Annotated in this window: 44 protein-coding genes (2 of these 44 running past the window's edge); 17 read left to right on the top strand and 27 right to left on the bottom strand. The window is 72.4% G+C overall.

All coding sequences use genetic code 11. From position 1 onward, the window contains the following. A protein-coding gene (locus ABZT47_RS07130) for a hypothetical protein (RefSeq protein WP_354837149.1) crosses the window boundary here: on the bottom strand, window positions 1-665 show its 5' portion. The gene continues 181 nt to the left of window position 1, outside the view; the window shows 665 of its 846 coding nt (coding positions 1-665); it begins with the start codon at window positions 663-665; its stop codon lies beyond the left edge, outside the window. Between the two features lie 186 nt (window positions 666-851). Here ABZT47_RS07130 and ABZT47_RS07125 point away from each other — a divergent pair, with 186 nt between their 5' ends. Further along, window positions 852-980: a hypothetical protein gene (locus ABZT47_RS07125; RefSeq protein ID WP_354837147.1), complete on the top strand. Its 129-nt coding sequence runs from the start codon at window positions 852-854 to the stop codon at window positions 978-980. Between the two features lie 48 nt (window positions 981-1,028). Here ABZT47_RS07125 and ABZT47_RS07120 read toward each other — a convergent pair whose 3' ends face one another. The 5 genes from ABZT47_RS07120 to ABZT47_RS07100 form a co-directional block, all read right to left on the bottom strand. After that, window positions 1,029-1,640 carry a hypothetical protein gene (locus tag ABZT47_RS07120; RefSeq protein ID WP_354837145.1) on the bottom strand — a complete coding sequence of 204 codons (612 nt, stop codon included), beginning with the start codon at window positions 1,638-1,640 and terminating at the stop codon, window positions 1,029-1,031. A gap of 163 nt (window positions 1,641-1,803) precedes the next feature. Next, window positions 1,804-3,201, bottom strand: coding sequence for a condensation domain-containing protein (locus ABZT47_RS07115; protein ID WP_354837143.1), 1,398 nt, complete (start codon window positions 3,199-3,201; stop codon window positions 1,804-1,806). A 67-nt stretch (window positions 3,202-3,268) separates the two neighbouring features. After that, entirely contained in the window at window positions 3,269-3,454 is a 186-nt protein-coding gene (locus tag ABZT47_RS07110; protein ID WP_354837141.1) for an MbtH family NRPS accessory protein, read from the bottom strand. A 1-nt stretch (window position 3,455) separates the two neighbouring features. Further along, window positions 3,456-9,494, bottom strand: a complete 6,039-nt coding sequence (locus tag ABZT47_RS07105; RefSeq protein ID WP_354837139.1) for an MFS transporter — start codon at window positions 9,492-9,494, stop codon at window positions 3,456-3,458. Then, window positions 9,491-16,330, bottom strand: a complete 6,840-nt coding sequence (locus ABZT47_RS07100; RefSeq protein WP_354837137.1) for an amino acid adenylation domain-containing protein — start codon at window positions 16,328-16,330, stop codon at window positions 9,491-9,493. The genes ABZT47_RS07105 and ABZT47_RS07100 overlap by 4 nt, the downstream gene beginning before the upstream one ends. A 369-nt stretch (window positions 16,331-16,699) precedes the next feature. On the opposite strand from ABZT47_RS07100, the gene ABZT47_RS07095 reads away from it, so the two are divergent. Beyond that, complete coding sequence (locus ABZT47_RS07095; RefSeq protein WP_354837135.1) at window positions 16,700-16,978, top strand: hypothetical protein; 279 nt, start codon at window positions 16,700-16,702, stop codon at window positions 16,976-16,978. A 112-nt stretch (window positions 16,979-17,090) separates the two neighbouring features. Here the strand turns inward: ABZT47_RS07095 and ABZT47_RS07090 are convergent, their stop codons facing one another. After that, window positions 17,091-17,591, bottom strand: a complete 501-nt coding sequence (locus tag ABZT47_RS07090; RefSeq protein WP_354837133.1) for a hypothetical protein — start codon at window positions 17,589-17,591, stop codon at window positions 17,091-17,093. A 432-nt stretch (window positions 17,592-18,023) separates the two neighbouring features. Here ABZT47_RS07090 and ABZT47_RS07085 point away from each other — a divergent pair, with 432 nt between their 5' ends. From ABZT47_RS07085 to ABZT47_RS07075, 3 genes are all read left to right on the top strand, one after another. Then, complete coding sequence (locus ABZT47_RS07085) at window positions 18,024-18,155, top strand: hypothetical protein (protein WP_354837131.1); 132 nt, start codon at window positions 18,024-18,026, stop codon at window positions 18,153-18,155. 177 nt (window positions 18,156-18,332) lie between these two features. Beyond that, entirely contained in the window at window positions 18,333-18,992 is a 660-nt protein-coding gene (locus ABZT47_RS07080) for a hypothetical protein (RefSeq protein WP_354837129.1), read from the top strand. Window positions 18,993-19,032: 40 nt separating this feature from the next. Continuing rightward, window positions 19,033-19,863: a phosphoribosylaminoimidazolesuccinocarboxamide synthase gene (locus ABZT47_RS07075; RefSeq protein WP_354837127.1), complete on the top strand. Its 831-nt coding sequence runs from the start codon at window positions 19,033-19,035 to the stop codon at window positions 19,861-19,863. On the opposite strand, the gene ABZT47_RS07070 is transcribed toward ABZT47_RS07075, so the two are convergent. The 3 genes from ABZT47_RS07070 to ABZT47_RS07060 all read right to left on the bottom strand — a co-directional run bounded on the left by ABZT47_RS07070 (window position 19,844) and on the right by ABZT47_RS07060 (window position 25,637). Next, complete coding sequence (locus ABZT47_RS07070) at window positions 19,844-22,024, bottom strand: DEAD/DEAH box helicase (RefSeq protein ID WP_354837125.1); 2,181 nt, start codon at window positions 22,022-22,024, stop codon at window positions 19,844-19,846. The genes ABZT47_RS07075 and ABZT47_RS07070 overlap by 20 nt on opposite strands. Before the next feature lie 147 nt (window positions 22,025-22,171). Then, complete coding sequence (locus tag ABZT47_RS07065; RefSeq protein ID WP_354837123.1) at window positions 22,172-23,497, bottom strand: hypothetical protein; 1,326 nt, start codon at window positions 23,495-23,497, stop codon at window positions 22,172-22,174. A 628-nt stretch (window positions 23,498-24,125) separates the two neighbouring features. Beyond that, the gene (locus ABZT47_RS07060; protein ID WP_354837121.1) at window positions 24,126-25,637 is read right to left on the bottom strand and encodes an LCP family protein; all 1,512 of its coding nucleotides are present in this window, start codon (window positions 25,635-25,637) and stop codon (window positions 24,126-24,128) included. 70 nt (window positions 25,638-25,707) lie between these two features. Between ABZT47_RS07060 and ABZT47_RS07055 the strand changes: the two genes are divergently transcribed. Beyond that, entirely contained in the window at window positions 25,708-26,739 is a 1,032-nt protein-coding gene (locus ABZT47_RS07055) for a glycosyltransferase family 2 protein (protein ID WP_354837608.1), read from the top strand. A gap of 258 nt (window positions 26,740-26,997) precedes the next feature. On the opposite strand, the gene ABZT47_RS07050 is transcribed toward ABZT47_RS07055, so the two are convergent. Continuing rightward, window positions 26,998-28,383, bottom strand: a complete 1,386-nt coding sequence (locus ABZT47_RS07050; RefSeq protein WP_354837119.1) for a bifunctional cytidylyltransferase/SDR family oxidoreductase — start codon at window positions 28,381-28,383, stop codon at window positions 26,998-27,000. Between the two features lie 306 nt (window positions 28,384-28,689). On the opposite strand from ABZT47_RS07050, the gene ABZT47_RS07045 reads away from it, so the two are divergent. The 6 genes from ABZT47_RS07045 to ABZT47_RS07020 all read left to right on the top strand — a co-directional run bounded on the left by ABZT47_RS07045 (window position 28,690) and on the right by ABZT47_RS07020 (window position 35,294). After that, window positions 28,690-30,639, top strand: a complete 1,950-nt coding sequence (locus tag ABZT47_RS07045; RefSeq protein WP_354837117.1) for a CDP-alcohol phosphatidyltransferase family protein — start codon at window positions 28,690-28,692, stop codon at window positions 30,637-30,639. A 17-nt stretch (window positions 30,640-30,656) separates the two neighbouring features. Further along, entirely contained in the window at window positions 30,657-31,265 is a 609-nt protein-coding gene (locus ABZT47_RS07040; protein ID WP_354837115.1) for a DUF5941 domain-containing protein, read from the top strand. Between the two features lie 187 nt (window positions 31,266-31,452). Next, a complete protein-coding gene (locus tag ABZT47_RS07035; RefSeq protein WP_354837113.1) occupies window positions 31,453-32,187 on the top strand; it encodes a phosphocholine cytidylyltransferase family protein in 735 nt (244 codons plus the stop codon). Between the two features lie 181 nt (window positions 32,188-32,368). Beyond that, complete coding sequence (locus ABZT47_RS07030) at window positions 32,369-33,427, top strand: iron-containing alcohol dehydrogenase family protein (RefSeq protein ID WP_354837111.1); 1,059 nt, start codon at window positions 32,369-32,371, stop codon at window positions 33,425-33,427. Further along, complete coding sequence (locus tag ABZT47_RS07025) at window positions 33,405-34,184, top strand: CDP-alcohol phosphatidyltransferase family protein (protein ID WP_354837109.1); 780 nt, start codon at window positions 33,405-33,407, stop codon at window positions 34,182-34,184. Before ABZT47_RS07030 ends, ABZT47_RS07025 begins: the two co-directional genes overlap by 23 nt. A 213-nt stretch (window positions 34,185-34,397) precedes the next feature. Further along, entirely contained in the window at window positions 34,398-35,294 is an 897-nt protein-coding gene (locus ABZT47_RS07020; protein WP_354837107.1) for a glycosyltransferase, read from the top strand. 25 nt (window positions 35,295-35,319) lie between these two features. Here ABZT47_RS07020 and ABZT47_RS07015 read toward each other — a convergent pair whose 3' ends face one another. Then, window positions 35,320-35,982, bottom strand: coding sequence for a methyltransferase domain-containing protein (locus tag ABZT47_RS07015; protein WP_354837105.1), 663 nt, complete (start codon window positions 35,980-35,982; stop codon window positions 35,320-35,322). 124 nt (window positions 35,983-36,106) lie between these two features. Between ABZT47_RS07015 and ABZT47_RS07010 the strand changes: the two genes are divergently transcribed. Then, the gene (locus tag ABZT47_RS07010; RefSeq protein WP_354837104.1) at window positions 36,107-36,661 is read left to right on the top strand and encodes a helix-turn-helix domain-containing protein; all 555 of its coding nucleotides are present in this window, start codon (window positions 36,107-36,109) and stop codon (window positions 36,659-36,661) included. A 77-nt stretch (window positions 36,662-36,738) separates the two neighbouring features. On the opposite strand, the gene ABZT47_RS07005 is transcribed toward ABZT47_RS07010, so the two are convergent. From ABZT47_RS07005 to ABZT47_RS06980, 6 genes are all read right to left on the bottom strand, one after another. Next, on the bottom strand, window positions 36,739-36,996 hold the full coding sequence (locus ABZT47_RS07005) for a hypothetical protein (protein WP_354837103.1): 258 nt from the start codon (window positions 36,994-36,996) through the stop codon (window positions 36,739-36,741). A gap of 63 nt (window positions 36,997-37,059) precedes the next feature. Next, on the bottom strand, window positions 37,060-39,030 hold the full coding sequence (locus ABZT47_RS07000) for a DUF998 domain-containing protein (protein ID WP_354837101.1): 1,971 nt from the start codon (window positions 39,028-39,030) through the stop codon (window positions 37,060-37,062). A gap of 290 nt (window positions 39,031-39,320) precedes the next feature. Beyond that, window positions 39,321-40,805 (bottom strand): ATP-binding protein, encoded by a 1,485-nt coding sequence (locus ABZT47_RS06995; RefSeq protein WP_354837606.1) that lies wholly within the window; start codon window positions 40,803-40,805, stop codon window positions 39,321-39,323. A gap of 341 nt (window positions 40,806-41,146) precedes the next feature. Continuing rightward, window positions 41,147-41,980, bottom strand: a complete 834-nt coding sequence (locus tag ABZT47_RS06990; RefSeq protein ID WP_354837604.1) for an alpha/beta hydrolase — start codon at window positions 41,978-41,980, stop codon at window positions 41,147-41,149. A 21-nt stretch (window positions 41,981-42,001) separates the two neighbouring features. After that, window positions 42,002-42,172 (bottom strand): hypothetical protein, encoded by a 171-nt coding sequence (locus ABZT47_RS06985; RefSeq protein WP_354837099.1) that lies wholly within the window; start codon window positions 42,170-42,172, stop codon window positions 42,002-42,004. A gap of 109 nt (window positions 42,173-42,281) precedes the next feature. Beyond that, window positions 42,282-42,869 carry a TetR/AcrR family transcriptional regulator gene (locus ABZT47_RS06980; protein ID WP_354837097.1) on the bottom strand — a complete coding sequence of 196 codons (588 nt, stop codon included), beginning with the start codon at window positions 42,867-42,869 and terminating at the stop codon, window positions 42,282-42,284. Window positions 42,870-42,951: 82 nt separating this feature from the next. On the opposite strand from ABZT47_RS06980, the gene ABZT47_RS06975 reads away from it, so the two are divergent. After that, entirely contained in the window at window positions 42,952-43,641 is a 690-nt protein-coding gene (locus ABZT47_RS06975) for an alpha/beta hydrolase (protein WP_354837095.1), read from the top strand. Window positions 43,642-43,731: 90 nt separating this feature from the next. Here ABZT47_RS06975 and ABZT47_RS06970 read toward each other — a convergent pair whose 3' ends face one another. The 4 genes from ABZT47_RS06970 to ABZT47_RS06955 form a co-directional block, all read right to left on the bottom strand. After that, window positions 43,732-46,608: a type 2 lanthipeptide synthetase LanM family protein gene (locus ABZT47_RS06970; protein ID WP_354837093.1), complete on the bottom strand. Its 2,877-nt coding sequence runs from the start codon at window positions 46,606-46,608 to the stop codon at window positions 43,732-43,734. Window positions 46,609-46,627: 19 nt separating this feature from the next. Next, the gene (locus tag ABZT47_RS06965; protein ID WP_354837091.1) at window positions 46,628-46,813 is read right to left on the bottom strand and encodes a DUF6229 family protein; all 186 of its coding nucleotides are present in this window, start codon (window positions 46,811-46,813) and stop codon (window positions 46,628-46,630) included. A 54-nt stretch (window positions 46,814-46,867) separates the two neighbouring features. Continuing rightward, entirely contained in the window at window positions 46,868-47,059 is a 192-nt protein-coding gene (locus ABZT47_RS06960) for a DUF6229 family protein (protein WP_354837089.1), read from the bottom strand. A gap of 446 nt (window positions 47,060-47,505) precedes the next feature. Next, window positions 47,506-47,949 carry a hypothetical protein gene (locus tag ABZT47_RS06955; RefSeq protein WP_354837087.1) on the bottom strand — a complete coding sequence of 148 codons (444 nt, stop codon included), beginning with the start codon at window positions 47,947-47,949 and terminating at the stop codon, window positions 47,506-47,508. 322 nt (window positions 47,950-48,271) lie between these two features. Between ABZT47_RS06955 and ABZT47_RS06950 the strand changes: the two genes are divergently transcribed. Then, window positions 48,272-49,027, top strand: a complete 756-nt coding sequence (locus tag ABZT47_RS06950; protein WP_354837085.1) for an alpha/beta hydrolase — start codon at window positions 48,272-48,274, stop codon at window positions 49,025-49,027. Window positions 49,028-49,164: 137 nt separating this feature from the next. Here the strand turns inward: ABZT47_RS06950 and ABZT47_RS06945 are convergent, their stop codons facing one another. After that, the gene (locus ABZT47_RS06945) at window positions 49,165-49,749 is read right to left on the bottom strand and encodes a DUF1707 domain-containing protein (RefSeq protein ID WP_354837083.1); all 585 of its coding nucleotides are present in this window, start codon (window positions 49,747-49,749) and stop codon (window positions 49,165-49,167) included. Window positions 49,750-50,317: 568 nt separating this feature from the next. Between ABZT47_RS06945 and ABZT47_RS06940 the strand changes: the two genes are divergently transcribed. Both ABZT47_RS06940 and ABZT47_RS06935 read left to right on the top strand, forming a co-directional pair. Then, window positions 50,318-51,154, top strand: a complete 837-nt coding sequence (locus tag ABZT47_RS06940; protein WP_354837081.1) for an alpha/beta hydrolase — start codon at window positions 50,318-50,320, stop codon at window positions 51,152-51,154. Continuing rightward, window positions 51,147-51,716: a TetR-like C-terminal domain-containing protein gene (locus ABZT47_RS06935; RefSeq protein ID WP_354837079.1), complete on the top strand. Its 570-nt coding sequence runs from the start codon at window positions 51,147-51,149 to the stop codon at window positions 51,714-51,716. The genes ABZT47_RS06940 and ABZT47_RS06935 overlap by 8 nt, the downstream gene beginning before the upstream one ends. A 190-nt stretch (window positions 51,717-51,906) precedes the next feature. Here ABZT47_RS06935 and ABZT47_RS06930 read toward each other — a convergent pair whose 3' ends face one another. The 4 genes from ABZT47_RS06930 to ABZT47_RS06915 form a co-directional block, all read right to left on the bottom strand. After that, the gene (locus ABZT47_RS06930; protein WP_354837077.1) at window positions 51,907-52,710 is read right to left on the bottom strand and encodes an acetoacetate decarboxylase family protein; all 804 of its coding nucleotides are present in this window, start codon (window positions 52,708-52,710) and stop codon (window positions 51,907-51,909) included. A gap of 211 nt (window positions 52,711-52,921) precedes the next feature. Further along, window positions 52,922-54,040 carry a glycosyltransferase gene (locus ABZT47_RS06925; protein ID WP_354837075.1) on the bottom strand — a complete coding sequence of 373 codons (1,119 nt, stop codon included), beginning with the start codon at window positions 54,038-54,040 and terminating at the stop codon, window positions 52,922-52,924. An 80-nt stretch (window positions 54,041-54,120) separates the two neighbouring features. Beyond that, window positions 54,121-56,037 carry an acyltransferase family protein gene (locus tag ABZT47_RS06920; RefSeq protein ID WP_354837073.1) on the bottom strand — a complete coding sequence of 639 codons (1,917 nt, stop codon included), beginning with the start codon at window positions 56,035-56,037 and terminating at the stop codon, window positions 54,121-54,123. Between the two features lie 479 nt (window positions 56,038-56,516). Beyond that, window positions 56,517-57,671, bottom strand: the 3' portion of a protein-coding gene (locus tag ABZT47_RS06915; protein WP_354837071.1) for an LCP family protein. The gene runs 597 nt beyond the window's last position; 1,155 of the gene's 1,752 nt are visible here — the last part of the coding sequence; the start codon falls outside the window, past its right edge; it ends in the stop codon at window positions 56,517-56,519.

Raw genomic sequence — 57,671 nt, 5'->3', positions numbered from 1 at the left:
TCTTTCATCTCGTTGATGAGCCGTTCGACCGCGAGGTAGCGGGAGAACCTCACAGGCTGGTCGAAGTAGGTGTGCAGGTGGCTGGCCGCATTCTCCTGCGAGCGTAGGAAGGTCCGCCCTATGAAGGCCGCGAGCGCTGCCGATATCGCCCCGAGCGCGGCGGCCGTACCTGCCGCATGCGGGTTCCGCACTGCGAGCCCGACGGCGAACACCAGCACCAAGAACCCGATCAGCATGGCCACCTCGGCGTTTCGAAAGCTTCGCTGCGCGTGGTTGCTGGCGAGTTTGTGGTAGAAGGTCATCCGCGACTGGGTCGCCGTCCACAGCGGCGACAGTTCCAGATGCCCTTCGCGCAAGGCCGCGTCCGCGATACGGACCTCCTCCCGCGCCTGCTCCGTCTCCTGGATCTTTTCCTGCCTCCGCCGCGACATGAAATTCGCCGCTATGGCCGCAAGAGCGAGCAGAGACGCCCACAGGAAGATCTTCACGCCGAGCTTTGTGTTCGTCGGCATGACCATGTCCGCGAAGGCCATTGACAGCACGAAGATCCATAATCCCACGACAAGTGGCATGGCCCGATCCAGCTGCGCACGGAAAGAGTCGACAGGTCGGTGGGCCGCCTGCCGGCCGACGCGGGAAGATGCGTACGTTCTTTCACCGTCCATGCCATCAAGGTAACAAAAGTGATCGGGGATACGTGAAGCACAAGGCTTTGAACGATCCGGTAGACCTTTGTTTGATGCGACTTTGCCCATGACCGCGCCGCGCCGGAACGGTCGGACCTCCGAATCGGGGTCAGGTTTTGCCGGACGCCTTGACGGGCATCACGCACGAATATGGAGGTGAACACCATGGGAAGAAATCTGGACTTCTTCACATCGGAATCGCTGGACAGAAGAAGCCAGGAGCTGACCGACGCCGAACGCGAGCGGCTGGAAGAACTGGTTCGCGGCGCGGCACCCCAGAACGCAGGAGAATGAACCGCACGGGTTGACGGCGGCCGTTCACCCACTTCCACCGCGTGACGCTCAGCCGCAGACACCGGGGAGGGCGCAGACCTTGGTGGCCATCGCTCTCGCCTGGCCGGCGAGCCGCCTCTCCAGGGAGGCCGGGTCTTCGGGGACCTGGTCGGAGGTGTAGAGGAAGACGGCGGCGCCCCGGCGGGTGACGATCCACAGGCGGCCGGGTTCGCGCCGGCGCGTGCCGTCCCGCATGAAGTACCGTCCGACCATCATGGCCTCGTCTCCGAGGCGTAACAGCCGGCCCGCGTAGTCCACCTTGGAGCTCGCCGGGGAGCCCTTCCGGGGGCACGTTCTCACCTCGCTCCGCAGCTCGCGGAACGCGTCGTGCGCGGACACGGCGGTCCGGTACAGCACGAGCTGTTCGCTCTCGTAGCCAGGGCCGCTGTTCAGATGGGTGATGGTGCGCATGGCGACACGGCCGTCGTAGGAGGTCCGCCTGGCCTCGCAGGGGTTGAGCTCCAACCGCCAGGAGGTGCTGTCGCTGACCTTCCACCAATCCTCCTGCGTCGCCCCGGACGGGCGCGTCGCGCTCGCCCGGGACTCGGTCAGCAGGAACCCCTTGGGGATCGCCGTCGCCTCGGCCCCGGCCAGGCCGCACCCCGCCAGCAACGACAACACCAACGGCACCGTCATCATCACCCGTCTGGTCACATGCCATGAGACGCCCGCGACCGGCTGGGAGTTCACCGGGAGCGGGCTCCCGGGCTCTGATCGCCGGTTCCGGCCCCGTACCGCGGCTCGCGTTCGTCGCAGGGGGTGAACGGTCGCGTACGGTGAGCGATCATCGGCTGCCGGCGGTCGCGTCCCGCGAGCACAGGCGCGGGACGGCGGTCATGGGGACGTCCTCGGTGAGGCTGCGGAGCAGCAGGGCCTCGATGCCGAGCAGCATCGTCCTCGCGGTCTCCCGTGGCAGGTAGGCGGTGTCGATGATGAGGCTGAGCTGGCCGGTGCCGGCCGCCGTCCCCACGGTGAAGAAGACCTTGAACCGGACGCCCGGCCAGGCGTTGGTGACGTAGGTGCGGGTCTTGCCGGCCAGGGGGGACAGGTCCTCCTCCAGGGCGGCTTTCGGCAGCGATGGCCAGGTGCCGATGCCCCGGCGGTCGTTGAAGAACGCGTCCAGGTCGGGTTCCCTGCCCCGGCGCCGGCCGACCTCCTCGCGCATGGCCTGCATCGCGAACGGGTCGTACCGCGCGTTCCGGTAGGCGCCCTGCGCGGTGGCGTGCGCGGCCCGGCAGGCGGTGGTGAAGTCGGTCGAGGGCAGGTCGAGGACGAACAGGGCGTCCTGGCCGACGGTGCCGACCATGGTGCGGGTGCGGGCGTCGCGGCGGTTGCTGTGGACGAGCTGCATGACCGCCCTCGGGCGCCCGCTGACCACCGCCAGGACGGTCGCGCAGGCCGCGAGCAGGACGCTGGTCGTGCTGACCGTCCAGCGGGCGGCCAGCCTCATGGCCGCGGCGGCGAGCGCGACCGACTCCATGCCGACCTCGATGAACCTCGGATCCTCCGGCTCGCGGGGGTCGTGGTCGAACACCTCCAGGGGCACCTCTTCGAGGATCGAGCGCCAGTACTCGATCGACCTGCGGGAGTGGGCCTGCCAGGACTCCTCGCTCTCCAGACCGGCCTGGTCCATCGGCTGCCAGCCCGCCGGCGGCAGGTCCTCGCCCTTGAGCAGCGCCTTCCACTCCTCGGTCAGCAGGCTCAGAGCCTGGTAGTCGACCGCGAGGTGCGAGAAACTGAACGCCAGCGCGAACGGGCGGCCGTCCTTGAGCACGGCCGCGCAGCGCAGCGGCGGTTCCTCGCCGTGCGCGAACGCGGTGGCGCTCATCTCCGTGCCGAGGCGCTCGGCCACCCGCAGCCCGCGCTCCGCGCCCGCCTCGACCAGGTCGACGACCAGCTCGCCGTCGCGCGCCACCCGCTGCACCGGGCCGTCCGGCGTGGCGGCGAAGGTGGTGCGCAGGCTCTCGTGGCGTCCGAGCAGCACGCGCAGCGTGGCCAGCACGGCGTCCAGGTCGCGTCTGCCGTAGACCGGGAGCACCCAGGGACAGTTGAGGTAGGACTGGCTGTCGCCCATCAGGTGGACGGCCCGCCACATCAGCCGCTGTCCCCAGGTCAGCGCCGCCTCGCCGCCCCGCTCGCCGTGGAACGGCACCGTCACCGACCCGGTCACCGCCCCGCTCACGCCCCCGGTCACCGTGGCCGTCCCGCCGGACGGTTTCGGCGGGCGAGGAGGCCGGCCGCTGCGGCCGTCACGCCGCGCCGTCCTCGCGGAGTCGCGCGCTGCGCGGGCGCATGTCGGTCCAGATCTCTTCGATGTGGCTCAGGCACTCCTCCTTGCCGCCGGTGAAGCCCTCGGCCCGCCACCCGGCGGGGAGCTCCTGGTCGAGGGGCCACAGCGAGTACTGGTCCTCGTCGTTGACGACCACCTGGTGCATGTCACGCCTCCGTCGTTTCGGTACGGGTAGGGGTGGAGCCTCGCAGCGCCTGGACGCCGACCAGGTCGTCGGCCACGGCGTCGGGGACCTCCTGGTCGAAGCGGGCCAGTGCGGGGACGCGGGTCGCGACCAGCACGATCAGCACGATGACGGCGCCGAACAGGACGTACATGAGCCCGATGCCGCGGCCGGGGCCGGTGCCGAGGAGCGCCCCGACGGTGGGGGCCAGCGCGCCGCCGCGGGCGAGCAGCGGGTCGAGCACCGCCGCGGCGTACGGGGCGACGAGCCCGAAGCCGATGGGCAGGGTGGACCACGCGATGAGCGTGTTCATGGCGAACACCCGGCCGTGGAACCGCTGCGGCACCTTGACCTGCACGATGGTCGTGTAGATGCCGTTGAGCAGAGTGATCCAGAGCGTCATGCCGCACACCCCGACCGCGATCACGGTCAGATCGGCGCGCAGGCCGGTGACCAGGCAGAAGCAGCCGAGGATCAGCGTGCACAGCAGCACCCCGCGCAGCCGCATGCGGCGCGGGCCGCCCCAGACGATCATGATGAGCGCCCCGGCGAACGTCCCCACCCCGGCGAGGAACGCGATGCGCCCGACGTCGGCGAGGCCGGCGAAGGACAGCACGAGCGGCGAGAACATCAGCAGGAGCGGCGAGAGGAACACGTTCAGCACAACGAAGAACAGCAGCATCGCCACGAACCCGCGGTGCCCGAGGGAGTAGCGCAGCCCGCCCAGGATCTCCGCCTTGATCGACTCGCGGCGCCGCCAGGGCATCGTGGCGGGGAAGCGGACGGCCAGCAGCGTGACGATCGCGACCGCGTAACTGGCGACGTCCAGGACCAGGATGCCGCCGAGCCCGATCCCGGCGAGCAGGCCCACCGCGAAGATCGGCACCAGGAGCTGCGCCGTGCCGTTGCCCAGTTGCATGATCCCGACGGCGTGCCCGAGGTAGTGCTTGGGCACGAGCTGCGGCACCGCCGACATGTAGGCGATGCGCTGGAAGGTGAGGGCGACCGACAGGCAGCCCAGCAGCGGATAGATCAACCCCACCGACAGGTGGCCGGTCCACAGCAGGACGCCGAACGCGAGCTGGATGGAGAAGGCGGCCACGTCGCCGGCCAGCATCACCCGGCGCCGGCTGGCCCGGTCGACGATCGCGCCCGCGACGGGCGCGGTGAGCAGCCCCGGCACCAGGCCGACGACGGCCATCAGGGCGAACATCGCCACCGACCCGGTCGTGGTGTAGACCCACAGGGGGACCGCGAACTCGGTCAGCGCCGACCCGACGACGGAGGTCAGCTGGCTGAGCGCGACGGCCAGGAAACGCGGGATGCTGGGCCGCACGCCGCCGGAGGTCACCGGCGTGTCCGAGCGGGACGTGTCGTGCAGCCACCAGGTGGCCTCGGGCTCCCGCGCGCGCCCGTCCCCAGGTTGGGGTTCGGCCAAAGCCCGGTGGGACGTGGTGTCGTCTCCCGGCCCCGGTTCGGCGGGGGCGTGGTGGGGTGCGGTGACGCCGGGTTCGGCCAGACCCGGGGCGGTGACGTCCAGTCCGGGAGTGGTGAGGGTCTGGTGGGTGGTGGTGACGATCTCGGCCAGTTCCTCGGCGCGGTACTTGAGGAAGAAGTGACCGGCCTCGGCGAGGACGACGACGGCCGTGGCCGGGGTCAGGAAGTGCCACTCGCGGAAGCGTTCCTGGTAGTAGTCCGTCGCCGGGTCCTCGGTCCCCACGACGCTGATCACCGGGGCGCGCAGCCGGTCGGCGCCGCCCTCCAGCAGGCGGGAGTAGTAGTCCTCGGCCTCGCGCGAGTCCCGGCGCATGTTGCGGACGATCCGCCGGGCCTGCGCCGGGTCGATGTCGCCCATCTCCAGGCCCATCGAGATCAGCCAGTTGACGTACCGCTGGTCGCCGCGCAGCCGCTCCGCCTCGGCCAGCCGCGAGATGCGCGACAGCAGCGCCCCGCGCGGCCGGGCGAAGGGGAAGATGCCGCCGATGTAGACCGCGACGAGGTCGCGTCCCGCCGCCTCCAGCCGCCGGGAGAGCTCGACGGTGAGGGCCGAGCCGACACCGCAGTGCCCGTACAGGATGACCGGGCCCTCGACCTTGTCCAGGATCTCGCGGACGCACGCCTCGGCGAGGTCGTCGAACGGCAGCGTGCCCTCATCCACCCCCACGTCGTGGCCGGGGATCGCCACCGACCACAGTGCGTGCCCGTCGGGCAGGGCGTCGGCGAGGGGCTGGTACACCACCGCGCTGCCGCCCCCGTACGGCACGCACACGTAGCTGACCACCGGCGTGGTGCTGCCGGCGGCGGTCAGCCGGTGCAGCAGCTCGCGGGGCCCGCGCCGTTCGGCGGGGACGTCGGCGAGCGCCGCCAGCTCGCGGACGGTGGGGTGCTTGAAGACGTCCATCACGCCGACCTGGCCGTCGACGCGGCCGCGCAGCCGGGCCACGACCTGGATGGCGAGCAGGGAGTGCCCGCCGAGGTCGAAGAAGTCGTCGTCGAGCCCGACGGTCTCCACGCCGAGGAGTTCGGACCAGATCTCGGCGATCGCCAGCTCGGTGGGCGTGACGGGCGGGGCGAACTCGACCGCGGCGTCGCGCCCGGCGACCGGCGCGGGCAGGGCCCGTCGGTCCAGCTTGCCGTTGGGGCTGAGTGGAAGGGCCGCGAGGCCGACGTAGCCGCTGGGCACCATGTAGTCGGGCAGCGTCTTCTTCAGCTCCGCCCGGACGGCGGAGACGTCGGCGCCGTCCGGCACCAGGTAGGCCACCAAGCGGTCCTCGCGGACGATCACGGCGGCGTCCCGCACGTCGGGCAGCGCCCGCAACGCCGCCTCGATCTCGCCGAGCTCGATGCGCAGGCCGCGCAGCTTGACCTGGGTGTCCAGGCGGCCGAGGAACTCCAGCGCCCCGTCGGGCCGGCGCCGGACCAGGTCGCCGGTGCGGTAGAGCCGCGACCCCGGCGGCCCGAACGGGTCGGGGACGAAGCGGTCGGCGGTGAGCGCGGGCCGGTTCAGGTAGCCCCGGGCGAGGCCCGCGCCGCCGATGTGGAGCTCGCCGGGCACCCCGATCGGCGCCGGGTCCATGGACTCGCCGAGGACGTACAGGGCGGTGTTGGCGATGGGAGTGCCGATCGGCACTCTGGCCAGGCCGGACAGGGCCGCGGGCCGGCAGTGCCAGGCGGACACGTCGACGGCCGCCTCGGTCGGCCCGTACAGGTTGTGCAGCTCGGCCGAGGGCAGCGCGCCGACGCAGCGGCGGGCCAGGTCGGCCGGGAGCTCCTCGCCCGAGCAGATCACCCGGCGCAGCGACCCGCAGCCCGCCGCGCCGGTCATGCCCGCCATGCCCGTCATGCTCTTCGCGCCGGCCATGCTCTTCGCGCCGGACATGCTCGCCGCGCGCGCCATGTCGGCCGCGCCGGCCGCGCCTGCGTCGCCCGCCTCGCCGAGGAACACCGCCAGCATCGAGGGCACGAAGTGGGCGGTGGTCACCCCCTCGGTGACGATCAGCTTGCGCAGGTACGCCGGGTCCTTGTGGCCACCGGGGGTGGCGAGCACCATGCGCGCGCCCTGGCGCAGCGGCCAGAACAGCTCCCACACCGACACGTCGAAGCTCAGCGGGGTCTTCTGGGCGACGATGTCGCAGGCGTCGAGACCGAAGCGTTCCTGCATCCAGTCGAGGCGGTTGGCGATGCCGCCGTGGGTGTTGGGCACGCCCTTGGGCCGTCCCGTGGAGCCGGAGGTGTAGATGACGTAGGCGACGTCGCCGGGGCGCACCTCCGGCAGCGGTCCGGAGGCACCCGTCCAGGCGTCCGGGTCCAGGACGTCGTCCAGGTCGAGGACGCGCGCCGTCGTGTCCGGGAGCGTGGGCCGGATCCGCCGCTGGGTGAGCAGCACGGCGGGAGCGGCGTCCGCCAGCATGAACGACACCCGGTCCGCCGGGTGGTCGGGGTCGACCGGCAGGTAGGCCGCGCCCGCCTTGAGCACGCCGAGCAGGGCGGGAAGCAGTTCCAGCGACCGCTCGGCGCAGACGGCGACCACCGAGCCCACGCCCACCCCGAGGCCGCGCAGCGTGTGCGCGACGCGGGTGGCGGCCGCGTCCAGTTCCCGGTACGACAGCGAACGCCCCTCGAACCGGACCGCGACCGCGTCCGGCGTGCTCGCCGCCCGTGCCGCGATCGGCCCGTGCAGCGTCGCGTCGCCGGGGTACTCCGTGGCGGTGTCGTTCCAGCCGTCGACGACCAGGCGCCGCTCGTCCTCGGTGAGCAGGTCGACGCGCGACAGGGGGAGCTCGGGCCGGGCGGCCACCCGCTCCAGCAGGGTCCGCAGGTGTCCGGCCAGCCGCTCGACCGTGGCCGCCTCGAACAGGTCGGTGTTGTAGACCAGCAGCCCCGACAGGCCCCCCTCGGAGTCGTCGGCGAGGTACAGCTCCAGGTCGTAGCGGGTCGCCCAAGCGTCCACCGGGAAGTCGGCCACGCTCAGCCCGCCGGGCGGCCGCACCGCCCCGGTGCGGTAGTTCTGCATGGCGAAGATGACCCCGAACAGCGGCGAACGGGACACGTCGCGGGGCAGGTCGAGTTCGGCGACGAGCTGCTCGAACGGCAGGTCCTGGTGGGCGAAGGCGTCCACGGACATGTCCCGGACCCGGTCGAGCAGCTCGCCGAAGCTCGGGTCGCCCGACAGGTCCACCCGCATCGTCAGCATGTTGACGAAGCAGCCGATCACCCCGTCCAGCTCCGGCAGCCGGCGCCCGGCGACCGGGGAGCCGACGGCCACGTCGGTGGCGCCCGCGTACCGGCCGAGCAGCGCGCCGAGCGCGGCGAGCACGGTCATGTACGGCGTGGCCCGGTGCTCGCGGCCCAGCCGTGCCAGCGTCCCGGTCAGCTCGGCGCCGAGCGGGAAGGCGTGCGCGGCGCCGGCGTAGGTGCGCTCGGGCGGACGGGGAAGGTCGGTCGGCAGGTCGAGCGGTTCCAGCCCGGCCAGCCGCTCCCGCCAGAACGCGAGCTCGCGCCGCGGCGGTTCCAGGCTCCGCTGCCAGGCCGCGTAGTCGCCGTACCCCACCTCGGGCGCCGCAGGTACCGTGCCTTCGTACCGGGCGAAGACCTCGCCCACCAGCAGTTCGGCCGACCAGCCGTCGGCGGCGATGTGGTGCACGCCGATCACCAGCACGTGGTCGTCCTCGGCCAGCCTGACCAGCAGCGCCCGCGCCACCGGGCCGGTGGCCAGGTCGAACGGCACCGAAAGGAACTCCTCGGCCAGGGCCTTCGCGGCGGCCTCGCCGGGAGCGTCGCGCACGGTCAGCGGCAGGGTGGCGGCGTCGTCGGTCACCGCCTCCGGGCGGCCGTCCCAGGTCGCCGGGTAGCGCGTGCGCAGCACGTCGTGCCCGGCCGCGACGCCCGCCAGCGCGGCGGCCAGCCGATCCGGGTCCAGCGACCCGCGCAGCCGGAGCCTGAGCGGGATGGTGAGCTGGGTGGTGCCGGGCGCGAACTGCTCCAGGAACCACAGTCGCTCCTGGGCGTGCGACAGCACGGGCGGCTCCCCGGTGGTACGCGCCGGGATGGTCCGCCGCGGCGCCGCCGCCGCCCCTTTGCGCAACCGCCGCGCCAGCAACTCCCGCTTGGTCGCCGACAGCCCGTCCCGGCCACCGGTCGGCACGTCTTGGCCGGCCGGCGGCGTGTTCCCGCCGGCGGGCGATGCGTCCTCGTTCGCCGATGGCCCGCCCCGACCGGAGAGCGGTTCGTCCTGGCCGGAGAGCGGTTCGTCCTGGCCGGCGGCCAGTCCGTCCCGGGCGGTGGGCGGCTGGTTCTGGTCGGCCGCCGGCCCATTCCGGCCGGCGGACGGGCGGTCGTCGTGCGTCGACAGCCCCTCTTGGCCGGCGGGCGGTTCGTCTAGGGTCGTGGGCGGCTGGTTCTGGCTTGCCGGCCGTCCGTTCCGGTCGTCGGGCGGTTCGCCGCCCGTCGGCAGCCCGTCGTGGACTGTGGGCTCGTCCTCGGTGGCCGGCCGTTCGCCGGCGCCGGTGCGCGTGCCGCTCAATGGAGGACCTCCGTGTCCAGCAGGCGGGCGGCTTCGGCTTCCGACAGACCGGAGAGCTGCTCGACCAGCAGGTTCTCCACCGCCTCCGCCAGCCCGGCGACGGTCGGCCGGTCGAACACCGTGCGGATCGGCACCTCGAGGTCGACGGCGTCGCGCAGCAGGGCCGCCACCCTGATCACCAGCAGCGAGTGGCCGCCCAGGGCGAAGAAGTCGTCGAACGCGCCGACGACCTCCAGGCCGAGCACCTCCGCCCACACCCCGGCGACCAGGACCTCCGCGTCGGTACGGGGAGCCACGAACGCGACGGCGGGTGCCGGCGCGGGCGCCGGCAGCGCCGCCAGGTCCACCTTGCCGGTGACCGTGAGCGGCAGCGCGTCCATCGCCACCCACGCCGTGGGCACCAGGTGCGGCGGCAGGGTGGCCGACAGCAGCCGTCGCAGATCGTCCGGGTCGGCGGTACCGGTCACGTACGCCACCAGCCGGTCGCCGTCGGCGACCACCGCCGCCTGGCGCACCAGCGGGTCGGCCAGCAGGGCCGCCTCGACCTCTCCCGGCTCCACCCGGAAGCCGCGCACCTTGGCCTGCCCGTCGAAACGGCCGAGGAACTCAAGGGTCCCGTCCGGCCGCCACCGCGCCCGGTCGCCGGTCCGGTACAGCCGGGAACCCGGCGGGCCGTACGGATCGGGGACGAACCGGTCCGCGGTCAGCGCCGGACGGCCGAGGTAACCGCGCGCCAGCCCGGCCCCGCCGAGATACAGCTCGCCTGGGACGCCCGGCGGCACCGGCTCGCCGTGCGGGCCGAGGACGTGCGCGGTCGCGCCGGCGATGGGCCGGCCGATGGACGGACGCCGGCCGGCGTCGGCGGCGCCGAGCGCGGCGGCCGTGGCGATGACGGTCGCCTCCGTCGGCCCGTAGGTGTTGACCAGGCGGACCCGGTCGCCGAAGCGGTCCCGCCAGCGGGCGACGGCGGCGGCGTGCGCCTGCTCGCCACCGATGATCACCAGGCGCAGCCGCTCCGGCCAGGTCAGGTCGTCGAGCGCCTCGGTGAGCCGGTGCCAGTAGGCCGTCGGCAGGTCCAGCACGGTGACGTCCCGGCCGGCGGGGGTGCGCAGCACGTCCGGCAGGGTGGCGGCGCCGTCGGGCAGCAGCAGCACCGACGCCCCCGCCGTCAGCGCCGGGTACAGCTCCTCGGCGTGGGCGTCGAAGCTGAGCGAGGCGAACTGGACGACCCGGTCGCCGGGGCCGAGGTCGTAGGCCTCCCGCATCCAGCGCACGCGTCCGGCCAGGGCGCCGTGCTCGACCAGCACGCCCTTGGGACGGCCGGTCGATCCCGAGGTGTAGATCACATAAGCCGGGTCCCCCGGCTCGACGGCCCGCCACGCGTCGTCACCAGATTCGGCGGCCGACCGCGTGGGGTCACCGGGCTCGGCCGTCAGCCGCGTGTCGCCGCCGGGCTCGGTCGTCCGCCGCGTGGGGTCGCCCGGTTCGGCGGCCGGTCGTGTGTCGTCGCAGAGCCGGGTCGTCCGCCGCGTGTCGCCGCCGGTGTCCGGCTCGGACGGGGCGGTGAGCAAGGGAGTGCCCGGTGGCAGGCGGTGGGCGAGCGCTTCGGCGGTGACGACCAGGCGGGCGCCGCTGTCGCCGACCAGGAACGCCAGGCGCTCGTCCGGGTACTCCGGATCGAGCGGCAGGTAGGCGGCCCCGGCCCGCCACACGGCGAGCAGCGCGACCAGCGCCTCGACCGAGCGGCCGAGGCAGACGCCGACGACCGCGCCCGGGACCACCCCGCGCCGCCGCAGGGCCGCGGCCAGCCGCGCCGTCCTCGCGTCGAGTTCGCCATAGCCCACCTGCTGGTCTCCGCAGAGCAGCGCCGTGGCGTCGGGCGTCGCGGCGGCCATCCGCGCGAACAGCGCCGGGACCGTCTCCACGGCGGTGGCCTCCACGGCCGAGGTGGATCGCACGGCCGAAGTGGTTTCCACGGTCGCGCCGGTTTCTACGGCCGCGGTGGCTTCCACGGTGGTCGCGGTGCCGTCGGAGGTGCCGTCGGGGGAGTCGTCGGTCGTACGGCCCGCGGCGGCCTCCCGGGAGACCTGGGCCGTAGGCGCGGTGCGGGTCGTGGGGACGTCGGATAGCTCGTCTCCGCCCGTGCGGCTCGCGGCGAGGAGGGTCTCGTCGGTGGGGGTCAGCATCGGCAGGCGGGAGATCGGGGTGGCGGGGGCGTCGGCGATGCCGCGCAGGAGGGTGGCGAACCGCTCGGCGAGAGCTTCGACGGTCGCCGCCTGGAAGAGGGTGGCGTCGTAGCCCAGCACGGCCAGCAGGCCCTCGCCCTGACGCCACGTCTCCAGGGCCAGGTCGAACTTGGCCTGCCGGTACCCGCCGTCGAACAGCTCCACCCGCAGGTCGCCGACGCGCTCGGGCGGGGCGCCGTCACCGGCCTGGCTGTGCAGGATGATCATGGTGGACAGGAGCGGGTTGTGGTGGACGTCCCGCGGCACGCCCAGCTCTCCGACCAGCCGCTCGAACGGCACCGTGCGGTGCGCGTGCGCCTCCAGCACCGTGCGGCGGGTGGCGTCGAGCAGATCGGCGAAGGCCGGGTCCCCGGCGAGATCGCCGCGCAGCACCAGGGTGTCGGTGAGGTAGCCGACGACCGGTTCGAACTCCACCCGGTCGCGGACCGCCCAGGGCGTGCCGACCAGGATGTCGTCCTGTCCACTGTGCCGGGCCAGCAGCACCTGGTAGGCGGCGGCCAGCACCATGAACAGGGACGCGCCGTGCTCCTGCGCGAGCCGTTCCAGCCGGGCGACGACCTGCTCGGGGATCGGGAACGGGTGGAAGGCCCCCTCGGGCCGCCGTCCCCGGGGCAGGTCGGTGGGCAGTTCGAGCGCCGGCGGCGCGGCGAGCTTGCGCCGCCAGTACTCCAGCGCCTCGTCGGCGGCCGGTCCGGCTTCCTGTTCCCGCTGCCACAGGGCGATGTCGCCGTACTGGACCGGCAGCGCGGCCAGCCTCGGCTCGCGCCCCTCCGCCCGGGCCTGGTAGAGCGCGAACAGGTCGTCGAGCATGATCCCAAGGGACCATCCGTCGGTGATGATGTGGTGCAGCACGAAGCAGAGCACGTGGTCGTCCGGGCCCAGGGCCAGCAGGCTGACCCGCAGCGGCGGCGACCCGGCCAGGTCGAAGGGCGCATTGGTGCGCGCGGCGACCAGGCTCCGGGCGCGGTCCTCGGCGTCGGCGAACGAGGTGAGGTCGAGCCGTTCGACCGGAACCGGGCCGGGCGGGTGGACGACCGTCACCGGCTCGCCGTCGGCGCCGCCGTCGGAGAAGGAGGTCCGCAGGCTCTCGTGCCGTGCCACCACCGCGTCCAGGGCGGCGTCGAGCGCGCCGGCGTCGAGCGCGCCGCGCATCCGCAGCACCAGGTACATGTTGTACGAGGCATCCTCGGGATCGAAGCGCTGCAGGAACCACAGCCGCTGTTGCGCCGGCGACATCGGCGGCTGGACTCCGGCCGGGCGGGGCCGCACTCCTGCGGGCTCGGGCGCCTCCTCTTGCGGGCCCCCGGCCTCCTCGCGCAGGCTCGCGATCTCCTCGGCGACCCCGATGACGGTGGGGTCGTCGAAGAAGGCGTCGAGCGACATCTCCACCCCGAGGCGTTCCCTGATCCGCGCGGTGATCTGGGTGATGGTGATGGAGTGCCCGCCGAGGTCGAACAGGTCGTCCTCGTCGCCGATGTCGTCGAGCTCCAGCACCTCCCGCCAGATCCGCCGGACCTCCTCGACCAGCCCGGCGTCCCCGTCCTCGCCCAGCACTGCGAGACCGGCCTCGCTCGGGGTGCCACGGTGGACGTCATCGGAGGTCGCCGCCGGTTCGGGCAGGGCCGCGCGGTCGAGCTTGCCGACAGGGTTCAGCGGCAGGGCGTCCAGCATGACGTACGCGGCGGGCAGCATCGGCCGGGGGAGCGTCCGGCTCAGGTGGGCGGTCAGCGCCCCGGGTTCGGGGGACGCGCCCGCCACGGGCACGACGTACGCGACCAGCCGTGCCTCGCCGGCGTGCGTGCCGGCACTTGAGCCCGCGCCCGTGCCCCTGCCCGTGCTCGCGTCCGAGCTCGCGCCCGCGTCCGCGCCCTTGCTCGTGCCCGCGTCTGTGGCTACGTCCGTGCGCGCGTCCGTGCCCGTGAGCAGTACGACGGCCTCGGCGACCTGCGGGTGGTCGAGCAGGCGGGCCTCTATCTCGCCGAGCTCTATGCGGTGGCCGAGCAGCTTGACCTGGCCGTCCTGGCGGCCGAGGAACTCGATCTCGCCGTCCGGCCGGTGGCGGGCGAGGTCGCCGGTCCGGTACAGCCGCGACCCCGGCGGTCCGAAGGGGTCGGGGACGAACCGCTCCGCCGTGCGGCCCGGTCGGCCCCGGTAGCCGCGCGCCACTCCGGCGCCGCCGATGCACAGTTCACCGGCCACGCCCGTGGGCACCGGACGCAGCGTCTCGTCCAGCAGGTACACCTGGGTGTTGGCGATCGGCCGTCCGATCGTGACGACCTCGGCCTCGCGGGACCTCTCGGCCTCGAGAGATCCCCCGACCTCGCGGGACCCCACGGCCGTGCCGGGCTCGCCGGTACCGGCAGCAGGGGGCTGACCGGCCCGGCCGGGTTCGCCGAGGGTGCTCCAGATGGTGGTCTCGGTCGGGCCGTACACGTTGAAGACGCGACCGAAGCGGGCCCGCAGCTCTCCCGCGAGCCGGGGTGGCAGCGCCTCCCCGCCGGTGAGCGCGGTCGCCCCTGAGATGCCACCGGGCAGCAGCAGCCGCCACACCGACGGGGTGGCCTGCACGTACGTGACGCCCTGCTCGGCGACCAGGCGGGCCAGCGCCTCCGGGCGGCGTACGGCGCCGGGAGCGGCGACGACGACCGTGCCTCCGGTGACCAGCGGCAGGTAGAGCTCCAGGGCGCTGATGTCGAACGCGGGCGAGGTGAGCGCGAGCCAGCGGTCGCCGGGCCCCGAGCCGAGCCGGTCGCGCATCGAGAGCAGCAGGTTCGCCAGGTTGCCGTGCTCGACCTCGACGCCCTTCGGGCGGCCGGTCGACCCCGAGGTGTAGATGACGTAGGCGAGCTCTCCGGGTGAGGGCGGAGTCTGCTCGTCCCCTCCGGCGGGGTCCGCGTCCTGTTCCTCGTCGTCGACGAGAAGGACCGGCCCCGGCAGGGCGCAGGGCACGGCGGTGTCCGACAGCACCAGCCGCGGCCGGGCGTCCTCCACGATCATGGCGAGCCGTTCCGCCGGATGGTCGGGGTCCAGCGGCAGGTACGCGGCGCCCGCCTTGTGCACGGCGAGCAGCGCGGCCGGCAGCGTGTCCGAGCGCGGCAGGCACACCGCGACGAGGTCGCCGCGGCGCACCCCGGCCCGCCGCAGGCGCCGCGCGATCCGGCCGGCCGCCGCCTCCAGCCCGGCGAAGGTCAGCGAGCGGTCGCCGAAGGTCACCGCCACCGCGCCGGGGCGAGCCCGTACCTGCTCGGCGAACAGGTCGTGCAGCGTCGCCGCGCCGTAGTCCGCCGCAGTGGCGTTCCACTCGGTGACCAGCCGCGACCGCTCGGCCGGGGAGACGACCTCAAGATCGGCGAGGCGGACCTCGGGGTCGGCGGCGGCGTGGCCGAGCAGCGCGCGCAGGCCGTCGCGGAACCGCTCGGCGGCGCCGCGGTCCAGGGCCGCGGGGTCGAACCTCAGGCAGGTGGCCAGACCGTCGGGGCCGTCCACGAACTGCAGGTGCAGGGCGTTGCGCACGCCCCCGCCGAACATCGTCCAGTCGGCCGACACCGCGAGACCGGGGAACTCCGGCTCGGCGTCCCGCCTGCGGTAGCTGATCGACACCGGTGCCACGGCGGCGCGCGACGCGTGGCCGAGCGCCCGGGTGAGCGGCACCTCCCGGTGCGCGTACAGCTCGCGCAGCCCGGCACGGACCTCCCGGACGAACGCGTCGAAGCTCTGCCCGGGCTCCGGGCGTGCGGTGACGGGCAGTTCGTTGACGAACGGCCCGATGTGGTCGCGGGCCGCGGGCCCGCGCGTCGTGACGTCGATCATGACGGCCGGGTTGTCGGCGCCGTACCTGAACAGCAGCGCCTGCACGGCGGCGACGAGCGTCTCGAAGACCGTCGCGCCGGCCGTCCGCGCCACCTCGGCGGCGCGGCGGCGTAACTCGTCGTCGGCGCCGCCGCCGATCTGCTCACCGGGCCCGTAGCGGCTCGCCGTGCGCCGCTGCCCGGGCAGCGCGAGGTCGGCGGGCTCGCTCCAGCGTTCCGACCAGAACGCGCGGGCCGCGGGCAGCGCGGCCGAGACCCGGTCCTGCTCGTCGCGGGCCGCGTCGGCGAAGGACAACGGGTGCCGGGGCGCGGTCGCCTCGGCGTAGTACCGGGCCAGGTCGCGGACCAGGATGTCCTTGGACATGCCATCGAAGACCAGGTGGTGGGCGACGAACAGCAGCAGGTGCCGCCGTGGGCCCGCGGGGGCCAGGACGAACCTGGCCGGCGGGCCCTTCTCGAGGTCGAAGGCGCGGGCGGTCTCCTCGGCGATGAGCCGGTCGAGGGCCGCGGGCGAGGGATCGGGCAGTTCGACCACGGTGACCGGCGGCTCCGCGGCCTCGGCCAGGTGGAGCCCGTCACCGTCCTGCACGACGGTGGTGGCGAGCACAGGATGCCGGGCCACCACACCGGCGCACGCCGACAGCAGCGCGGACACGTCGAGGTCGCCGTCGAACCACAGGGCGAGCGGCATGTGGTACGCCGGACCGGCGCCCCGCCGCGCGCCGATCCAGATGCCCTGCTGGGCGGGCGAAGCCGGACTTCTCTGCTCTCGGTGGGTCATATGCGTTCTCTCCGGTCCATACGCGTGAGTCGCCGGGGTGCCCGCAGGCCACCACCCGCCGCGTCGCTCCGAAACATTTTTCCCCCAGCACCGCTATTTCGGCCCACCGCACCCCGCAGATGGGCATAGAAGTACCAGTTCATCCGGTTTTAGGGATCGCCAGAACTCCTGGTATCGGCAGAATAGGCACACAGGCCGGGAAGAAACAGAGAAAAATCGAAAGTTGTGAACCGAAACTTTTCGGACTACTTGACGCGGTCGGACGGCCACCTTCGGTGCGGCCGATGCTCCGCCACCAGAGGGTCGGTAAGGGTTGACCCTGCCCCTGGGGAAGGGGCCGACCATACGAGCGGAACGCGCCTGCAGACGGTGCGGGCCGCCCCGGCCACCTGGGCGTCGCGGGCGTGCGGAAGCCGGAAAGGACCCTACGACGCCGCGTTCGACCGGTCCCCGCAGGACTCGCGCCTCGACGCGCTGGCCGCCCGTGCCCGGAGGTGGCTCGCCGCCCGGCGCGGCGGGCTGGAGGCCGAGCAACGGCCGGTCCAGGCGGAGGAGTTGCTGCGGTTGGTCCAGACATCCGCCGGTACCTCGTCGCCGGCCTGGGACCGGTTCGCCGAGATCGCCGCGCGACTGGACACCGGCTCGTGATCCGCGAGCCGCCGTGCTAGGACGCATCCGGTGGCATCCGGTCGCGGCCGGCGCGGCCGACGCAGTCACGGCGGGTATGGCGGGTATGGCGGGTATGGCGGGCGTGGCGGGCTCAGTCGCGGCCGGGGCGCGGCGTCCTTCTCCGCCGGGAGGAGAGCCGGAGGACGGCGGCTCCGGCGACCACGGCGGCCACGCCGCCCGCCGCCGCGATGCCCAGGGCCCGGGTGTCGGCACCGGTGAAGGGGAGGTCGCCGCGCCGTGCGGGCGCGGGGGCGGGTGCCGGAGCAGGAGCGGGGGCAGGGACGCCGCCCCGAGCTCGCCCGTGTGTCGCCGCCGATTCTTCGGCGCGCCTCGACCGAGGCCCGGCGCCGCCGTTCTCGCCGATCTCGGTCGAGGTCGGATCGGACCCGTCGATCGTCGCGACGTCCATGCCCGAGGTGTCCCAGGCCCGGTCGTACCCGTACGCCTGGCGGTCGTCGGACTCACCGGCCGTCGGTGTCCCGGCGCCGGTGTCCTCGGGTTCGCCGGTGGGCGCCCCGCCCCCGCCGGGCCCGCCCCCGCCGGGCCCGGGCACGGTGGGCCGGGGAGTCGGCACGCCGCTGGGCGGCAGCACGCGCACCTCGACCGAGCCCGGGACGTACTCCGCCCTGCCGGGGCTCTCCCGGTGCGGCCCGCTCCGGCCGTCACCGTCCGACGCGGCCGGAGGTGCGGCCGGAGGTGCGGCCAGAGGCGGAGCCGGAGGTGCGGCCGGAGACGGGGATGGAGACGGGGATGGAGCCGTCGCGGACGCCGCCATAGGCACGGACAGGACGAACATGACCGCCATCTCGAACCCGATCGCGGTTGACGCGAGCCGACCACCCATGATTTCCCCCGATTATCACCATTAATTCGTTCATTGGCTACAGATGCACCATGTACGCCCTATCTTGCTTTTCCCGATTTTCCCGGAATATCACGTGACTACGTCGATGGTGCCGCATCCGGTAAACGGCATATATCCGATTTGAGCCGTAATGGATGACCGAGTTCGTCACCGGAGGTAGTGGTCGCCGTCAAGAACAGCGCGTCCGCCCCGGCGGAGGATGCCATCACCACCAACCACCGCATCATCGTGCCGTTCGTCCGGCCCGACGCCTGCAGCGGAATCCTGGATCACGTCGCGACCACTTTGTGATGCCCACGGGGCGTCACAAAGCGCGACGGCGACCCGGGCCGCACTTGGTTAAAGACTGCCTGCCGCCCGCGCGGCGCGGACGCCGAATTCCCGCCGGGCGCCGTTATCGTGCGAGTCGCAGCCCGCATCCGGAAAACCGGCGCCGAAGCGGCTTTCGCGATCGAAGGGTAGTGGCCGATGGAACCTCCGGCCGTCCATGGACGGGAAACCACCGCCTCCGCCATCCGAGGGCGGATGGCCGGCGCCCGCATCGGCGTGGCCGTCGCGCTCGCCCTGCTGCCGCAGGGGACCGCGGCGGCCCACGCCGCAACCCCGCACCCCGCCAAGCCGAAGAAGGACTACGCGCTGCGCATCGGCATCGACAACGGGCTCGCCGGCGTGGGGCCGGGCGACCGCGTGACGTACACGATCAAGGTGACCAACACCGGGAACGCCGACACTCCACCCCTGCTGCTCACCCAGACCCTGATCCCCGGCGTCCGGCTCATCTCCTCGGCTCCCAAGGGCAAGGTGACCGGCGGCCGCGTCACCTGGAGCGGGAAGGTGCCGGCCGGCGGGACCGGCCGGTACAGCGCCACCGTCCAGGTCGGCGCGCTGCCCGCGGGCACCCAGCGGCTCGCCGCGGTCGCCTGCGCCACCACCAAGGGGAGCAGACGGCCGATCGTCTGCGCCGCCGACTCCGACCGGCTGCCCGCGCCGGCGGCCGGCGGCCGTCCGGGGTCCTCCACGGCCCTGTGGTACGGCGCGGGGGGCGCCGCGGCCGCGCTGGCGGCACTGATGGGCGTCCTGCTGCGGCGGGTGGCCCTGCGGCGCAGGGAGCGGACGGCCCGGCGGTAGCCTTGAGCCGTCCGCAGGTGAGACCGCAGCAGGGGGCAGGGTGAAGCTTCTCCACTCAGGGAAGGTCCGCGACGTCTACGAGGACCGCGGGGACATCATCCTCGTCGCCTCCGACCGCGTCTCGGTGTACGACGTGATCCTGCCGACCCTCATCCCCGACAAGGGCAAGATCCTCACGCGGCTGTCGCTGTGGTGGTTCGACCAGCTCGCCGACATCGTGCCCAACCACGTCATCTCGGCGACCGACGTGCCCGAGGAGTTCGCCGGCCGCGCGGTGCGCTGCCGCAGGCTCGACATGGTGCAGGTCGAGTGCATCGCGCGCGGCTACCTGGCCGGGCTCGGCCTGCAGGAGTACCGCGCGCGGGGCTCGGTGTCCGGCGTGGCGCTGCCGCCGGGGCTCCTTGAGGGCTCCAAGCTGCCCGAGCCGGTCTTCACCCCCACCACCAAGGCGCAGCTCGGCGCGCACGACGAGTTCATCACCTTCGACGACGTGGTCGTCCAGGAAGGCGCCGAGGCCGCGGAGGAACTGCGCCGCCTCACCCTTGAGATCTACCGGCGCGGCGCCGAGCTCGCCGCCGCGCGGGGCGTCGTCATCGCCGACACCAAGCTGGAGTTCGGCCGGGCCGCCGACGGCACGCTCGTGCTGGCCGACGAGGTGCTCACCTCCGACTCCTCGCGCTTCTGGCCGGCCGACAGGTGGGAGCCCGGCCGCCCGCAGTACGCCTTCGACAAGCAGCTCGTCCGCGACTGGGCCACCGGCACCGGGTGGGACAAGAAGGAGCCCGCCCCCGAGCTGCCCGGCGAGATCGTCGAGCTCACCCGCGCCCGCTACATCGAGGCCTACGAGCGCATCACCGGCACGTCCTGGTGACCCGCCCCGGCTCCTCCGGGGGAGAAGCCTCGGGGGGCAGGGCGAGCCGTTGCTGTTCCTCCTCCACGATCCGGCGCGCCAGCGTCTGCTCCGAGATGTCGACCGCGTCGGGCGTGGACTCGGCCAGGTCGCTGCGCCGGGCGTAGGCGTCGAAGATCTTCGTCTTGCCGCGGAGGATGTCCAGCATCCGCTGGTCGACGCTGTCGGCGGTCAGCAGGCGGTGCGCCTGCACCTTGCGGGTCTGGCCCATGCGGTGCGCCCGGCCGACCGCCTGGCTCTCCATCGTGGGCTTGACCTGCGGCTCGCAGATGATGACGACGGAGGCCGCCTGCAGGTTCAGCCCGAGGCCGCCGGCCTGGATCTGACCGAGCAGCACGGCGTGCCCGCGCGCGGCGGTGAACGCGTCGACGGCCCGCTGCCGGGCGGCGGCCGGCAGGTCGCCGGTGATCGGCCCGTGCGCGCGGCCGTCCAGCGCTCGGTGCACGGCGGCCACGACGTCGCGGAAGTAGGAGAACACCACCACCTTCAGCCCGTTGCCCGCGGCCTCCTCCACCAGCTCCAGCAGCCGCTGGAGCTTGGCCGAGGACTCCGGAACGGCGTAGGCCGCGCGGCGCATCGCCATGAAGTTCCCCTCGGCCACGGCGGCCCGGTAGGCGGCCAGGTCGGCGGGGCTGAACTCCTCCCACTCGTCCACCATGACCAGGTCGGGCAGCTCGGTGAGGACGTCTTCCTGGTTGCGGCGCAGGTAGATGGGCGCCACCGCCCTGCGGAAGGACTGCGGGCCCGCCGCCGCGTCGCCGCCCCGCACGGCGGGCACCATGTCGGGCCGCAGGTGGCCGACCAGACTGCGGAACTCCTCCAGGCGGTTCTCCATCGGCGTCCCGGTCAAGAACAGCACGCGGTCGGTGCGGGCGCACCACTCGGCCACCGCCTGCGAGCGGCGTGCCGCCGGGTTCTTGACGTAGTGCGCCTCGTCCACCACCAGCATGCCCACGCCGACCTCCGCGGGGATCGGCAACCGGTGCAGCGAGTCGATGGTGGTCACCGCGACGCCGCCGGTGCGGGTCCACTCGGCGACGGCCGCGCCCCGGTCGGGGCCGTGCAGGCGGTAGGCCTTCAGCGTGCTGCGCGACTCGACCTCGCGCGTCCAGTTGATCAGGACGCTGGCCGGGCAGGCGACCAGGAAGTGCCGGTCCCCGCGCGCGCTGAGGTGGGCGATGGCCGCGATGGCCTGGACCGTCTTGCCCAGCCCCATCTCGTCCCCCAGGATCACCCTGCGCTGGGCGAGGGCGAAGCGCGCGCCGAACGCCTGGTAGCCGCGCAGGGACACCCTGCGGTGGGCGTCGTCCAGCTCCTGGGCCCGCACGCGCGCCGAGACGGCGTCGGGCAGGAAGCCCTCGGCGGCCACGCGGTCGGGCTCCAGGGCGGCGACCTCGGCCAGCAGGTTGTAGTACTCCGGCGGCCGCAGCTCGAAGTCGGCCCACGCCTCGATGTCGGACGCCTGGGGGCGCAGCAGGTCCACCGAGGCCTGGGCGAGCAGCAGCCGCGCCCCGGACGCGTCGGCCTCGGAGAGCAGGCGGGCCACCTCGGCGACCGCCTCCCGCGCCTGCCTGCGGCCGTCCCGGCCCGCGACCAGCATCCGCAGCCGGCCGCGCGCGGGCCGCGCCGCCGGCAGCGGCGCGGCCAGCCCGTCCTGGACCGTCCTGGCCGCGCGGACCGCCCGCGGCAGGTCGGGACCGGCGCCGACCAGCCGGTGCAGAGCGACCAGCAGCGCCGTGGTCTCGGCGTCGTCGCGCCGGTCCACGTCGACGCGCACGGCCACCGCCTCCTCGGCCGCCCTGGCGATCTGCGCGGCGGCGGCGCGCACCTGCGCCGCGGTGCGCGCGCCGATGCCGGGGAGCAGCTGCAACGCGTACGGGGTGGCGTCCAGGACGTCCAGCACCGTCGTGTACCCGGCCTGTTCGAGCGTGCCGAGCCGCAGCCGGCCCTCGGTGACGTCCTTCAGCCGCGCCACCGGGATCGCGGCCAGGTCGGCCCGCGCCGAGCGGGCACGCAGCGACGACAGCGCCCGCTGGACCTCGGCCCGCGCCGCGGCCTCGTCGGCGCTCAGCGCCCGCGCGGCGGCGAGCAGACGCTCGGCGTCGGCGAGGAGCTCCCTCACCTCCTGGGGTGTGGCCGGCGCAGGCGTGGACGGCCTGGTCTCCGTTGCCCTGTGCCCGACGCTGTCCAAGCCTCGTCCTCCCCTCCCGTGGTGGCCGCACGATGGCCATCACCGTGGCGTGCCGCTCAGGCCGGTGTCAACGCGGGTTCACCCTTCCTTGCCCAGGGCGTCCAGCATGTCCCGGACGCCGCCCGCGGTCACGGTGCGCGGCAGCGCGGTGATGCGCGCGTCCATGTAGTGGCTCCGGTCGCTGCGGGCATGGTAGGTGATGCGGCACGACACCTGCCCGGTGCTGTTCGGCCGCATGACCAGCCGGCGCGTGCACGAGCCGACCGGCGAACCGTCCAGGCGGAAGCCGATGGTGACGTCCACGGCCACCTTCGCGTCCTCGCCGTGGCCGGGGTCCTGGCCGGCCAGGCGGTTGGTGAGCCGCGCGTGCGCGGTGCAGGCCGAGGAGTCGCAGGGCGACAGGCCGCCGGTGCCCTTCACCGCGACGCTGACCCGGGAGTCGATCGACGAGCGCAGCCCGCGCACCCGGGTTTTCAGCGCCGCGAGCGAGGTGCCCACGTCCTCGGCGGTCATCTCCGTCAGGTCCAGGTGCCCCTGGGCGCGCCGCGCCCGGGCCGGAGCCGCCGTGACGCGGGCGGGGGGCCGGGAGAAGACGGCGTGCGTCAGGTCGGGGCCGGCGGTCTCGGCGCCGGTGCCGGTGCCCTCGTCACCGTCCACCCCTCCGTCGGTGCCGGTGCCCCCGTGACCGTCCGCGCCCCCGTCGGTGCCTGTGCCGCCGTCGGTGCCGGTGTCCCCGTCGGTGTCCGGCTCGCGCTCGGGCGTTCCGGGCATCTCGATGCGGACGACGCGGTACGGCGGCGCCGTGGTCAGGTAGACGTGGCCGAACGGCAGGCGCAGCTTCTCCACCGCGACGCCGTTCACCCGGTCCTCGGCGCCGGGCTCCGGCTCCGGTCTGCTCCCCGGGGGGACGATCATCCGCGCCAGCCGGGCGGGCGTCAGGCCGTCGAAGGCGGTGACCGGCCCCTTGCCCGGGGCGACCTTGACCCACTTGCCGACGTAGCTCCCGGCCACGGACGCGGCGACGCCGCGCGCGGCGCTCCAGTAGTCCCGCCCGCCCTTGACGAAGGTGTTGCCGGAGGAGGACCCGGCCACCGACAGCACGCTCACCTTGGCGTCCTCCAGGTCGAGCGTGCCGTACGCGGTGCCGTGCCGCAGCACCATGACGTTCAGGCCCACGGTGTTGGAGGACCCGGCCAGCGTGCCCTTGTAGCGGATGCCCGGGAGCCGCTCCAGGGCCGCGACCGCCTGCGTGAGGCGGCCGGCGGTGTCCGGAGCGGACGGCGTGGCCGAGCCGGACGGCCCGGCCTTCGGTTCCCGGCCGGGGGCGGCGGCGGACAGCGCGACCAGTCCCGCCCCGGCGGCCCCGGCCAGGACGGCCAGCGCGATCGCGCCGCCGATCAGCACCTTGCGCCCCCGACCCCCGGACGGCGGCGCCGGAGGCTGGTCGGAGGTGAACGGGGGCTGCCCGTGCGGGGCCCCGTGCGGGGGCTGTCCGGGCGTGAACGGGGGCCGCCCGTGCTGGAACCCGTGCGGGGGCTGATCAGGCGGAAACGGAGGCATGCCCTGCGGAGGCCGTCCGTGCGGGGGCAGGCCGGGCGCGGAGCCGAAGGAAGGTCGGCCGGGCGGGCCGCCGTACGGGGGCCGGCCTTGCGGGGGCTGCCCGGGTGGGGCGTCGTACGGGTGTTGACCGGGCGGGGAGCCGTACGGGAGCTGCCCGGGTGGGGCGTCGTATGGGGGTTGACCGGGCGGGGAGCCGTACGGAGGTTGACCAGGCGGGGCGTCGTGCGGGGGCCGGGCAGGTGGAGGGCCGTGCGGGGGCCGGGCCGGCGGGGAGCCGTAGGGCGGCGGCCCGGGTGGGGGCGTGTTCGGAGGCCGGCCGGGTCCCGCACCCGTCGGGTCATTCATGGATCGTTGCTCCCCCCGTCAACCCAAAATGCGGTTATGGCGGGAAATCTTAGTGAAGAAACGTAAATAGCGAGATGTGAGGTTATTTACCGGTCCGAGGGGCGACATCGCCGTAGGGGGCCGGGCGTCACTTCTTGCAGATGTTCTCGGTCGCGGTCTTCGCCACCGGCGTCGCCGTGGCCGTGGCAGACGGAGTCACCGTCGCCACCGGCTCCTTGACGGTGACCTTCTTGGTCCCGGAGTACTCGGTGCCCACGACCACCTCGATGCCCGGGACGTCCGCCTGGCGCAGCTCGGCGCCGGGGATCGCGGCGGCGACGGTGCGGGCGGAATCCTCCCGCCCGGCCGGGTAGCGGACCAGGGTGCCGGTGTGGTTGCGCGGCGTGGTGTCCCCGGGAGGAGCGGGCACCTGGAACCCCTGCTTCAGCAGGTCGTTCTTGGTGCGCGCGCCCAAACCCGTGACGGCGGTGCCGTTGACGACCCGGACCGTGATGCGCGAGGGCGGGACGGTGAGCGCGGCGGCAGAGGGCGAGGCGGAGGCCGAGGCAGAGGGCGACGGGCTCGCGCTCGTGGAGGCGGTGGGCGCGACCAGGGGTTCGTCCGCCTTGATGCGGGCGAACAGGTCGCGGGCCGCCGTCTTGTCCCACAGCACCGCCGACTCGCCCGTGGGGGCCTTGTAGTCGACATCCGCCAGCGGCACCGTCGTGAAGGACACGTCGTCGGTCGAGACGTCCTTGAGCTGGTCGGCCAGCCCGAGAAGGTCTTTGGCCAGGGGCTGGTCGACGGTGAGGAGCTTCAGCGTCGAGGAGACCAGCGAGGTGAGCCTCGCCGGGTTGGCCAGTGTGCCGCCGCTCAGCGCCCGCTGGAGCAGGGCGGAGATGACCTGCTGCTGGCGGTCGATGCGGTCGAGGTCGGAGCGGGCGGTGGCGCGGGTGCGGGCGTAGAACAGCGCCTTGACCCCGTCCAGCCGGTAGGTGCCGGGCTGCAGCTTGAACCCCGTGTGGGTGTCGTCGATGGCGACCGGGGTGCACACCGAGACGCCGCCCAGGGCGTCCACGACGTTGATGAACCCCAGCACGTTGACCTCGACGTAGTGGTTGATGGTCAGCCCCGTGGCCTGGCGGACGGTCTTGACGGCGAGCGGCGCGCCGCCGAGCGAGTACGCCGAGTTGATCTTATGGGAGCCCTTGCCCGGGATGTCGACCCAGCTGTCGCGGGGGAGGCTCACCACGGTGACCTTCGAGTGGTCCTCCGAGAGGTGGATCACCATCATGGTGTCGGTGCGCTGGCCGACCTCCCTGCCGAGGTGCAGTTGGTTCTGCTGGCGGCGGGTGAGGTCGTCGCGCTTGTCGACCCCGACGAGCAGGATGTTCATCGCGCCCCGCGCGTCCGAGCCCGCCGTGCCCGCGTTCACCGATTTGATCTGGCTGGTGGCGTAGGTCGACAGGAACCACAGCACCCCCGAGCCGAGGAGCACCATGCTCGACAGGGCGCCGGTGACGATCAGGCCGCGCACGCCGGCCCGTGCCCGCTTCGTGCGGCGCTGCGACAGCCGGACGCCGCCGTAGGCGTCGCCGCCGACGTGGACGCCGGAGTCGTCGTCGGTCACCTGGTGGCCCCCTCCGCGTCGAACGCTCACCGGTGAGGACGCTCGCGCCGCCCGATGGGTTGCCGTCCCCACCCGCTCGTACAGTAGCGTGAGCGCCGCCATGAAGGAGTTCCCCGACTCGCCCCGAACCGGCCAGACCACTCGAGTCTGGCCGCCGATCTCGGTCGTCATGCCGGTGCTCAACGAAGAGCGGCACCTGCGCGAGGCCGTGCGGCAGGTTCTCGCCCAACGTTACGACGGTCCCATCGAGGTCGTCCTCGCCATCGGCCCGTCCCATGACCGCACGCAGGAGGTCGCCGACGCCCTCGCGGCCGAGGACCCCCGCGTGACGGTCGTGCCCAACCCGACCGGGCGCACCCCGAACGCGCTCAACGCCGCCATCGGCGCGTCCCGCAACGGGATCATCGCTCGCGTCGACGGGCACGCCATGCTCCCCGACGACTACCTCCAGGTGGCCGTCGAGACGCTCGAGAGCACCGGCGCCGACAACGTCGGCGGCATCATGGCCGCCGAGGGCGTCACGCCGTTCGAGCAGGCCGTGGCCCGCGCCATGACCTCCAAGATCGGTGTGGGCAACGCGCGGTTCCACACCGGTGGGCAGGCGGGTCCGGCCGACACCGTCTACCTCGGCGTCTTCCGCCGCGAGGCGCTCGCGCGGGTCGGCGGCTACGACGAGCACTTCCAGCGCGCCCAAGACTGGGAGATGAACCACCGCATCCGCGAGACCGGCGGCCTGGTGTGGTTCCAGCCGCGCATGCGCGTCTCCTACCGGCCGAGGCCCAGCGTGAAGGCCCTGGCCAAGCAGTACTTCCACTACGGGCGCTGGCGGCGGGTCGTGGCCCGCACCCACGAGGGCACGATCAACCTGCGCTACCTCGCCCCGCCGTTCGCGGTGGCGGCGATGCTGCTCGCGGTGCTCGTCTCGCCCTTCTACTGGCCCACTTTGCTGGTGCCGGGCGCGTACGTCGCGGCCATCGTGGCCGGCTCGGTGGCCACCGGCCGGGGGCTCTCCTCCGCGGCGCTGGCCCGGCTGCCGCTGGTCTACGCCACCATGCACCTGTCGTGGGGCTGGGGCTTCCTCACCAGCCCGCCCAGCCTCGGCAAGCCGCCACAGGAGGCGAGAGCACAGTAAGACCGGGGCGCCCCGGGAAGCCCGCACCCTTGGCGGCGGCCCGGCTCGGGCGTCCTGGCGGCCCCGGTTCACGAGGACGCCGGGAACGCCGGCGTCCCGGCCGGTGCAGAGCCTCCGGGCCGGTTCAGAGCCTTCCGGGGGGCCCGCCACGGCGGCCGGCGCCGGGACGTCGAGTGCCTGGCTCGTTCAGTGCCCCGCAGTGAGGTCGGCCGCCCGGCCGGCTCAGGGAGTGTCCGGGATGTCGAGCACCCGTCCCGCTCACGGGGTGCCGGGGACGTCGACCACGCGGCCGGTCAGGCCCGAGACGAGCAGGTCGAGGGTCACCTCGGCGACCGCGGCCGGCGACGGATCGTCGCCCATCCCCGCCGGCTCGGGGCTCACGCAGTTGACCCGCACGCCGGAGTCCGACCACTCCTGCGCCAGCGCCCGGGTCAGCTCGGCCGCGGCCGCCATCACCGTGGAGCGCAGGCCGCCGGCGGCCCCGTCCCCGACGCCGGACGGGAAGACCGCCGGCACCACCTGCCCCCCGGTCTCGCGCAGGTGCGGGAAGGCCGCCCTGGCGACGGTGACCGGGCCCAGCAGGCCGATCTGGACGGCCTCCGCCACCGCCGGCTCGGCGAGGTCCCGCAGTCGCCCGGCGCGCGGCACCCCCGAGACGTTGACCACGTGGTCGATGCGCCCGCTCTCCTTGGCGACCCGGCCGAGGACGTCGGACACCGAGGCGGGGTCCTCCACCCGGACGCCGTCCCGGTCGCGTGAGAAGCGGTGGACGGCGGCGCCGTACCCGGCCGCCAGCTCCGCGACCCGCGCCCCGACCCCGTCGTCACCGTCGCCGTCGTCGAAGACCACGACCGTGCCGCCCTCCAGGGCGCGGCGGCGGATGCGCGGCGCGGCGACGGCGGGAGCCGCCCGCCCGGCGAGCTCGAACAGCCTCTCGGCGATGTGCACGTCCACCCGGTGGGTGACCTTCATGTTGTGCTCGCTGCCCGGCACGAGGCGGATGGGGACCTCCGGGAGGTACCTGAGCACCACGCCGCAGTCGTCGGTGGCGGGCCGGTTCGCGAACTCCGGGTCGGCGAGGGCGCGCTCGTACGCCCTCCTGATCACCGAGAGCCGGAAGCCCTGCGGGGTCTGGACGCGCCGGAGCCGCGAACGGTCCGGGACGTCCTGGATGACCTCTCCGTGCGGGCCGGGCGCCGCGACCACCATCGTGTCCGAGGACGGGATCGCGGCGGTGACCGCGCGGTGGGTCCTGAGCGCCTCGACGCAGCCGGTGATGATGCGCGGCTCCACCAGCGGGCGCACCGCGTCGTGCAGGAGCACGTCGCACTCCTGCGGTCCGAGCGCCCGCAGGGCCCGCCAGGTGGACTCGGTGCGGCTCGCCCCACCCTCCACGACCTTGCTCACCTTGCCGAAGCCGCCGCGCCGGACGATCTCCTCGACCTCGGCGACATGGCCGGGCGCCATCAGGACGACGATCTCGTCGATCTCGGGCGCGGCCTCGAAGACGGCGAGCGTGTGCTCGATGATCGTCCGCCCGGCCACCCGCAGGAGCTGCTTGGGCATGCCGAGCCCGACCCGCTGCCCGACGCCGCCGGCGAGGACCACCCCGACGGTCCGCGGACGAGCTTCCTGTGCCGCCAAAGTCGAACTTCCCTTCCGATCCCTGTTCCGCCGACCCTACTGACCCCTACCCGCCGTCCACACCCCGCCACGGTCCTCGGCGCCCTCGGAGAAGGGCCGCCCCGTGATGCGTGCGGCCGGTTGCCGGGGTGTTCACTGATGGTCGGGGTTGGTCACCTTCCGTGGCGGGCGTCCGGGTCCATGGGGATATGGCGGCCGCCGGTGACCTGCGGATCGCCAGGGAACCCGCCGATGGGATTGCAAGCCCCGTGACGGCTCGGTTACGTTGCGGGGTGGACGATCCCCGGTCGCGGAAGGAGACCCCGGTTGCCTGAATCCGCGTACCCGCCCCCGGTACGGCCACCGAGCGCGCGTCCGTCCGCGAACCGTCCGGGGGAGCCGCCCGCCGTCAAGGCGCCGCCGGCCGTCGCCGTGGTCCTGGCCACCACTCCCGGAGCCCGCCTGGCGTGCGCCGAGGGCACGCTGGTCGACCGCCTGGCCGACCAGCTCCTCACCCTTGAGGTCACCAAGGTCGTGTCGGTGTTCCGGCCCGAACCGGCGACCGCGCGCGAACCGGCACACGACCCTGGCGGCGGCGCGACACCGGAGCCGGCCGGGCCGTTGGGCCCGTCCGAGCGGTTCGAGCGCTTCGAGACCTCCGGCACCGCCGGCGCCTCCGGGACCTCCCTGGCCTCGCGGACGACCGGGACGACCGGGACGACCGGGAACGTCGGCATCTCCGAAACGGTCGACGGGGGGAAGGGCGCCGAGGCGTCCGAGGCCGACACGGCGGTGGTCGAGGCCGTGATGGGCACCGGGGGCGACCCGGTGATCGAGGACGCGGGACGCGTGATCCGCAGCACCGGCCTGGTGGGTGATCTGCGCGCGGTGGCCGCCATCGCGCGGGCCGGCGGCGGGCCGGTCGCGGTGTTCCCCGGCGACCTGGTCGCGCACACCGAGGCGCTGGCCCTGCTGCTCGCCGACCCGGCGCGCGGCACCGGCGCGCTGGTCGCGGCCGAGCGCGATCTCCCGTCCCCGGCAAGCCCGGCGGCCCCGTCCTCGCGCGCGCCGGTCCGGGCGGAGCGGGGGCGGGTGGTCGCCGCGGGCAACTCCTTCCACACCGTGGCCGAGCCCAACGCCCGCTTCCGGGCGGTGCTGCACGTGGGCGAGGCCGACCTGGCGAGCCTCGCCGAGGTGGCCGAGGAGCTCGCCAACCTGGCCCGCGACCGCCGTCTGGGCGGCGCCGACGACTCCGAGGTCGCCGACCTCCTGCTGGCGGGGCTCGTCCGGGTCGGCGTGGCCGTGCGGGCGGTCCCCCTCGGGCTGCTGCACTGCGCCAGGATGAGCGGGCAGAGGGACGCCGACGCCGCCATCGTCCGGCTGGCCGAGGTGGACGAGGACCGCGCCCGCCTGGCCGCCGCCGTCAAGTCCGACGACGGCTTCGTCGCCACCTTCCTGGTGAGCTCCTGGTCGGGCCACCTCGTCCGGGCGGCGGCGCGGCTGGGGCTCACGCCGAACGCGGTGACCGGCCTGTCGGTCGGCCTGGCGGGCCTCTCGGCCGTGGCGTTCTCGGCCGGGCAGCGGCGCGCCCAGCTCGCCGGCGCCGTGCTGCTGTTCCTGTCGTTCGTCCTCGACTGCGTGGACGGGCAGCTCGCCCGCTACACCCGCGCCTTCTCGCCGCTCGGCGCCTGGTTGGACGCCACGTTCGACCGGGTCAAGGAGTACGTCGTGTACGTCGGCCTCGCGGTCGGGTACGCCGGCGGGGCCGACGGCGGCGTCACCGGGCCGCAGGGGGTCTGGGCCTTGGCGGTGGCGGCCATGCTGGTCCAGGCCATCCGTCACATGATCGACTTCTCGTACGCGGGGGCGCGGGCGGACGCCGCGGGCGTCGACCCCATCTGGGAGCGTCCCGGGCTCGGGGGCTCGCCCGACCTGCCGGTCCACGGCGGAGGCGACCTCTCGGGGGCGCCGTCCACCCCGGCGGCTGGCCGCAGGGGGCCGGCGGCGGGCGCGGCGGTCATGGCCGGCGGCACGGGGCCGGTGGCGGTGCGCCGTGGCGGGGGAGGGCTCGTGGTGCGGCTGTCGGCGCGGCTCGACCGCAACACCGCGTCGCGCTGGCTCAAGAAGATCATCGTGCTGCCGATCGGCGAGCGCATGGTGCTCATCGCGGTGACCGCGGGCCTGTTCAACGCGCGCGCCACCTTCCTGGCGCTGCTCGCGTGGGGCGGGGTGGCGGCGCTGTACACGCTGACCGGCCGAATCGCGAGGTCTCTTTGAGCACGACCACGATGCACATGACCAGGGTCCCGCGCAGCTCCGTGGTGACCTACCGGGACGACGGCGTCCTCGCGCGCGGCATGGGCCTGCTCGTCGCGGGCCAGCTCCCGCCGCTGCCGCCGGCGCTGGCCGGCGCGTTCGTGACCGGGGTGATGCTGCTCCTCGGCGTCGCGGGCGCCGACGGCCCGGCGGTCTTCGCGCCCGCCGTGGCGCTGATGCTCGCCGGGCCGGGCAGTTCCCACCCGCACGACGGGCGGCTCGACTGGCTGGTCCCGCCCATCCTGCGCCTGACCGAGTACGGGTTCGTGGCCTGCGTGGGCTTCGCGTGGGGCGTGCCGCGGGTGCTGGTGTTCGGGCTGCTCGGCGCGATGCTGTTCCACCACTACGACGTCGTGTACCGCTGCCGTCAGCACGTCTACCCGCCGCCCTGGCTGGCGTCCGCGGGCCTGGGCTGGGAGGGCCGCATGCTGCTGGTGGCGCTCGGGGCCCTGCTCGGCATCGTCACGCCGGTGTTCGCGCTGCTGGCGCTCTACCTGTCGGCGCTGTTCTGCTGGGAGAGCGTCACCTGCTGGCTGGCCGCGCCGCGGTCGGGCGTCGAGGCGGCCGACCTCGGAGGCCAGGACTGACCGGTCGCGCGACGGCCGGCGGCGAGCTTGGGGCGGCGAGCAGCGGTGAGCCCGGGGCGGCGGCATCGCACCCGCATTGCCAACGTTTGGTCGGGTAACGGAATAGGTGAACTCCGGATTACACGATCACCACCCCCAGGCAACTAACCTTTGGCCTACACATGCTGGCCTGATAGAGGAGTGCACGTTGCTGGGAATGGTACTGGCCGCCGGGGCCGGGCGGCGCCTGCGGCCGTACACCGACACGCTGCCCAAGGCGCTCGTGCCGGTCGACGGAGAGACCACGATCCTCGACATCGCCCTGCGGAATCTCGCGGCGGTCGACCTGCGCGATGTCGTGGTGATCGTCGGCTACGCGGCACAGGCGGTCCACGACCGCAAGGCCGAGCTCGAGCGGCGGCATGACGTGAAGCTCACCCTCGTGCACAACGACAAGGCCGAGGAGTGGAACAACGCCTACTCCCTCTGGTGCGCGCGCGACCACTTCGCCGAGGGCGCGCTGCTGGTGAACGGCGACACCGTCCACCCCGTCTCGGTCGAGCGCACGCTGCTGTCCGCGCCCGCGACCAGCGACATCCTCCTCGCCGTCGACGACGTCAAGCGGCTGGCCGACGAGGAGATGAAGGTCACCCTCGACGAGGGCGGCCACCTGGCGCGCATCACCAAGCTGATGGACCCGGCCGAGGCGTTCGGCGAGTACATCGGCGCCACGCTCATCCGGCCCGCGGCGGCCGAGCGCCTCGCCGACGCGCTGAAGGCCACCTTCGAGCGCGACCCGCAGCTGTACTACGAGGACGGGTACGGCGAGATGGTCGCCAGGGGCGAGAAGATCGCCGTCGCGCCCATCGGCAAGGTCGACTGGGTGGAAGTGGACAACCACGACGACCTCGCCCGGGCCAGGGAGATCGCGTGCACCTACTAGCCGAGCCGCCGGCGGTCACCCGGCCGCCGGCCCGCGGCACGACGACGGCCGGCGCCTGGTCGCCGGGTGTCCGGCCGACGGACACCTGGTCGCCGGACGTCCGGTCGACGGGACCCGCGCCGACGGATGCCCCGCCGGCCGGGGCCAGGTCGGCGGGGGCAGCGAGAGGGCGGGAGCCGCGATGCCGCTTCTAGCACGCATGCTCATGGCCCCGCTGACCATGGAGGTCCGCCGTGGCGCGGTCGCCGAGCTCGGCGCGCTGCTCGCCGACAGCCGGGTGGCCACCTCCGGACGGGTCGCCGTGGCCGTCGGAGCCGGGCAGGGCGCCCACATCTCCGGGCTGATCGCGCCGACGCTGTGCGACGCCGAGGTCTTCCGCGTCCCCGACGGGTCGGTGGACTCCGCCGTGTCGCTGGGCGCCGACCTGCGCAAGGGCGCCTACGAGGCCGTGGTCGGCATCGGCGGCGGCAAGACGATCGACGTGACCAAGTACGCCGCGTCGCTGGCCGGCATCCCGATGGTCGCCGTCGCCACGAACCTCTCCCATGACGGCATCTGCTCCCCGGTCTCCTCGCTGGAGCACGAGAGCGGCAAGGGGTCGTTCGGCGTGCCGATGCCGCTGGCGATCCTCGTCGACCTCGACTTCGTCCACGGCGCCCCTCCGGCGCTCGTGCGGTCGGGCGTCGGCGACGTGATCAGCAACCTGTCGGCCATCGACGACTGGCAGCTCGGCAGCGTCGAGCGCGGCGAGCCCATCGACGGCCTGGCGGTGTCGATGGCGCGCACCAGCGCCGAGGCCGTGCTGGGACGGGTGGACTCGGTCGAGTCCGACGCGTTCCTGACGGTCCTGGCCGAGTCGCTGATCCTGTCCGGCATGTCGATGGTCGTCGCCGGGTCCTCGCGTCCCAGCAGCGGCGGGGATCATGAGATCCTTCATGCCGTGGACCAGCTCTATCCAGGCACCTCCAACCACGGCGAGCTCGCCGGGGTCGGAGCGGCCTTCTGCTTCTTCCTGCGGGAGGACGAGCACCGGCTGTCGCAGATCACCGGCTGCCTGCGCCGTCACGGCCTGCCGGTGACCCCCTCCGACGTCGGTCTGACGGCCGAGCAGTTCACCGCCGCGGTGATGCTGGCTCCGTCGACCCGTCCCGGGCGGTACACGATTCTTGAGCACCTGCGCCTGTCCGAGGCCGAGGTGCGCGACCGGGTGGAGGAATATGTCCGGGCCGTCGGTCATTGAGCTGCGCGCGGTCGCGCAGCCGCAGACCACCATGGACCGCAACTCGGGCGAGCACTGGGCCGGCGCGCTCTACATGCGGAAGCTGTCGATCTACGTGACCTGGGCGCTGGCCCGCACGCCCATCTCGCCGAACCAGGTCACCGGCCTCATGATCGTCTCCGGACTGCTCGCCGGGGTCGTCCTGGCGCTGCCGGGCCTGTGGGCGGCGATCGCGGCCGCGGTGCTCATCCAGGTCTATCTGCTACTCGACTGCTCCGACGGCGAGCTGGCCCGGTGGACGCACCGCACGTCCATCACCGGCGTCTACCTCGACCGGGTGGGCCACTATTTCGCCGAGGCGGCCCTGCTGATCGGGCTCGGCTTCCGCGCCTCCGAGACGCTTCCCGACTGGTACACCGTGCTCGGGTTCGCCGCCGCCCTCGGCGCCATCCTGATCAAGTCCGAGACCGATCTGGTGGACGTCGCCCGGGCGCGCTCGGGGCTCGCGGCCACCTCGGAGGCCGCGGCCGAGCACTTCCAGTCGCGCCGGCTCGGCGCGGCACGCAAGGTCGCCGCGGCACTGCGTTTCCACCGGGTGATTCAGGCGGTCGAGCTGTCGATCCTCGCCGTGATCGCCGCGGTGGTGGACGCGGTGTGGGGAACGGTCGCGGGCGGCCTCACGGCCACCCAGGTGCTCACCGTGGCCTGCGTCGTGTTCGCCGTGCTGCAGACCGTCCTGCACCTCGTCAGCATCCTGGCGTCGAGGCGGCTGGCCTGAGATGAGCCGGGGCCGCTCGCGCGAGATGCGAATGCATCGGAACCGGCGGCGGCCCATCGGCGTCGTATCTCTGTCAAGAGCCGTCACCGGACTCACCGCCACTGTTTGGCGGGGGTTCGCCGACAGTTCCGATACGCTTATTTCGCAGTACCCGTCGACACCCAAGATGGCCCGCTCACACAGACTCGGTGAACATGACCCAATGCGTTCTCCATGCGTCGAGGCGATGACGCGTTGAAGATCTCGTGTGTCGTTCTCACCATGGGCAACCGCGTCGCCGAGCTCGACCGCGCGGTCGAGTCCGCGCTCACGCAGACCGACGGCGACGTCGAGGTCATCGTCGTGGGCAACGGCGCCGACGTGCCCGAGCTGGCCGTGATCCCGAACGGCTCGGCCACGGTACGCACCGTGCGCATCCCGCACAACGTCGGCATCCCCGAGGGACGCAACTACGGCGTGCGCGAGTGCACCGGCGACGTCGTGCTGTTCCTCGACGACGACGGCTGGTACGCCGACGACAAGGTGGCGGCGCACGTCCGCGAGCGCTTCGCCGCCGAGCCCGACCTCGCGGTCATCTCCTTCCGGGTGATGGACCCCGAGGGCGGCGTCGGCCAGCGGCGCCACGTCCCCCGGCTGCGCGCCGGCGACCCGCAGCGCTCCTCGCCGGTGACCACGTTCCTCGGCGGGGCCTGTGCGATCAGGCGTTCGGCCTTCCTGCAGGTCGGCGGCCTGCCGGGGCGTTTCTTCTACGCCCACGAAGAGACCGACCTGGCCTGGCGCCTGCTCGGCGAGGGCTACCGCATCGAGTACGACGCCGACGCCGTCATGTACCACCCGCAGGTGCCGCCGACCCGCCACGCCGACTTCTACCGGCTGAACGCCCGCAACCGGGTCTGGCTGGCCCGCCGCAACCTCCCGTGGGCGCTCGCGGCCCTCTACCTGCTCGACTGGGTGCTGCTGACGCTCGTGCGCGAGCGGTCCTCGGTGGCGATCAAGTCCTGGTTCCGTGGTTTCAAGGAGGGCCTGCGCGAGCCGGCCGGCGAGCGCCGCCCCATGGCCTGGCGCACCGCCTGGCGCATGCTCCGCCTCGGCCGCCCTCCCATCGTCTGACCGACCACGCGAAGGGCCACCCCGTTCAGGCGTCCGCCGGCTGCGGGCGTGTCGCGCGCACGTGGTACATCATCGCCGGCAGGTCTCCCTGCGACTCGATCCGGAAACCGGCGTCGGGGATCAGCGTGCCGAGCAGTTCGGCGGGGCCGCGCCGCATCGCGGGGCCGGTCAGCAGGCCGACCAGATGGCCGGCCAGGTGACCCGTCGGCGGGCGGAACTCCACGATGAGCAGGCGCCCTCCCGGCCGCAGCACGCGGAACATCTGCCGTAACGCCTCCGGGCGGTCGCCGGACGGGATGTGGTGGACGGCGAGGCTGGACACCACCAGGTCGAACGACCGGTCAGGGAACGGCAGGTCCTGTCCCTCGCCCACGACGTAGTCGCAGTTGCCCGGGGCGCGGCGGCGCGCGTAGTCGACCATGGCGGGCGAGGGGTCGAGGCCGGTGACGTGCCCGCTCGGGGTGACCACCGGGGCGAGCACCCGGCTCAGGTATCCGGTGCCGCAGCCGACGTCCAGGACGCGCTCACCCGCCTTCGGCCTGGCGAGCGCCGCCAGGCGGGTGAAGACGGTGCGGCGCGCGCCGAGGAAGCCGACCGTGACGAAGAGCTCGTACGCGCGCGGACGGTCGATGGTGCCGCCCGCGTCGGCGTGCTCGGCGTGGTTGTGGAACACCTTTCCCAGGGCCATGATGTCGTCCTTCCCAACCTCAGGTTCCGAACGGACTGTTCATTAATGAATGGTGCGTTCACTATGGTGGGGAGTCAACGAGCAGATCGGCCGTGCTGTGCCATATCGAACAGGAGCCGGGAAAGTGTCCGAGGACAGACGGGTCCGGCGCACCCGGCGGGCCGCCCAGGAGGCCCTTGTGGCGCTCATCCTGGAGAAGGGCTACGACGCCGTCACCGTCACCGACGTCATCGACCGCGCCGACATCGGCCGCTCCACCTTCTACGCCCACTTCACCGACAAGCAGGACGTGTTGTTCAGCAACATCGACGAACTCGATTTCCTGCGCCCCGCGCCGCCCGCCGGCCCGGGACGGCTCTTCGCCTTCAGCCTGCCCATGTTCGAACACGCGCTGGAGCAACGGCGTCTGGTCCGGGCCCTACTGGGCAGGCGCGGCGGCGGCCCGATCATGGCCCGCGCCGAGCAGGTGCTGAGCTCCGTCGTCCGGGACGAGCTCGCCGCCGCCGGCGGACGGCCGTCGCCCTCGCTCGACCTGCTGGTGATCTGCGTGGTCGGCGCGTTCATGGCCCTGCTCCGCGCATGGCTGGACGGCGACATCACGGCCACCCCCGCCGATCTCGACGCCGCTTTCCGCGACGCGACCCTCCCCGCCGTCCACGCCGCCCTGGGGCGCACGTGAAGCACGCGAGCGCGCGAGCACCGCGACCACGTTTCAGCCTCGCGCGCCGGCCGCCTTCCGCTCTGGTCGCGGGCCGGTCACACGACGGAGGCCGGCCGTCGAGGCCACGACCAGCAGAACCAGCGTCCAGCCCAGTACCCGCCGGCGGCGAAGACCAGCCCGATGCGCCGGGTCGCGGGGCGTTCGGCCAGCCATCCGCCCGCGGCGAGACAGGTCACGGTGAACACGGTCTCGCTCACCACATCCTCCCCCTGCCCCATGGCGATGGAGACCGCGTAGCGGGCGACGGTCGCGACGATCGCCGCTCCGGCGACGACCCATATCAGCGTCCGCACGACACGCTCCTCCATCACCCTGGGAACAACCCTACGAGCCGATCGGGGGAGAAATGGGCCTTGTCAGGACATCGAGGCGAACCAGCGAACCAGCGCCGCGGTGGCCGCCTGCTGCGAGCCCAGATGCCGGGAGCCGCCGTACTCGGGCGTTCCGAGATCGACCAGCGGAGCGGTGGCTCCGTGGGCTCGCAGCATGGCCCGGCAGCGGGGGCTGTTGGCGCTCACCGCCTGTTCGTCGCCCTTCGCGACGTACAACCTGATCGGAGCCTTGGGTTTCCACGCGCACACGCCGTCCACCACCCGCAGGGCGCCGGCCAGCCGGCCGGTCGGGTGCGCCAGTGCGGCCCGGCCTCGTGGCGTCAGCAGCGCGTCGATGGTGTTCGGCGTGCCCTTGACCACCTCAAGACCGGTGTGCGAGCCGTCCAGCAGCTTTTCCATCCGACGGTCGTACGGCGCCCGGAACACCTCGCTCGGCGAGTCGTACAGATGGTGCAGCCGGTTGAACGCCACGAAGGTGAGCGCCGCGTAGATCACGCCCGCCTTGGCGTCCGTCCTGCCCTTCAGCAGTGCGGGCAGTTCGGTGTCCCTGAACGCGTAGGCGCCGCTGACCGGCGCGACCGCTCCCAGCCTGAACCAGGGGTCGGTTCCGGTCTGCAACGCCCTGGCCAGTCCGAGCGCCGCGGAGGCTCCCTGCGAGAAACCCGTGACCAGCACCTCGCGTCGCAGTTGCCTGCCCGACTCCGACGCGAACCGGCGGGCCGCGCGCAGCATGTCCAGGGAGGCGGTCGTCTCGGAGGGCACGTCCATCCACGGGTGCGGCCCCGGCCCCTTGCCGAGGCCCAGGTAGTCGGGGGCCACGGCGGCCATCCCGGCGGAGGCGTACGTCAGCGCCGGAGCCCGCCCCCAGGCCTCCTTCGTGGTCGAAGGGGCGTCGCCCTTGAACAACTCGGTGCCATGGGCGAACGACACCGCCCGCAGGCGGCGCTCGCCGTTGCGCGGCAACGCCACCAGGCCGCTGGCGGTGGTCCGCCGCCCCGAGGCGTCCACCGTCCGGTACACCACCCGGTAGGTCTCCACTCCGTACCGGACCTTCCGGGTGTCCCAGGCGCCGCCCTGGTCACCCTTCAACGCGGCCGCCACCTGCCGCGCGGACAACGTCCCCAACCGCGTGACCGACACCACCTGTCCGCGCTCCGTGTCCGGAGCGGCGAACACGGGCAACGCTCCCGTCAGCACCATCGCCGCCGCCAGGCCGACGGCCGTCGTCTTTCCGATCCATTTCATGCGTTCGACCCTAGGGACGGCCGCACGGCGCCCGCGATCACGCCGCCACCCCTGTGCGCGTAGGGTATTCCCTACCTTGCCGGAGATGCGGTGGGCGGCGAGAAGGGTGAGCCAGAGCCAGCCGGTGACGACGGCGATGCGCTGGAACAGGCCTCCGTACCGCACCAGGCCCTCGGTCTGGCCGAAAGCCGCGTTGGCGAGCATGAAGGCGGTCACGAAGACGACGAAGGTGATCACCGAGTAGGCGGCCCGGCCGAACGCCCGTTGCCGGCCGAACCGGACGGCGAACACCAGGAAGGCCGCTCCCAGGCAGAGGAAGCCGGGAATCGCCGCCAGGTCGTGGATCGCGCCGTGCGTGGTGGCGTACTGGGTGAGCCGGTCGGGAGTTCCCCGCGGGTAGCCGCTGACCGGGTCGGTCACGAAGAACCCCACGGTGATCAGGTGGACCGCCCAGACCCCGATCAGGATCGGCCCCCAGGTGGCGCCCCGCCTCACCTGCCCGGCGGTGCCGGACCCGCCGCCGCGGAGTTCACGCCATAGCGCGACGGCGAATCCGAGGGTCAGCAGCCCGGCCACGATGAAGTTGAGATCCTGCGTCCAGCCGTACTCGCCGAGCGCCAGCGAGCTGACGGGATGGCGCAGGGCGTCGTAGCCGGCCCTGGTTGCTCCTTCGATGACGAACGCCGCGACGAACAGCGGCCCGGCGATCACGCCGCCCCATAACAGGGCCCGCAGGATGGGCGGCCTCACCGCGACCACCCCACCTGGTGACGCGTCCCCATCGACGGCCCCGGCGCCGTTCGGTTCCGGTCGGACTGTCATGACCCACCTCCGATTCGCTCCATCGAGACGGACGCCCTGGTACCCGGTCCGCCCCATCTGGCTGTCAACGTACATTGACACGCTCTTCGCCGTCAACCATCGTTGACGAGCCGCCTGTGAGGCATCCCAGCGGCGGGCTTCCGCGAGGTTCCACGACGGCCGTGAGCATCGACGGGCGGGGCCAAGCGCTATTCGACCGGGTGGGCCTGGGCCGAGCGCTAGAAGCCGGCCCGGCTCATGCCATAGAGCACGGGGATGTCCACGAGCAGCACGCCCGGATCGTCATGGGCCTCGGCGCGGAGGGCTTCGTCGAAGCCGGCGCCGCTGTAGCAGGCGAGCACCGTGTTCTCGGTCTCGTACCCCTTGGCAGCCAGCAGGTCGCGCGCCCGGCGCAGCCTGCCGAGGTGCCGCAGGTCCATGACCTTGTCCCACTTGGCCTCGCCCAGCGACTTGATCACGCGAGGCTCCCCCGGGTAGGGAACGCCGAGGACGACGACGTCCACGTCGATCTGCGACCTGCCGCTCTGGTCGGCCACCGTCCCGGAGGTGACCTCGCCGATGCCTCCCTCGCCGAAGTGGTGCCGCCCGTAACGAAGGGCGTACTCCCGGCAGAGGATCTCGAAGTGCGGGCCCATGACCTTGGACAGGAAGCGCTGGCGTGACCGGCCCCAGACCTCCTCGGCCAGACCGAGGCTCAGGTCGGTCCATTCGGGCCGCATGATCGCCTGGTAGAACGTGACCAGCGGCTCGGCGACGCGGTAGCGCGTCCGCCCGCTCCGGAAGGCGTCCTTCTCCTTCACGAGAAGACCGCAGTCTTCCAGGACGTTGAGTGGATGCGCGATGTCCGCAGACTTGTATCCGATGTGACCGGCTATGCCGCCCCAGGTGCTGTTACCGTCCGCGACCGCCGCCAGGACCGAGTGGTACAGGGCCGGGTCGCGGATGGCCGGCTCCTCGGCCAGCAGGTAACGTCCCTCGCGGAACAGGGACGTCCGCCGGTTCAGCACCGTGCGCGCCACCCAGGCGTCGAAGTCGTCCACCGAGGCCGGCCGGTCGCCCGCCACGAACTCGTCCCGGTAGGCAGGGGTGCCGCCGACGATCGCGTGCAGCATCACGGCCAGCCGGGGATCGGACACCCCCCAGAACTCGGCGGCCTCGCGGTACGGCAACGACTGGACGAGGAGCTCCAGACGCGCACGCCCCCGCAGCGGGGCCTGCCCCGCCAGAACCTTGCCCATGACCGACAGCGCCGAGCCGCAGATGAGGACGCGCGCGTTACTGCTGCCCCCATGAGTGCGCCCACGCAGGTCGATCTCCTGCTTGAGGATGGACGGAATGGCCGGGTTGGCCTTCATCAGGTACGGGAACTCGTCGATCACCAGCGGCATCGGCCGATCTTTCGGCAACGAGAAGAAGAAGGTGAGCGCGTCCCGCCAGTCCGCGAACGGGTATCCGACCGGGGAGCCGGTGTGCCGGGCGAGCGCCATGCCGAACAGGCGCAGCAACTCGACGTCGGTCCCCTCGGTCGCCTCGAAGTAGAAGCCGCCCAGCGCCTCGGCCAGCGACCGCAGCAGGAACGTCTTCCCTTGCCGCCGCCGGCCGCTGACCACGCCGAACGCCACCTCGGCCTGAGTGCCGGTGGCGAACTCGCTCAGCGCCTCCCACTCCCAGTCCCGCCCGAAGACGTGCCCCGGCTTCTCCACCAACTGTCATCACCTCGACACTGAACCACAGCCCACTGAACTGTACTTCAGCAACTGAGGTCGTGTGGGCCGCTACGGCAGGGGATCGCGCTTTCGTGGCTACACGTCTCATTAGGGGGAGCGGGACGGGTGTGCCAGCGTGCCCATACCGTTTTGCCCGGGCCGTCGGCCAGGGGGAGGACGCCGTAGTCGCCGGCCAGCGCGGGAACGATCGGCAGACCGCGCCCGTGGTCGGCGTCGAGCCCCAGATCGAGCTGTCGGGGGGTCTTCCCCGGATCGGATGGCAGGCGTTCATCACCGGCGTCAAGTCTCGAACGATCAGTTGATCCGTGGCCGAGGCGTCAGGAGGCTTGAGCGGTAGAATCCGGAGTGCCGCTCGGCCAGATGCAGGGCGAGCCGGCTCCCAGAGTCAGTACGTCATCTCCGGTCAGGCTCAGGGACAGCAAGAAGTCGTCAGGCCGGGAGCGCCCGGAAATGCTCGTTCCGGTCTTCGACACCGCCTGGATGAGGTGGCCCTGTCGCTTCCAGTACGCCTGGACCTGACCCGCAACCGCAGAAACCTTCGCCTTGGAGATATCGCGCAGGAACTTCTTGGCACCGAACTGCGAGCTGCTCGGATCGCTGCCGAAAGGCCCGAGTCCGGCCACAATGCCCGCCAGGCTTGGGTTGACATGGCCTATATCGCCGACCGGATCGTTCGGCGCTTCGCCGACCCAGGCCTGCTTCACGTGCAGATCCTTGGCGCGAAGCGCCTCCACTCCCGGACTACCGATGAAGATGAGTTGGTCGGCGAAGTGGCCGGGTCGGAGGCGAGCGGCCACACCGGTCAACAGCGAGCCGTAGCTGTGCCCGAGCATGGTCGATCCGACGTCGGAGTCGGGCTGGTGAGACGCGCGTAACCCGTCGGTGAAACTGGCAAGCTCCGGGGCTCCCCGCAACGCTGCTATCGGCAGCGCGACCGAGTGTTGAGGATCCAGCGTCGCGCCCCACTGTGGTGCCTCGTAACCGAGCCACACCATGGACGCGACCTGCTTTCCCTCCTGAGCGGTGGAATTCGCCCGGTCCCACAACACCGCCGCTCGTTTGGCGTCACCAGGGATACCGGCGAGGGTGCTGCCGGTTCCGGGGACGTAGGTGACGATGTTGTCGGCCTCGTCGGGGTTGCCGAAGGAGATGGCGGTCTTGCCGAGGCCGCCCTATTCCAGGCTGATCAGGAACTGATAGGACGTCTGGCCGCCCGCCTGGCGGATGCGGTCGACGACGCCGTGGGCCGCCGCCTCGAACGCGCGCTGCAAGGTGAGGCGCTGCCCGGACAGGGCCTTGGCGAAGGCGGGTGCGCCTCCGCCGACCCAGGCGCTGGCCGACATGCAGCGGGCGCACGAGTCCAGCGCGGAGGCGTTCTCTTCGGCCAGTCGCGCGACCCGCGACAGAGCCCCTTGAAGTTCGGTAACCCCCCGTCGCCACAGCGAGTCAGCATCAGGCGGTGTTTCCGGAGGAGTCTCCGTCTCCTTCGGCCCTGGTGGGGGTGAGAAGGCGGAGGAAGGTGGTGAAGGCCGTGTCGGTGCGGGTGATGTCACCGGTGGCGTCGCGGTCGAGGAGGAGGCCGCGTATGACCGCCAGGGCGGTGGTCGCAAGAGCGGGGGCGTCGTCTCCGTGGCGTGCCCGAAGGCCCTGTTCCAGGACCGGCAGCCAGTCGGTGGTGGCGGCCTGACGGAACTCCGGCCAGAGGCCGGGATCGTCATGGACCCTGCCGAACAGGCGCAGGAACGGCGCCCCCTCAGGACCGGTGAACATCACCCAGGCGCGGGCGAGGGTCTGCTCGTACGGCTCATCCTGCGGGGAGAGGGCTCGGTGGAACAGCTGGAGTTGGCGCCGCCGCGCCTCCTCCAGCACTTCGCGGAGCAGTCGTTCCCGGGTCCCGAAGTGGTAGACGAGCATGCGCGGAGAGGTGGCCGCGGTGGCCGCCATCGCCGGGAGCCCGGACGCCAGGCCATGGGCGAGCACGTGCTCGGTGCAGGCCGCCAGGAGTCGCTCCCTGATCTCCCGCTGGGGACGTCTGCCCATTCTCCACACCCATTTCGCGTAATAGTCGTTACATTTATTGTGCGACAACGATGACCGGCGATGGGAGACAACCGTGCGAGTCGTGTTCGTTCATGGAGCGTGCGTACGGGACGGGGCGTGGTGGTGGCGTCGCGCGGCCGGTCACCTGGAGGACGGCGGGGTCACCAGCACGGCCCCGCCGCTGCCGAGCTGCGGAGAGACCGGCCGCCCGCCGGGGCAGGGCGGGCCGTCCTTGCCCGACGACGTGGCCGAGGTCCGCGCGCACCTCGCCGCGTCCGATGAACCGGCCATCGTGGTGGCCCACAGCTACGGCGGCGTCGTCGCGGGCGAAGCGGCGGCCGGGCTGCCGCAGGTGCGTCACCTGCTGTACGTCGCGAGCTTCCTTCCCGAGGCCGGCGAGAGCCTCGCCTCGTTCGGCGGCGACAACCCCGCGCCCTACCTCGACGTGACGCAGGACGGGACCTTCGGTGTACGGCGCGAGGTCGCGGCGCGAACGTTCATGCAGGACTGTGCCGAAGAGGACGTCGTGGAGGGGCTTTCCCGGCTCGTACGCCAGACCGTGTCCGCGACCGCGGAGCCCGTTGGAGCGGCGGCCTGGCGGGAGATCCCCTCCACCTACCTGGTGTGCGCGCGGGACAACGGAACCCCTCCCGCCCTACAGCGCGCACAGGCCGAGCGGGCCGGTCGGGCACTGGAGATCGACGCCGGGCACCACCCGTTCCTGTCCCGCTCCAGGCAGGTCGCCGAACTCGTCCTCGGACTCCCGGTCTGATGCTTCGGCGCAGGTCCCCCTTCATGCCACAGTCGGCGATGCACTTCCACGCAAGAAGAACCGGGGCGGGCAGGAGAGGAGACGGGGCGGTCAGTTCTCCGGGTCGGGGAGCAGGACGGAGGGGAGGGAGGTGTCGGGGTGCAGGCGTAGTAGTTGGTAGAGCATGCCGCCCACTCCCGGCATCAGACCGGGGCTGAAGGCGTCACGTGAAAGGCCGCTCACCGGGCCGTGCTCGTCCATGCTGCCGATCATGTACGCGGCGAGGTACTCCGGAGTCAGCTCTTCGGGCCCGACACCCACATCGATCGCGTGGCGCACGACTTCCCAGGTGCCGAGGTCTCCGTGGCAGAGCGTGTGGTTCCAGCCGATGCCCCTCGACCAGGACGACGCGGCGGCCCGGCGCAGCACGTCCGCCCAGCGCGGGTCATCTTCGCGGGCCAGCCGGTCGGCCGCGACGAGGCCGATGCCGGCGGCTCCGTGGCACCATGCGCTGGAGGTCACGCGATGGTCGTCCATTTCGCGCAGGTCACGCCAGCCCTTCTCCGCCGGGTCGTACAGTGACTCCTCGTACAGAAAGGCCCTGTCTGCCAGGGCGCGGAAGTCCGCAGCGCCGGCCGTGGCGCTGTCGGCGAGCCGGGCCAGCGCCCAGGCGATCCCGGTGGCGCCGTGTGAGACCCCGCCCAACCCTTGTGGGAACGCGGTGCTGGGCCAGCGTGCTCCCCGGTCGTCGATGTGGGCCAGTGAGAGCAGGCGCTCCCCGATGCGGTCGGCCTGCGTGGACCACTGCTGGTCACCGGTCTGTTCCGACAGGCGGAGCAACGGCACGATGGCGCCTGCCATGCCGGTGAGCAGGTCGTACACCCCGTCGGCGGCCACCGCCTCGGGCAGTCGCCCCGCCAGGGCGCCGGCCCGGGCGACCGCCTCCTGCGAGCCGACGGTGCCCAGCCTGCGCAGCAGCAGCCAGCTCCAGATCTGCGAGCCGATGCCGACATAGCCGCCTGGGGTGGCGGGGCGGCGCCGCGGCCCGGTGCGGCGTGCCTCCGCGTCGCGTTCCTCGGCCAGCGTGATCGTATGGAGGAGATCGGCGAGCAGCCCGTCCAGCCCCGGCACCTCGTCGGCCCTGCCCTGCCCGGTCTCACTCACGTAGGCGGCCAGAGTGATGGCGACCCCGTACGCTCCGCCGTACACGTCGGGAGACAGCGACTGTACGAACCAGCCGTCGGAGGTGAGCACCGGCGCGGTCCAGGTGACGGTGCCGTCGTCGCCCCGGACCGCCGTGTCGAGCATGCTGCGGGCGATCCCGGCCGCGATACGGCGCCGGCGCGGCTCGAGGTCCTGGGGCCGGATGAGAGGCACGGTCATACGCTTGTTGGCAGGCATCCACCCTTCATTGAGGTAGGCGCTGACCAGAGCGGACCGGATCACCTCGCGGTCCAGGGCCGTGTCGCGGTCGCGCCAGCGCCGCAGCGCGTCCACGATGAGGTCCTGCTCGTCTCCGTACGAGGTTCCGCCAGGGCCGTCCAGACGGCCGCGAGCAGGGGTCGTGGCGAAGAAGGGGATGTCGCCGACCAGCAACTCGGCCACCTCGGCGTCGATCACCTCGGGGTCCGATGGCGCGCCGGGCAGGTTCTCGGCATGCTGGGCCAGCAACCCCGCCGCCTTGCCCATCGCGGTCGGCTCATCGTGCAGTGAGGCCGGGTGCCACAACATGCGGGCCAGCTCGGCGTACGCCTCGGTGGCGCGGAGCACGACCCGGATCGGACGGTCGGCGAAGTCCGTGAGCAGCCCGGCGAGCTCGTCCCGCCGATCCAGCATGTCGAGGTGCTCGACCAGCTCGGTGAATCCGGACAGCACCAGGTCCCAGTAGTGGACGAGGATCGGATCGGGGCTCGGGTGGTTGCTCACCGCTCCCAGCTCGACCCGTTCCATCCCCAATCTCGCCATGTCCGTGCCCGCGTCGACGACGACCGGCACCTGCGTGTACGGCTGCTGGCCAGGCAGACCTCCGGCGGCGGACATGTCGACGCCGCGCCAGGCTAGCGAGACGCCGCGTCCGGGTAGGAGTCCGGTGCGCAGCACCGATCCGCTGAGCAGGTCGGTCGCCTGGTCGACGGCGTCGCCGTATCCGGATGGTTTGGCCGGGACGTGCGGGGTGAACAGCGTCTCGCAGTCGACGACGACGGGCGCGGGGCCGGCCGCGATGAGGTTCTCCATGTGCAGGTCGCTGCCGCCGATCAGCCGCATCAGCGCCAGCCAGTGCCCGACGCCGCGGTAGAAGGACCGCAGCTCCGTCTCGTCGGCGCAGTAGCGGTGCTGGATGTGCTCCGCCCAGCCGTACCCCTGGCGAATCAGCACGTCGGGTACCCGGATGTGGCTGCCGGCGGGCAGCCGGGGTGCCAGGCGGTCGATCAGCCGCGCCAGCGCCTCGTCCACGGCGAGGGACCGGGGCTTGTAGACCACCTTGCCCTGCGAGCCGTGCAGGACGGCGACGCTGTGCCCTCCGCGATGGCTGTCTCCCGCCCCGAAGTCGACGCAGGCCAGCTCGCCTCGGAGACCGCCGGGCAGTGCGGTGAGCGCCGCGCGGTCGGCGGCGAACCTGCGGGCCAGTTCCACGGCCGCGGCGCACCTGTTGTCGATGATCGTGCCGAGCCTGGACGGCATCGTGGGGTAGTGCCCGGTCAGGGACAGCCAGAACTCGGGCGTCGCGGCCGTCGCCTTCCACTCCTGCCACCGCAGCCGCGGCGTCTCGGCGGTCAGCCTTCCGCTGATCCTGGCGGCGTTGAGTTCCAGCAGCAGGACCCTGTTGACCTTGAGGCGGACGGTCTCCTCCAGCGCTTCGGCGGTTCCCTGGCATATCAGCCGGGCCTCTGCCTCCGTGAGGCCGGGGATCGATCCCAGCGTGGCGGACAGCCCGGCCAGCGCCGGTGCGGTCCAGAAGTCCAGCGACGGGTCGAAGTCCCCGGCCATTGGGATCATCCTTCCTTGATCAGCAGCAGAAGCGGCTGCAGGTGCACGAGCTCGCCAGCCGGGTGTCCAGGGCCGTCAGCGTGATCTCCGACTCGGCGTAGTCACCGATGAACAGCGGACCGGCCGGGTTGTCCCAGCCTTCGACGTCGGCTCCGCTGCGCCACGCGGCGACGATCTCCTCAGAGCGTTCCAGTGTGAGAGGCATTGCTACTCCCTTCGTGACCGTGCGTCCCGATCCGCGTTGACGGGGTGGGTGCGCTCAGCAGCAGGCAACGGTGTGGGCGCCCGTGCACGAGCTCGGCCTCCGCGTGTCCAGGGCCGTCAGCGTGATTTCCGACTCGGCGTAGTCACCGATGAACAGCGGACCGGCCGGGTTGTCCCAGCCTTCGACGTCGGCTCCGCTGCGCCACGCGGCGACGATCTCCTCAGAGCGTTCCAGGGTGACAGGCATTCTTACTCCCTCCATGACCGGGCATCCCGATCAGCGTTAGTCAGCCGATCGAAAAAATCAATACATAGCGGGCGAAATGTAGACTTGTCGGCATTCAGCGGAAATGGCGAAAGCTGCCGTTGACTGTGACGAAGCTTGCCCAGACGCCGACGGGATGTCCGGAACGCGCGAGCCGGGACCGGCCACCCGCCACACCACCGGCCCACGCCCACCAAGGGGACGACGGCGCACGTCAGGGGCTTCGTCCCGCAACTTGGCCACCACCTCGGCGACGGCGCTCATGTGCGGGACGACCAGCGAACCGCTTTCATACAGAAGGGGAGGCCGCGAGAAGGTTTCCGCTGTTCGGGGGCGCGGCAGACGGCGGCGAACAGCCCCGATCACGGGCCGTCCGGCGACATTTCCCACCAATGTACCGGAGATTGTCTATATATTGCGGGCGACAATTATTGCGATTTGTCCCGGCTCGGGAGTTCGACGCATCGGGGGAGGTCCTTGATGCTCCCGCCTTCGGGGATCATGCCCCAGAGGAAGGGGATCAGGTACTGAGGTGGCTCGCCCAGGAGTGCGGTCAGTTCCTCCTCGGTGATGGTGAGGGTGAATGCCGAGCCTGGTCGCCCGGAGGGCCATCCCTGTTCGATGGCTTGCCGGATGCACCCGGCGACGAGGGCGGGGCGGACGGCGATCGTCCGTTGTCCGAGCCGGTTGTCCGGCCGAGCGCAGGGAAGTGACACCACGAGCACACGTCCCGGCTTCTCGGCCTGCTCAACGGTGACGGTGAGGGGACTCCAGTCGTTGCCCTGGTGGTAGGTGGGCTTGTGCCGGATCCGCCAGCGGTAGGCGGTGCCGTCGACGCTGATGAGCCGTGAGCCCTTCCTGGGCATCGCCACGGGCGCCTCCAAGCTTCTGCTCTGTTCCGTCGCCGTTCCGTGGGAGTGCAGAAAGCAGCGGGAAGTGACGCGAGACGCTCGCAAGCCTAACCGCCGCTCATCCCCATGATCGAGCTGCTTTCGCGACGAGACAGGGGGTGCGTTATGGGCGGGGTGGTTGGTAGGGTGCGCGGGATCGTGATTTCGCGTGAGGAGGTGAGACCCGTGAAGGCTGTAGCTGTGTGGGTGCTCCCACTTTCCGTCACGGTCGGCGACTGACGTAGGTGTCGCCGGGAGCGCCGTAACGACAAGGCACTCCCGAAAGGCAACACCAATGCATTCTGTGCGTTTCACTGCGGAGACATCGTCGGCCGGTGTCCTCGAACGCGACTTCACCGTGGGTGAGGTCACCGGCGCGCTCTGGTCGCCGGCTGCCGGCTCCGATCGCGCGCCTCTGGTTCTGCTGGGCCACGGTGGCGGCATCCACAAGAAGGCGCCGGGAATGGTGGGCCGCGCGCGCCTCCTGGTCGCCGACGGTGGTTTCACCGTCGTCGCCATCGACGCCCCAGGTCACGGCGACCGGCCGCGCACGGCGGCCGACGAGCGTGAGATCGCCGCGATGCGGCGGGCGACGGCGGCGGGCGAGCCGGTCGGTCCGATCGTCGCCCGCTACAACGCCCACCTGGCGGAGCGCGCCGTGCCCGAATGGCAGGCGACCCTGGACGCCCTGCAGGAACTGCCGGAGATCGGCGCCGAAGGGCCGGTCGGCTACTACGGCGTGAGCATGGGCACCGCGATCGGAGTGCCGTTGACGGCCGTCGAGCCCAGGATCGCCGCCGCGGTCTTCGGTCTCTTCTGGCACGATTCCCTGGCCGACACCGCGCGCCAGATCACCATTCCCGTGGAGTTCCTCCTCCAGTGGGACGATGAGCTCATCCCACGCCAGTCCGGTCTGGCGCTGTTCGACGCCTTCGCCTCCAAGGAGAAGACGCTGCACGCCAACCCCGGCAGGCATGCGGAGCTGCCCAGGTTCGAGGCCGACAGCGCGGTCCGGTTCTTCGCCCGCCATCTCGGGCGGATCGTCATGTCATCCGCCTGACCTGCACGGACGATCGGCGTCCGGGCCATCGGCCCGGGTGCCGGTTCTGCGCCGGTTCTGTGCCTGTTCGGGGCGGTGGTCGTGGCGGAGCCGGTCCGGCCCGTTCTACGGGGCGGGCCGGTGGCTCGGGCGAGCGGTCACCACTTCCACGGGCCGAAGTGGCGCTGGGTGCGCACGACGAGGCTGCCCAGGCGTTGTTTGCCGCGGACCACGAAGTGGAGCGCGTCGCCGGGGATCGCCGACGGAGTCACCTTGCGCACCTTGGCGCTGCCCGCCATCATCTCGACGTCCTCGATGTCGACCGTGGCGCCGCGCGGAAGCACCAGCGTGGTGGAGCCGGCGACCACGTCGAGGTCGATCTCCACGACCGGGTGGGAGATGACGGCGTCGGTGAAGTCGAGCTTCACCGAGCCAGCCTTGGCCGTGACCAGCAGCCGCCGGGCCACCATCCATCGGCCGTGCCGTTTCAGGGACGCCGCCGTGGTGCGCAGCTCGGCTCGCTCCCGTGGCGGCATCGTGAGCGGCGCCCCCGGCAGGTCGGCCAGGAGCGGCTCGACCTCGCCGAACGTGCGCGCGGCGAGCAGTCCGTTCAGGCGCTGCTCGAACTCTTCGCCCGTCAGCCGTCCCTCGCCCACCGCGGCTTGCAGTCTCTCGACGATCCGCTCGCGATCGGCGTCGGACATCCGCATTTCCGGCGACTGCGGTGCTAGCTCTCCGCTCACGCCTCAACTCTAGGGAACTTGCCGTGAAATACGGAGATCTCAGGCGAGTTCGGCGTCGATACGAGACAAAACGGGGGTCTCTCCTTCACCACGCCGACGACGCGGCGGCCGCGACCGTCGTGGCGGTCGACAAGGGGGGGCGGCCTTGTGGCAAGGAGGCGGCAACGAGGTCGCCGGGAGAGCTCCGGGCTGGGCCATCCGCGAGAAGGGGATCGCGGGAGGTGGCTTCGGCCGCGGACGAAGGCCTCGCCGGCCCGCCCCGCCGGTTTCCCCGGTGACCATGGGTGGGTCTACCGGGATTCGCGGCTTATGACCTTTTTGTGCTTGGTGTCCAAGAGTGCGATCAGGGCCAGAGCGGTGAGCGTCGCGCCGACGGCTGCTGGTCTCGGGCGTCACCGGGCTCGGCGTGGAGGTTCTCCATGGCCGCTATGGCGTCGCGGAGGTGTGGCGGGTCATCGACTACCACCTCGACCGCATCTTCAACGGAGCGAATGGGGAGTTGACGGCCTTGGCTAATAGCGTTAGCTTTATAGCTAACAATATTAGCCAAGCGTGAAGTGAGGGAACCATGACGGAATTCCTGGAGACCGAGGGCGGGCGGCTCGCGTACGAGGTGTCGGGGCAGGGGCCGCTGGTCGTACTGGCGCACGGCATGGGGGACGGCCGGCGGGCGTACCGGCTGCTGGCGCCCCGCCTGGTCGCCGCCGGATACCGGGTCGCCGCGGTGGACCTGCGCGGTCATGGGGAGTCGAGCACAGGCTGGCCCTCCTACACCCGCACCGACGTCGCCGCCGACCTGGTCGCGCTGATCCGCCACCTGGGGGGGCCGGCGGTGCTCGTCGGGCACTCCTTCTCCGGCGGCGCGGCCACCATCGCCGCCGCCCAGCACCGCGAACTGGTCAGCGCGGTCGTCGAGCTCGGCCCGTTCACCCGGGCGCAGAAGATCGATTTCGGCGGCCTGCTGCGCGACGGGCGGCACCGCAAGGGCATCTCCTTGCTGATGGCCACCGGAATCCTGCGCAGCGTGAAGTTCTGGCGCCGCTACCTCGATCACGCCTACCCCGGCACCCGGCCCGCCGACTACGATGCGTACATGTCCGACCTGGCGACCGCCCTGCGCCGGCCGGGACGGATGGCCGTGGTGAGCAAGATGGGCATGTCGGCGCCCACCGACGCCGGCGCCGAATTGCCCAAGCTCGCCGTTCCCACGCTGGTCGTCATGGGCACCCTCGACCCCGACTGGGTGAACCCGCAGGCCGAGGCGGAGGGCATCGTCGCCGAGATGCCGGCCGGGCGCGGCGTCGTCACGATGATCGACGGCGCCGGCCACTACCCGCACGCGCAGTTCCCCGCCGAGGTCGCCGATGCCATGCTGCGTTTCCTGAAGGACCACGCCCGTGGCTAGGGCAGGGCTCTCCCCGGACGCGGTCGTCGACATCGCACTGCGGATCATCGACGAGGAGGGCCCGGCCGCGGTCACTCTGGCGGCGGTGGCCGGGCGAGCGGGCGTCGCCACGCCGTCCCTGTACAAGCACGTGCGCAACCTTGCCGAGCTCAACGATCTGGTGTCCGCCCGCGTCATGAACGAACTGGCGGACCGCTTGCGCGAGGCGCTGCTCGGCCGGTCCGGAGACCAGGCGCTGCGCGCCTTCATGCACATCTACCGGGACTACGCCGTCGCCAACCCCGGCCGGTACGCCGCGATGAGCCAGGCCGCGCCCCCTGAGGGTGGCGACCAGGCCAAGGCGGCCGGGGCGCTGGTCGGCATCGTGGTCGGCGCGCTCCGCGCGTACGGGCTGGAGGGGGCCGACGCCATCCACGCGACGCGGTGCCTGCGCGCGGCCGCCCACGGCTTCGCCGTCCTGGAGACCGCCGGCGGCTTCGGCCTCCCCGTCGACCTGGACGACACCTACGCCCTGCTCCTGAACATGATCACCGCCGGCCTGCCCAAGCCGGCGCCGAACTAGGGCGTCGCACCGGTCTCGAGAGGTGAACATCGCCTCGATGATGCGACCGAAAGGCCTGCCGGCTCCATCTTCTCAGGGCTTCAGGTGCCGCGGATTTCCTTGTCTGCATTATCGGGATCATCGGGTGAAGAGCCCCACCCGGCGAAAGCAGCCGTTGCCTCTTCGGGTGATGAGTCGCGCCTGGCGCCGGTCAGTGCTCGTGGGGTCGGGGGGCGGCGAGGTGGTGGGCGGGGTGGAAGGTCATTTTCACGTGGGTGGCGGTGGCGGTCAGGAGGGCGCGTTTGGGGAGGCCCAGTTCGCTGAGTTCCTTGGCGATCGGGTGGTTGCCGAGCCTGATCAGCGCTCCGCCGGGACGGGTGCGCAGGCCGCGGGGACGGGTCGTCCAAGGAATGCGCCGGGTCACCCCGTCCAGGCGGGTGTAGGCGTCCAGGTCGACCGAACCGCCGCCGGGCAGGGGCAAACCTGGGATGGGGACGCCTGGCGGGGGCGGGCCGGGGACGGGCATGCCGGGTTTGATCAGCAGGTCGAGCACCAGGCGGCCGTCCTTGCGCAGGATGCACCGTTTGTAGGGGGACGACAGCCGCAGGTCCACCTCGGCCAGCTCCTTGGGGAAACCCCAGATGGAGCGGCCCGCCTCCAGGGTGAAGCTCTGGTCGACCGGCAGCCAGTGGACGAAGGCCCCGCTGCCGTTCCGGCGCAGGTCCTTGATCCCGGACATCCTGCCTCGCGCGGGCGGGCGGACCGCGCCGGGGGGACGGACGAGGAAGCCCATGCCGAACTCGTTGTAGGACCCGAGGTCGCCGTCGGCGTAGCGGATGAAGCCGAGCGCGCACAGCGCCTTGCCGGGGAGTACCTCGACGACGTCCTGATCGGCGTAGGCGAGGACCGCGCGGGCGGCGTCGGCTCGCACGAGGTAGACGGCGGCGCAGACGGTGGCGTCCCGGACCTCGACCGGCAGGGTGACCCGGCGTCCCTTGATGAGATGGCTAGTCACAGCGTCCAGTACATCAATCAGGCTCGCCGGACGCCAGCCGTACCAGAGGACAGGCGAGGGGCGACATCGTCGGCTCGGGCGCCGTAACGGGCGCCGGCATCGCCGTACCACGACCCGCCGACCCGGCGCCGATCACAGCAGCGCGTGGCCGGGGTGGAGTCAGAGGACGAGCTTCTGGCGCGGCGCAGGCGATATGGCCGGTGGGGGAGCGTCAGGCGAGGGCGGCTTGGGGGAGGTTTCGGGTGGGGAGGGGGGTGGCGGCCCATTCCTCGAGGCGGGCGACGAACTCGCGGGCGTGGTCGGGCCAGTGGTAGTGGGCTCGGGCCTCGGCGTATCCGTGGGCGCCCATCACGATCCGCCGCTCGGGCTCGTCGCGCAGCCGCAGGACGGCCTGGGCGACCGCGTCCACGTCGCCGTAGGGGACGATCACCCCGCAGTCGGCGCGGCCGACGATCGAGGCGGCCAGCGGCAGCGGCGTGGTGATCACCGGCAGGCCGCGGGCCATGTACTCGATGACCTTGGTCGGCAGGGACTGCCGGTAGTTCGGCACGTCGTGCAGCAGCGACAGCCCGGCGAGGGCGCCCTGGGCCATGCGGAGCGCGTGGTTGTTCGGCACGTATCCGAACCAGTCGAGCAGTCCCTCGCGCTGCGCGTCGCGCAGGAACGGGCGCACCGCGGTGTCGGCGGCGCCGATCAGGTCGAGCCGGATGCCGTGCGGCCGGAGCCTGCGGGCCAGCTCGATCATCTCCAGCGCGCCCCTGGCCTCCGACAACTGGCCGATGTACACGACCCGGTTGGCGCCGGGCGGCGGCGGCGCGGTCTCGGGGACGTAGGTGGTGTTCGGGATCACCGGGTGGTCCCCGGCGAACCGGTCGCGGTAGGCGGCCTCGGCCAGGATGAGGTGCAGGCGGCGCTCGGCGCGGGTCTCGACGCGGCGCAGCAGGCCGGGCAGCATCCGGCGCGCGGACGCGGGAAGGTAGGTCTTGGTGTCCAGCGCGCCCACGATGTCCTCGTGCACGTCCCAGACCGTGGTGGGGCGTCGCCGCGGCAGGGCGAACAGCAGTTCCAGGTCGTGCACGAGCAGCAGGTCGGCGTCCTTGACGCCCCGGCGGAGCGCGCCGCGGGCCATGTTCAGCGCGTGGCCGCGGTGCAGGCCGACGGCGCGCGGCACGTCGATCGCCCTGATCTCCTGCGGCGGGGTGACGTTGCAGTGGGTGAACGGCGCGACGTAGGTGACCTCGTGCCCGGCGTCGAGCAGCGCCCGGATCTGCCGATGCATGATCCGCGCGTCCTCCGGGTGGTGGACGATCGTGCCGACACATACCTTCATGTGTCGATGCTGAGTGCCGTTCCCTTCCTGTCCGGGTGCGCACCGTGAATCACAATGGAAATGCCGCTGAACATCCGCCTCTAGGTGGTGGCTTCCTTGGGCCGGTTGGACGGCCTGCGGTAGAGCCAGGTGAGGCGCGGTTCGAGCAGCCACTTGAACACCGTGCGCGTCTCGGGCAGGCACAGGACGATGGCCAGGGCGAACGCGCTGCTCAGAATCGCCATGACGCCGAGCGGGCCGTGCAGCCACGGGAAGCTCAGCCAGCCCATCTCCTTGGCGATCATGACGGGGATGCCGTGGAGCAGGTAGCAGTAGAGCGTGCGGGTGCCGAGGTCGGAGAACCAGGTGTTCTTGCGCGGCACCAGCGCCAGGATCGCGAACGAGACGGCCAGCGCCGCGACCAGCAGGCCCGCGCGCATGCCCATGCCCATCCACCACGACAGGTGCAGTTCGGCGTAGCTGTCCTTGAAGTACACCGGGTCGAGCGGCACGTGCGGCGCGATGACGATCGCCACGCCGACCGCGCCGGCGAGCACCCCGACCGACACGATCTTCACCCAGAGGCGGTTGAGCATGTCGAAGTGGTGCGGCTGCAACCACAGGCCGAGCACGAAGAACGGCATCAGCCCGAAGAAGCGGTCCATGCTGAAGTCGCCCGGCAGGTCGGACAGGCCGGCGAGCAGGTAGACCGCGACCGCGATCGGCAGCGGGTAGCGCATGCGCTTCCACACCGGCGTGGACAGCCGCCACAGCAGCAGGGCCAGCAGGTACCAGTTGAGCCAGGCCGGGTCGATGATCGTCAGACTCCACTTGTGCCCGAGCGCGAAGCGGAGCACGGCGTAGCCGACCTCCACGATCACGTACGGCACGAGGAAGGTGTCGACGAGCTTGTTGGTCTTGGCGTTGGAGTTCCAGAAGTTCCGGCTCAGGTAGCCGCTGATGACCACGAACAGCGGCATGTGGAACACGTAGATGAACAGGTAGGCCGACCGGGAGGAGTGCGCCGACAGCGTCGGCACCAGCGCGTGCCCGGCCGGCACCAGCGCGATGAGCAGGAACTTGACGTTGTCCAGGTACGGCTCGCGGGGGCGCTTCGCGGGCCGGGGCGGCGGGGCCTCCTCGGCCTCGGGGTCGTCCCAGCCGTCGACCGCCTGGCCGGGGCCCTCGCCGGAGGGGCGCCGCTCCCAGGCGGGCATGGCCGAGCCCGGGCCGGGACGGCCCGGCGGCGTGGCGCCGCCGCCCGGCTGCGGGGCCGCGGGACGCTGCCAGTAGGAGAACCCGTCCGGGGACGGTGCCGACTCCGGCGCCTCCACCGGCACGCCGAGCGCGTCTCGCGCACCCGGAACCGACCCGTGCGCGCCGGGCCCCCCGTGCGGGCCGGGAAGCGAGCCCTGGACGCCGGGGTCCGCGCCGTACGCACCCGGAATCGAGCCGAGGGCGTGGCCGCCCGAGGAGGTGGCCTCGCTGTGCGCTCCTGTGCCGGGAGAGGCGGCCATGCCGATGCCGTGCGCCCCCGAAGAGGTGACCGCGTCGTGCGACCCGGAGAACATCGAGCCGGCGTTCGCCCCCGGGGCCGCGGGGCTGCCGTGAGCGCCCGGGTTGTCCTCCCAGGAGGGGCGGTCGAAGGTGAAGGTCTCGGGATCGTCGTCGGCGGGCGTGCCGCCGGAGTGGGCGCCGCGACGGCCACGGCCGGTGCCGTCGCCGGCGGTCATGGCGCTGTCGGGGACGGGCCAGCGGGGCTCGCGGCGTCGATCGCCCGTCGGGGGCCGGTGCCGGTCCCAGGCGCCCGTCGGCGGCTCGGCGTAGTCGGGGACGGGCCAGCGCGCGGTGGGCGCCTCTTCCTCGCCGGTGCCCGCATCGGTGCCCGCGCCGGTGCTCAGACCGGGATCTGCCGGCGCCTGCCCTCGTTCGGGGGACGGGGCGCCGTCGCCGGCGTCGGTGGAGACGCCGTCGGTGCGCGAGGCCGGAACCTGGAAGGAGGATCGGGTGTCACTCACGGGGGAAACGCTCAGCTATCTGTCGGGAGACCAGGAAGCTTCTGACTGTGGCCGGTGCCCTCGGCCGGTGTGGCGGAACGATCGCGGGAGCACGCCTGCCAGATGATCCACCCTAACGCGCCGATCTTCAATTGTCGCGACGGACTCCGAACTTGCCCTTGCTGGGACCTCTGACAACTCCGGTCCGGCCCTGTCATGTCCGGCCCTTTCCGGCGCCCGGCGAAGCTCTCCCGGCGCCCCGGCACCTTGACCGGCGTCCGGCGAGAAAGCACGCCCGGGCCGGCGTCTCGTCTCGACGCCCGGGGATCCGCGTCTCGCAGCAGCGCCCTGGCGAGCATGGGCATCGCTGAACCGCCATCAGGGCCCCGCCACCCGCGCACCGGATTCCCGCAGAAGCCGGGCGCGGCATGGACAAGGCCCGGTCCCTCAGGGGAACCGGGCCTTGTCCAGGACTTTTCGGCCTTTGTCGGCCTTTCGGGTCAGGTGCTGCAGACGTCGGTCTTGGAGTCCACGACCCGGGCGCTGTCGGGGATGGTGACCGGCACCTTGACGTTCTTGAAGTCGGCCCCGATGACGAGCTGGATGATCGGGGCGCCGGGCGCCGGCGTCGCGGTCGCGCCGGCCGGCGGGGTGGTGGGGGTCACCGACGGGGTGAACGGCTGCACCAGGCCGGCCTTCACCTTGCCGGAGGCCGGGGTGACCTTGGGCACCAGCTTCGCGGCCACCGGGGCGGCGTAGTCGGCGCCGTCGGCGGCGTTCTTGGCGTAGAGCAGCATGGTCTTCGGCCGGTCGGTGCCGTCGGCGTTGCGCGCGTCGCCGACCTGCGTGACCTTGAAGCCCTGTGCCGCGAGCGCCTCGGCGACCTCCTTGGCCTTGCCGGCGGTGTTGGTGCCGTTGACGACCTGGATGCGCACCTGGCCCGGCTTGATCGCGGGCTTGGCCGGCCCGGAGGCCGACGCGCTGGGCGCCGGGGACGGGGTGACCTCGGTGTCGGTGCGCAGGGACTCGAACATCTTGCCGGCGTCCGGCTGCTTCCACTGGACGCGGTTCTTGTCCTCCGTGTACGGCTGCCAGGGAACCGTGACGAACTTGACACCCTTGGCGGTGAGGCTGCGCGCGCTCTGGGCGATCTGGATGAGCGTGTCGACGTCGAGCTGCGGGTCCATGACGACCGAGTGGGCGGCCGCCTTGACCAGGGCCAGCAGCTTGCCGGGGTTGGTCAGGGTGTCGCCGCTGGTGGCCTTCTTCACGACCTGGGACAGGAAGATCTGCTGCCGCTTGATGCGGCTGATGTCGCTGCCGTCGCCGAGCGAGTGGCGGGCGCGGACGTAGGCGAGCGCGGTCTCGCCCTTGACGATCTGCTTGCCGGCCTGCAGGTGGAGCTTGGCCTGCTTGTCGTCCACCGCCGTCGGCACGCAGATCTGGATGCCCTGGAGCGCGTCGACGATGGCCTTGAAGCCGGTGAAGTCGACCTTGAGGTAGTGGTCGACGCGGATGTTGGTGTTGGCCTCGATGGTGTTGATCGTGCAGGCCATGCCGCCCTCGTTGAAGGCGGAGTTGATCATGTCGAGACGCGGCGGCATGGCCACCTTGGTGCGGGCGTTCTTGCACTCGGGGATCTGCACCATGGAGTC

Origin of the sequence: Sphaerisporangium sp. NPDC005289 (assembly GCF_040607455.1) — a bacterium.
GTDB classification, from domain to species: domain Bacteria; phylum Actinomycetota; class Actinomycetes; order Streptosporangiales; family Streptosporangiaceae; genus Sphaerisporangium; species Sphaerisporangium rhizosphaerae.
This window is presented reverse-complemented; position numbering and strand designations above follow the sequence as displayed.

Bases quoted from the DNA above. Each gene is read 5' to 3' on its own strand.
- ABZT47_RS06940 (WP_354837081.1), top strand. From the start codon at position 50,318: ATGACGGAATTCCTGGAGACCGAGGGCGGGCGGCTCGCGTACGAGGTG.
- ABZT47_RS07055 (WP_354837608.1), top strand. From the start codon at position 25,708: ATGAAGGAGTTCCCCGACTCGCCCCGAACCGGCCAGACCACTCGAGTC.
- ABZT47_RS06970 (WP_354837093.1), bottom strand. From the start codon at position 46,608: ATGGCCGGGGACTTCGACCCGTCGCTGGACTTCTGGACCGCACCGGCG.
- ABZT47_RS07015 (WP_354837105.1), bottom strand. From the start codon at position 35,982: ATGGCCCTGGGAAAGGTGTTCCACAACCACGCCGAGCACGCCGACGCG.
- ABZT47_RS06925 (WP_354837075.1), bottom strand. From the start codon at position 54,040: ATGAAGGTATGTGTCGGCACGATCGTCCACCACCCGGAGGACGCGCGG.
- ABZT47_RS07080 (WP_354837129.1), top strand. From the start codon at position 18,333: ATGGAACCTCCGGCCGTCCATGGACGGGAAACCACCGCCTCCGCCATC.
- ABZT47_RS07100 (WP_354837137.1), bottom strand. From the start codon at position 16,330: ATGACCCACCGAGAGCAGAGAAGTCCGGCTTCGCCCGCCCAGCAGGGC.
- ABZT47_RS06985 (WP_354837099.1), bottom strand. From the start codon at position 42,172: ATGTCGGCCAGCGCCTGGGTCGGCGGAGGCGCACCCGCCTTCGCCAAG.
- ABZT47_RS07020 (WP_354837107.1), top strand. From the start codon at position 34,398: ATGCGTCGAGGCGATGACGCGTTGAAGATCTCGTGTGTCGTTCTCACC.
- ABZT47_RS07125 (WP_354837147.1), top strand. From the start codon at position 852: ATGGGAAGAAATCTGGACTTCTTCACATCGGAATCGCTGGACAGAAGA.
- ABZT47_RS07030 (WP_354837111.1), top strand. From the start codon at position 32,369: ATGCCGCTTCTAGCACGCATGCTCATGGCCCCGCTGACCATGGAGGTC.
- ABZT47_RS06980 (WP_354837097.1), bottom strand. From the start codon at position 42,869: ATGGGCAGACGTCCCCAGCGGGAGATCAGGGAGCGACTCCTGGCGGCC.
- ABZT47_RS06960 (WP_354837089.1), bottom strand. From the start codon at position 47,059: ATGCCTGTCACCCTGGAACGCTCTGAGGAGATCGTCGCCGCGTGGCGC.
- ABZT47_RS06965 (WP_354837091.1), bottom strand. From the start codon at position 46,813: ATGCCTCTCACACTGGAACGCTCTGAGGAGATCGTCGCCGCGTGGCGC.
- ABZT47_RS07025 (WP_354837109.1), top strand. From the start codon at position 33,405: ATGTCCGGGCCGTCGGTCATTGAGCTGCGCGCGGTCGCGCAGCCGCAG.
- ABZT47_RS07040 (WP_354837115.1), top strand. From the start codon at position 30,657: ATGACCAGGGTCCCGCGCAGCTCCGTGGTGACCTACCGGGACGACGGC.
- ABZT47_RS07110 (WP_354837141.1), bottom strand. From the start codon at position 3,454: ATGCACCAGGTGGTCGTCAACGACGAGGACCAGTACTCGCTGTGGCCC.